Below are 57,671 nucleotides of genomic sequence, written 5' to 3'. Positions count from 1 at the left end.
AGGCTTACTTTGTGCGGCTGTTGTGGGGGACCTGGTCGCAGGCGTTGCACCGGGGATGATGTGCGGTGTAAGCGCTGCAAGCGCACAGACAAGTACAGAACAGAAGAAAGTTGTGCAGACTACAGATGAGCTGGAACAAAAAAGATACAACGGAGTACCGGGATATCAATACAAGGATATTTATGCGACGGATCGTGTGACAGTGAAAGGAATAAAGGTCAATGAAGTAGTAATTGCTTCAGCTAATCCAATCGTTATGCGACCAATGACGAAACCGGTTCGATTTGTAATCTACAATACTACAAAACAAGAAAAAGAAGGAGAAGTAAATGTAAAAAACGGAGTACTTCCAGACTTGAGTCTTGTTAATAACAATAACTACATGATCTATGCGCAGGACGAAGAATATCGTACACCGATCCTTTATTGTTGGGTGAAAGAAGGGAAAATTTACAATATTAAGAAAAACATCCAGGATAATGACGGACAGATGATTTACGATTATCCAGAAGTGGATGAATTTAGAATGTACAAGAGAGATCCGAACAAAGTATACGATAAGCTGGAAAATGATATGCGTGTTGGAATCAGCCTGCCGGTGTACTATAAAAATGGAACAGGATTTTTAAAAAATGTAAAGCTCAAGCTTGTAAGTCCGGTGGAGACATTAGAATGTACTACCGGAGAAAATGGAAGATTGCAGACAGAGCTTCTGGAAGATCAAAATTACATGGTAGTAATTGAGAATGAACAATGGGATATGGATTCATTTCCACTTGTAGCAAAAGATAAATCTGAGTACGGTGCAGGAAGATATGCGTACAATCATTCCAGCTGTGCAAAGGTAGATGAGCTTCGACTAGTAGATAAGAACGAGACACATCATTCGGATACAATACTTGTAAGCAAATCAGGTGATACGAGTGTGACAGGAATCAATTTCAAGGATATGCTTTTATATGAGAAATCTTTAAGCAAAGATCTTGTGAGTGAACTTCCGAATAAAGACTATGAAGTCCTGGACATCAGTGTCGTAAATCCACATCGCTGGGAAAGAGCGAAACTTGCAGCCGGAGAATTTCAGGTAACAAGAAAAGTTCCGGAGGGAAAAACAGTAAAGAACGTATATTACCTTGATGGAGAGAAGCAATTAAAGAAGCTGGCCTTTGAAAATCAGAAGACGAAGAACGGCACTGATGTTCAGTTTACAATGCACAGTCTGGGCATGTATCCGGTCGTAGTAGAATATGGAAAAGCAAGTGATTTGCAAACGATAAAGGCAAGCAAGGTGCAGGTGACTGGAGCATCCAGGGATATTGTAGCAGGGAAGAAAATTCAGTTAAAGGCAAAAGTATCTCCTGCAAAAGCAACAAATAAAAAAGTGAAATGGACAACTTCCAATAAAAAATATGCAACTGTAACTTCTGCCGGAAAAGTTACCGTAAATAAGGCAGGAGCAGGAAAGAAGGTTACCATAAGGGCAACAGCGGTTGACGGAAGTAAAAAGTCCGGAAGTTATACGATTCGTATAAGAAAACATGCCGTAAAGAAAATCACATTAAAGGCTTCTGACACATTAAAGAACGGAAAAGCAATTACAGTTAAAGCGACTGTAAAAACAACCGGAAAAGATGCGAATAAACAACTGGTATGGAATAGCTCAAATAGCAAATACGCAACAGTTACTGCGAAAGGAAAAGTAACAGCAAAGAAAGCGGGAAAAGGAAAGACAGTAAAAATAACCGCAAAGGCAACGGATGGAAGTGGTATTAAGAAAACCATTAAAATCAAAATAAAATAAAATACAAAGGAGGAAGATTATGAAACAATTAAAAGCAAAACTTCTTGCAGGTGTGCTTACAGCAGCGATGGTGCTTGGTACATTTGCAGGAGCAGCACCTTTGACGGCAAAGGCGGCAAGTCATGCGACAGAACTTGCAGTTCGCGCAGTGGATGAATCAGGAAAAGCTTTAAGTGGCGTGGAGCTTGTCTTTGAAAAAGATGGGGAAACTTATGATTTTGCCACAACAGATGAAGATGGAGAAGCATACTTGGATGAAAATGATTTTACTGATCTTGTTATGGCAAACATGGATGCTGCGGACGGTGATGGAACAGGATTTGGAATCTATGAAGTAAAACCCGCATCAGGAAGCGGATATACACTTGCAAATGATTCCATAAAAATGGATGTACAAAATTCTGGTGAAAGCTGGGGGTATCCTTGCATTGTATCTGTAAATGGAAAAGCATATGCAGGGGAGACTGTTGATCTGGCACTAAAGGTGATAGAAAGTGAAAAACCAGTAGAACCAGTAGAGCATCCAAAGACATTGAACGTAAAAGTAGTAAATGAAAAGGGTCTTCCGGTAGAGGGCGTACACTTAGAGATCTTCTCTCCGAATTGCTGTAGGAATTCATTCGCACAACCGACAGATGCGGTCGGAACAGCAAGCTATACACTGTCACAAAGAGAAGGAATCGGTATGCCATTTGCGATAGCACTTGCAGAAGGCGAAGATTATGAAATCGTTACACCGATTGAAAATATTTATTTTGAAAGAGACACAAACCAGAATGAGAATTACATCGCTAAAGTAAATGGACAGGAATACAATGGCGAAGAAGTAAAGCTTGTTGTAAAAAAGAACGAACTAAGTATTTCAGAGGTATCTGGCGCAGGTGCAGAAGTAAGTCGCGAGGGTGGTACAGCTACAATTACTGTGAAAGGAACAAGTCTTCCTGCAAAGTTCTATTACGTAGTACACTGTTATTCACCAAAAGGAGTCTTATTAAGCCAGGTGGAAGAAAAAGAAGCGGAAGCAAAAGGTACAGAAACTCTTCGTACATTTGAAGCAGAATTCCCGTCTGTTTTACACCTTCCGAAAGCCGCATACTGGGAAATCGGAGTAGAGACTATTCCAAATTCAGAAGATGGATATTATATGGCAAAAGGCGAGAATGGTGTCAAGATTGCAGGAACAGTAGTGACAGAGGAATCGAAAAACACAATGGTAGAAATCTTCACAGAGGCTGGAAAGAAAAATGAATCTGATTATACAGCAGAGTCATGGAATGTTTATAAGAATGCAGTAGAAGCTGCAAAGAAAATTGCAGAAGATAATAGTGCAACAAATGCGGAGTTCCAGAATGCGATTCAGGCAGTGAAAGATGCAGAAGCAGCATTGGTAAAAACTGAACCGGAGAAACCATCAAATCCGGAAAAACCGGAAGTAAAAGTAGCTTCTGTAAAACTTGCTCAGACAAGCTATGTATACGACGGAAAGACACACAAACCAAGCATCGTTGCTAAGAACGACAAAGGCGAGAAGATCACAAGCAAAGACTATACAGTAAAATATGCTGCAGGCTGCAAGAATGTCGGAACTTACACTGTAAAAGTTACTTTCAAGGGAGACTACAAAGGAACATTTACAAAGACATTTAAGATCAATCCAAAGGGAACAAGCCTTTCCAAAGTGAAAGCTGCAAGAAAGAGCTTCAGCGCAACATGGAAGAAACAGAGCAAACAGACAAGTGGATACCAGTTACAGTATTCTACTAATAAGAAATTTGCAAAATCTGTAAAGACAACAACAATTACAAAGACATCCACTGTAAAGAAAACAGTGAAGAAATTAAGCGCAAAGAAAACTTACTACGTAAGAGTGCGTACTTACAAAAATGTAAAGGTCGGAAAGAAGACAGTGAAAATGTATTCTGGATGGTCCAAAGTGAAGAGTGTAAAGGTGAAATAAAGCAAATGAAATTGAAAAACAGAGTAAAGAAAAACGTCGCAATGCTAATGACCGGAATTATGCTCGCTACATGTGCATGGACAGGCAATGTCCATGCACAAGCTAGAGGATGTTCCGGGCTGGCAGAAAAGGATGTCTATTATCCGGAGAAGGAAGATGTCGTTCCGGATCCAATACTTAATTGGGCGATTCGTTCGGCAATGAGTAAAAATGATCAGAAGTTAGTACTGACAAAAGAAGATGTAGCATCCTCGACTGTACAGTACATTTTTTATGAATCCAGCTCCAATCCAAATGGATTTAAAAACTGGAAAATGCCATGGTATGTGGAAAGCCTGGAAGGTTTGCAATATGCCACATCTGCAAAGCAGATTGTAATCGGATTTACAGCGTACAAAGAGGGCGCAAGAATTAAAGACCTTACGCCACTTTCAGGATTAAGTCAGTTGGAGCAGTTATTCTTAAAAGGTGATGGGATCACAGATATTTCCGCGCTTAAGAGTCTGACGAATTTGCGTAGTCTGCTACTCAATGAAAATGAGATTACAGATATTTCTGCGATTGCAAATATGAAAAAACTGACGCGTTTAAGTCTGATTCGTAATAAAGTTTCAGATATTGCACCACTTGGACAGCTGCCGGAACTTAGGACGCTGGATGTTTCGTATAACAAATTGAAAAAACTTCCGGATATGAGTGGGCTTACAAGTCTTACATCGTTAGATGTGTCAGACAATCCGGAGCTTACAGATATCGCGTCCGTAAGCAAGATTAAATCCCTGGAAAGGATCAGTCTGACAGGAGATTTAAAAATCACAGATATCCGACCGCTTGCTGAGCTTACTTCCCTGGATAAAGAAATGACTTATCTGCCGGATAATTCAAAGAAAGATGATTTATTTGCGGCAATTGAAGTGAATAAATGTATTGATGAATTCAGCATCAGTAACATGAGTGCCGCAGATTTGAAAATCGTGCAGAAGGCATTGGATACATATGATAAGCTGACAGAGGAACAGAAAACTTATATCGATGAAAAGAAAATACAGGCAATTAAAAGCAATAAAGAAAAGATTGAAAAAGGTGAGGCACCGGATGTTTACCCAGAGTACGAGAACGAGTCGAATGCAATTTGGGATCGCATTGAAATCAGAGTGGTAGATAAAAAAGGCGTTCCGATGGAGGGTGTGAAATTTGTAAAAGAAAAGACTACACCTTACGTAAAAGACACGGAGGAGCTTGTCAGTGATGAAAATGGTATGCTCATCGTTTCACATAAGATGATGGATACTATTTACGATAAGATTGCAATCAGACCGGCAGATGAATATATTGCAAATCCAGAAGAAATCTATTATACCGTTTCTTATGGAGTAGAAGGTGGTCCGCCGAGAACGACAGCAACTGTCAATGGGGTGAAAGCAACCGGAAAAGAAAAGCTTAAGTTTGTATTAAGTAAAGCGGGCGAAGAAGAGTCAAAGCCGGAGCCGACACCGGAGCCAAAGCCGGAACCAACACCGGAAGTAAAGAAAGTAAAATCTGTAACACTTTCTAAGACAAGCTATGTATACGATGGAAAGACACACAAACCAAGCATCGTTGCTAAGAACGACAAAGGCGAGAAGATCACAAGCAAAGACTATACAGTAAAATATGCTGCAGGTTGCAAGAATGTCGGATCTTACACAGTAAAAGTTACTTTCAAGGGAGACTACAAAGGAACATTTACAAAGACATTCAAGATCAATCCAAAGGGAACAAGCCTTTCCAAAGTAAAAGCTGCAAGAAAGAGCTTCAGCGCAACATGGAAGAAACAGAGCAAGCAGACAAGCGGATATCAGTTACAGTATTCTACAAATAAAAAGTTCGCAAAATCTGTAAAGACATCTACGATTTCTAAAAATACAACTGTTAAGAAAACAGTGAAAAAATTAAGTGCTAAGAAAACTTACTATGTAAGAGTTCGCACATACAAAAATGTCAAGGCCGGAAAGAAGACAGTGAAGCTGTATTCTGGATGGTCAAAAGTTAAGGCAGTGAAGACGAAATAGTAGAGAACGAAGAGAAGGCGTTCACTTGCTATAAAAGGCAGGAGAAAGTCTTCTTTTTGCATAGATGCTATGAATAAATGTATCGCTTTATTGACAATACCGATTGGAGAGAATGCGAAAAACAACGTATAATAGTAATCGTAATGTAATTAACAAATGAAAAAAGAAAAGGAGAAAAAAATAATGGGGAAAATGAAAAGAATTTTTGCCTGGCTCCTGTCATTAGCAATGGTCTTCGGATTATTGGGTGGACAGGTGAGTGTAGTAAAAGCTGCAGGATATGGAATCTACAGCTATACGCTTGATTCAAAAGAACTTCCGAGTGAAGGAGGAGAACTTGTCGCAACAATTAAGTTTGACGACTTTTCAACAACAGACAGTCCGATTTATTACCAGTTAAAGAAAGATATCGGTGATTATAATTGGGAAATAGTAAAAGGATATGAGAATGTTGAAGGACAGGTTGTCGGGAACAAACTGAAAGTAAATATTCCGGCAAACAAAGAGACAACAGAAGTGAAATATAAACTGATCGTAAATCTGACAAGTGGACAGTTCGAGAATTCTTGGGGTGGAATGGAACAAGGTGCCAAGAGAGCATCTTTCACTGTTGCAGCAGCCAACGCAGGATCAGAGGAAGAGAAAGTTTTATCTGATGAAACTACATTCCGTGCAAAAGTAGTAGATGAAAATGGAGCTCCGGTAGAAGGTGTAAAATTAGTCGGAAAAGATGAGTCTTTTGGAAATGAGCCGGAATTTACATCAAATGCAAATGGTGTGGCAGAGTATGAAATAGAAGATAATGACATAACATGTATTTACACGATCAGAGTTTCGGAAGACGGTGGATGGACAAGTGAGAACAGATGTACATTTGAAGTTGGTCATGATCAATCATGGAGTCCGATTATTTCCAAAATTAACGGAAAATCAATCAATCAGGCTGGCGAAATTAAGTTTGTAGTTAAGAAGGCAGCGGCTGATGATGCACAAAAAGTGGCATTAAAAGCTGTAATCGATGAAGTAGAAAAATTAAACAAAGACAATTATACATCAAAAAGCTGGGCAGCTCTTCAGCAGGCGCTTACAGAAGCAAAGACAGTATATGAAAACAAAAATGCAACAACAGCGCAGATTGCGACAGCAAAAAGTAATTTAGAGACAGCGAAAAAGGGACTGGTAGAAATGTCTCCTGAAAGAAAAGCGCTGGAAGCTAAGGTTGCTGAGGCTAAGAAATTTGATTACAGTCTGTATACAGATGAAAGTAAAGCAAAAGTAATGTCTGCAGTTGCGGAAGCAGAAAAATTAGCAGACAATGCTTCTGTAGAAGAAATCAAAGCTGCACAGAAGAACATTGAGGATGCAATGGAAGCACTGAAAAAAGTTCCATCATGGGATTCAGCAAACATTGGCGTATCAAGAGATAAGCTGACAAGCAAAGGTGGAACAGTTGAACTTCGACTTGCAATGGATAATTACGGAGCAGACGAGGGAACAATCTACTATCGTGTGCGTAAGAAAACGATTACTCCAGAGGGTTATCCGATGTGGGATGAAGTACAGACAAATGTACCAACTCAGATTTCTAAGGAAAATCCAATCATCAAAGTAACACTTCCTGAAAATACAACAGAGAAGGAAGAAGAATATCAGATCACACCAACAAACAAAAAAGGTACTTATACAAACCTGAAAGGTGTAATTGTAACTGTAATTCCAGCGTCACAGGATGAAGAATATACTAACAACTCTGTTTTCTCAACAGAAAATGTATACCGTGTGAAAGCAGTAGATGCTGAAGGTGTACCGGTAGAAGGCGTAGAATTTAAATTAACAGCAGATAATGACAAAACTCGTGTCAGAAATATTGTGACAAATAATAAAGGTGTAGCTGAGTATGAGATCAATCCGGCAGAAGACTGTGGATCAACTTATAATGTAACAGTTGCAGATGACACAGATTGGGTAAGCAGTGTAATTTTGGTTAATGCACATAACTTTACAGTAAGTGAAGGAGAGAACGCAGTAATTACAAGTATTGATGGATTCTCAGTTGAGAGCGCAGGCGATGTTCGTATTGCTGTTAAGAAAAATCCAAAATACGATATTACAGATGCAGCAAAAATGCAGATGGAAAAAGTTCTTGCTGATGCAGAGCAGAAAAATGAAGTTGACTTCACAAAAGAAAGCTGGAATGCTTACAAAGAAGCAGTAGATGCTGCAAAGGCTATTTCTGAGAAGGTAGCAGGAGCAGAAAGAGTAACAGCTGCAGATTACCAGAATGCGATCCAGGCTGTGAAAGACGCAGAAGCAGCATTAGTTAAAGCAGAAGCTCCAAAACCGGAACCAGAAGTGAAAAAAGTAGCTTCTGTAAAACTTGCTAAGACAAGCTATGTATATGATGGAAAGGTAAAGAAACCAGCCGTTGTTGCAAAGAACAATAAAGGTGAGAAAATTACAAGCAAAGATTACACAGTAAAATATGCAGCAGGATGCAAAAATGTCGGAACATACACAGTAAAAGTTACTTTCAAGGGAGACTATAAAGGAACATTTACAAAGACATTTAACATTAATCCAAAGGGAACAAGCCTTTCAAAAGTAAAAGCTGCAAGAAAGAGCTTCAGCGCAACATGGAAGAAACAGAGCAAACAGACAAGCGGATACCAGGTACAGTATTCTACAAATAAAAAGTTCGCAAAATCTGTAAAGACATCTACGATTTCTAAAAATACAACTGTTAAGAAAACAGTGAAGAAATTAAAGGCGAAGAAAACTTACTATGTAAGAGTTCGTACTTATAAGACAGTTAAAGTTGGCAAGAAGAGTGTGAAGATTTACTCAGGCTGGTCAACTGCTAAAAAAGTGAAAACAAAATAGTCGAAGAGAATAACGAATAAAAAAATTCCCGGCATGTACATAATCGGATGTGTATGTCGGGAATTTTGTTGCTATAGTATCCGATGACGATTATTGATAATAAATATCAATAAGAATCTATAAGTGCTTTTATATATCAAAAATACCAATTGGAGTGAAAGTTTCTATTGCAGTAAAATATTATCAGGGATTATATACCCTGATACAAATTTACAAAAGGAGGGTAAATCATGAAAAATTTTATGAAAAAGGCTGCGGCAGCAATGATTGCTATGTTAGCAGTTGTAGCAGTTTTCGGTACAAGCGTACCGGCACAGGCAGCGTCCAAAGCACCGAAGAGCCTTTCCGTGAAGGTAACAACAAAAACAGTTGATATCAAAGGAAAGTCTAAAATTTCGGTCAAATCAGTAAAGCCTGCAAATGCAAGCAAGGCAGTTACTTACAAATCAAGCAATAAGAAGATTGCAACCGTATCTTCCAAAGGTGTTGTAACAGGTAAGAAAGCCGGAAAGGTAAACATTACTGTAACATCCAAGAAGAACAAAAAAGTGAAAAAAGTTGTTAAGATCACTGTTAAGAACTTAAAACCAAGCAGTGTTAAAGTAAGTGCTTCCAAAGCTACTGTAGCAGTCGGAAAAATAAACACACTGAAAGCAGCTGTAAAACCGGCTGGCGTATACTGCCCTGTAAAATGGACAAGCAGCAACAAAGCAGTAGCAACTGTAAGCAGCAATGGGAAAGTAACAGCTAAGAAGGCTGGTACAGCAACAATTACTGTAAAAGCAACTCAGAAAAACAGCAAAGGCAAATATCTGTCAACTACATGCAAAGTTACAGTTGTAGATAAGACTCCGGCATCCGTATCCAAACAGCAGGTATATGTATCGCCGGAATGGTTAAAGAGCGCAATGTCCGGACTTCAGAAAGGATATGAAAATGTATTCGTATCAGAAGTTGCATGGGGAGACACAGCAGGAGATAAAAACTATAATGCAGGTCATATTCCGGGAGCATATCATATCAACTCAGATGCAGTAGAATATGACGACTGTGCTCCATGGCCATATGGAGATGGAAAAGACGATTTCGGACTTTATGACGAAAAAGATGTAAAACCGGAAGATAACTTTAATATCCGCAGCGGTAAACAGTTAAGCGAGTTCCTGAAGAGAAACGGAATTACAAAAGATACAAAAGTAGTTTTATACGGCAGAAGTGCATCTGATTCCAGCGTAACAAGAGTTGCGTTTTCAATGCTTTATGCAGGAGTTGAAGACGTAAAAGTTGTCGATGGCGGTATGCAGGCATGGAAAGCTGCCGGATACGATGTGGAGACAAAAGTAAACGAGCAGAAAGCCGGAGGAGATAATTACAGCTTCGGTACAACTGTTCCGGCGCATCCAGAGTACATCCTGTCAGCAGAGGATGCAAAAGACAAACTACAGAATGACGCAAACTTCCGTCTGGTAAGTATCCGTTCTACAAAAGAATTTGAAGGCGAAGAAACAGGTTATGGATATATCGACTATGCAGGAGAGCCTTTAGGTGCTGTATGGGGACATAACACAGATGATGGAAGCTATGTTGAAAACGGTAAAGTTGTAGGAATCGACAAAGTAAAATCTATTCTTGCAGAGTCTGACTCTTCTTTAGACAATGAATTATCATTCTATTGCGGAACCGGATGGAGAGCTACAATCCCATTCCTGATCTGCTATCAGAATGGTGTGAAAAACATCAGCGTGTATGATGGCGGATGGTGGTTATGGCAGCTGAATTGGCAGAAAGACAAAGCTGCATGGCCAATCCAGGACGTATCTGCAGATGTTGTAAAGAACTATGCACAGCTTAGCTTTGCAGCAGAAGAAGTAAACAAAGATGCTTCCGGTAAAATGCTTGTTGCAGGAGCTTCTGCAGCAGAAAATAAACTGGCTTGCTGGCCGGCACGTGTAAGCAGTAAAGTTGTTTACGGCTCTTCCGACAAGAAGGTTGCAACAGTAGATGCAACTGGAAAAGTTACAGCAGTCGCAGCAGGAGAAGCTACTATTACTGCAAGAACAAAAGCTGGAAATAAGGCAACATACAAAGTTGTTGTAAGCCCGGCTCAATAAAATGAATCTAAGTGCTTATAGGTATGAAATGGTTTAAGCATAATGATTTATAAATAAAGAATATAATACGAATAAAATGGTGCTTTGCGCAGATACGCAGGGCACCATTTTCTATATAATAGGAAACTTCATTTCTATTCTTTTTAATCCTGATTAGGAGGTTGTCGGAAGGAGACATATTCAGTCAGAAATATCTGTGAAAAAAGGAAATCCTGTTAAATATTTACGTATCCCGTTAAATGATTAATTACTGTCAATTCGGTAGTATTCCGGGGAAAAGTATGTTACACTCGCGATAGATTGTGGCGGACTGTTATTGCAAATGGGGAAAGATACAAAAGTATTAATATGTCATACACAGGAGGTATTTATTATGGCAATAACAATTGGCATCAACGGATTTGGACGCATTGGCAGAGTCGCATTCCGTATTGCCATCAATCAGCCGGAGCAGTTTAAACTTTGTGGGATCAACGTAAGAAACGCTGATCTGGATTATATTCTTTATATGATCCGTTACGATTCAATATTCGGACGTTTTCAGGGAACGCTCGAAAAGTATGAGGATGGAATCATCGTCAATGGTGAGAAGATTCGTGTATACTCGGAAAATGATGCTGCAGACATTCGTTGGGGGGAATGTGGAGCAGAATATATTATAGATGCGACAGGTGCTTACTGTACTACAGAGAAAGCAATGGCACATATCAAAGGTGGCGCGAAGAAAGTAATCATTTCCGCACCTGCTAAAGACCAGGATACACCGACATTTGTAATGGGAATCAACCACGAACTTTATCAGCCGTCTATGCATGTTGTTTCGAATGCATCGTGTACAACAAACTGTCTTGCACCATTGTGTAAAGTCTTAGAAGACAATTACGGAATTGAGTATGGATTAATGTCTACGATACATTCTGCTACAGCTAAGCAGAAAGTAGTTGACTGCCGTTCACTTAAAGACTGGCGTACAGGATGTGCCGTATTTGGCAACCTGATCCCATCCACAACAGGAGCTGCAAAAGCGATTTCACTCGTTATTCCAACATTAAAAGATCGCATGAATGGGATTTCTTACCGTGTACCGACTTCAGATGTATCCATTGTGGATTTGAATGTTGCTTTAAAAACAGAAACCAGTTACGAAGATATTTGTAAGAAAATGAAAGAAGCTTCAGAGACATATCTGAAAGGAATTTTAGATTATATCGATGACGAAGTAGTATCTTCTGACTTTATCGGAGACAGCCATGCATCATCCTTTGATGCACGTGAAGGAATCCAGATCAATGGACATTTCTTCAAGCTTATCAGCTTCTATGATAATGAGTGGGGGTACACAAATCAGATTTTCCGCCTGATCAAACATATGTATCAGGTAGATAACGGTATCAAATAGTGATACCAGGGTTGTAGAATGGAAAAGTAAAAATATAAGAAAAAGTAAATATCCGTAATAACAGTCGAAAGTCACGAAAAAGCATCCCAGGAGAATTGTCGATGAGCAGATCTTCTGGGGTGCTTTTTCATGGTGAGATGTTTCTGGGGACTTGTGAGATACAAGTTGAATTCAACCTAAGCCTGGCTTTGCGCAAACATCAGCCACACGCCAGCCCCCAGAACTGCGCCGGCAACAATAAAAAACATAAAAAACAGAGTGCGCTCTAGACATGCACATATTTATACAGTATAATCAGAATAATACTAATTTTTAAAGAAAGGAATACGAAAGATGAGTAATCATACAGAAATCAGATGGCACGGTCGTGGTGGTCAGGGTGCAAAAACAGCCGCATTGTTGCTGGCAGATGTAGCATTCCAGACAGGCAAATACGTACAGGGTTTTCCGGAGTATGGCCCGGAACGTATGGGAGCACCAATTACAGCATATAACCGAATCAGCGATACAAAGATCCGTGTACATTCTAATATTTATGATCCACAGTATGTAGTTGTAGTAGATGAATCCTTACTGGAATCCGTGGATGTGACTAGCGGTTTGAAAAAAGATGGAGCAATTCTTGTAAATACACAGCGCACAAAAGAGGAGATCATTCCGCATCTTCATGGATACGAAGGAGAAGTTTATATTATTGACGCACACAAAGTCTCAATGGAGGCAATGGGAAAATATTTCCCGAACACACCACTTCTTGCTGCAATTGTAAAAGTAGCAGGGATTATGGATGAGGAGACTTTCTTAAGAGAAATGAAAGCATCCTTCAAGCACAAATTCGCCAGCAAGCCGGAAGTTATTGACGGCAATATGAAAGCACTTGAGATGGCATTTAAGGAGGTGCACTAATGGCTACAGATATCAGTAAATTAGGTGTAAAAGCAACATGGGAAGAGCTGACAGAAGGTATGATCGTTGCCGGTGCAGGAACCTCCAAAGAGTTCAACACAGGGGAATGGTCAGAAGTAAAACCAGAATTTATCGCAGATAAATGTAAACAGTGTCTGCTTTGTGTACCGGTCTGTCCGGACAGCTGCATCCCGGTAAAAGACATGAAGAGACTGGATTTTGATTATGGACACTGCAAAGGATGTGGCATTTGCGTAAAAGCATGTCCATTTGACGCAATTAAGATGGAAGGGGTGAAGTAAGATGGGAAAAAGAGAACGTTTATCAGGAAATGAAGCGGTTGCGATCGCATTGAGACAGATTAATCCAGATGTGTTCCCGGCATTCCCGATTACTCCGTCCACAGAGATTCCACAGTATTTCGCTTCTTTTGTAGCAAACGGACAGGTAGATACAGAGTTTATTCCGGTAGAGAGTGAGCACAGTTCCATGAGCGCTGCAATCGGAGCTTCAGCAGCAGGAGCAAGAAGTTTAACAGCGACTTCTTCCTGCGGACTTGCCTATATGTGGGAAGAATTATATATTGCGGCATCCAACAGACTTCCGTTAGCACTGGCGCTTGTAAACCGTGCACTTTCCGGCCCGATCAACATCAACTGTGACCATTCCGACAGTATGGGAGCAAGAGATGCAGGCTGGATCCAGATTTACGCAGAAAATAATCAGGAAGCATATGACAACATGGTGCAGGCATATCGCATTTCCGAACATGCAGATGTCAGACTGCCGATCATGATCTGTCAGGATGGATTTATCACCAGTCATGCAGTAGAAAATATCGAATTACTGGATGACGCAGAGGTAAAGAATTTCGTTGGAGAATATGAACCGGAAAATTATCTTCTGAATCCGGAATGCCCGATGGCAGTTGGTCCATATGCGATCACAGATTATTATATGGAAGCAAAACGCTCGCAGGCAGAAGGCATGAAACATGTACCGGCAGTTGTAGAGGAGGTTGCAAAGGAATTTGCGAAAGTATCCGGACGTGAATATGGTCTGTTTGAATCTTACTGCATGGAAGATGCTGAGCGTGCAGTTGTAATGATCGGTTCTGCAGCAGGAACAACAAAAGATGCGATTGACCGCTTAAGAGAACAGGGAGAGAAAGTCGGACTTGTGAAGATCCGTCTGTTCCGCCCATTTCCGGCTGATGAGATCGCGGAGACGCTCAAAAATGTGAAAGCAGTTGCAATTATGGACCGTGCAGAAAGCTATACGAACCATGGCGGACCGTTAGGTGCAGATGTGATGAGTGCATTATACCGCGCAAAAGCAGATGCGCTGGCAGTGAATTACATCTACGGTCTTGGCGGACGTGACGTGCGCGTAGAAGACATGGAAGGCGTATTTGAAGCCCTGAAACAGATGATCGCAGATGGCGATGCAGGAGAAACCTACCGCTATCTTGGAATTAGAGAATAAGGAGGGCCGTAGAGAAGATGAGTTATAATTTTAAAGAGACAATGAATAAATCAGAGCGCCTGGCGCCAGGACACAGAATGTGTGCCGGATGTGGCGGAACAATCGCAGTTCGTAATGTACTGCGCGGTCTTCATGAAGGTGATAAAGCAGTCATCGGAAATGCAACAGGATGTCTGGAAGTATCCACATTTACATACCCATACACAGCATGGGAAGATAGCTACATTCATAATGCATTTGAAAATGCAGGCGCAACCATGAGTGGTGTGGAAGGTGCTTACAAAGCATTAAAACGAAAAGGAAAATTAGACGAAACATACAAATTTATCACATTTGGTGGTGACGGCGGTACTTATGATATTGGTCTGCAGTCACTGTCCGGAGCAATGGAGAGAAATCAGGATCTGGTATATGTCTGTTATGACAACGGTGCTTACATGAATACCGGCATCCAACGTTCTTCTGCAACACCGATGTATGCAGATACAACAACTACACCGGTAGGAAGCGAGAGTAACGGAAAACCACAGAACAGAAAAGATCTTGCATCTGTAATTGCTGCGCATGATATTCCGTATGTGGCACAGACAACGTTTGTACAGAACTTTAAAGATCTGCATATCAAATCCGAAAAAGCGATTTATACACCAGGCGCTGCTTTCTTAAATATTATGGCACCATGTCCGCGTGGATGGAGATACAATACGCCGGATATTATGGAGATTTGCAAACTTGGTGTAGAGACATGCTACTGGCCGTTATTTGAGGTCGTAGAAGGAAAATGGATTCTGAACTATGAGCCGAAGAAGAAACTCCCAATCGAAGATTTCTTAAGACCACAGGGAAGATTCAAACATCTTTTCAAGAAAGGCAATGAGTATCTGTTAGAGGCTTTCCAGAAAGAAGTAGACAGAAGATGGGAAGAACTTCAGTTCAGATGCTCCAGATAAGGATGTGATATAAAATATATTTGACAGATTTGTGAAATACATTTATACTGGAGAGGAACAATCAAATAGAACCGGGGAGCTTATGTGATAGGCTGAGAGGAAGTTTAAAACTTCGACCCATATACCTGATTTGGATAATGCCAACGTAGGAACGCAAGGAATATGCTATGAGCGGAAGATACTTTGGTATCTTCCGTTTTTGTTATTAACAGGTATAAAAGATTGAGAGTGAACAAGAGTTCATGAAGGGGCGCACCACCGCGGGTACGTTTCTTTGTGAACTCTTTTTTTCTAAGATTAAAAGGAGGTGTAGTGAAATGATCACAGTAAATGGAAAAGAGATTCAGATGAAACAGTCAATATCTGTTGCTGCTTATCTAGAAAACGCAGGATATCAGATGAAAAGGATTGCGGTAGAGTTAAATGGAGATATTCTTCCGAAATATGAATATTCCGATACGATGTTGAAAGACGGTGATCGTCTGGAAGTTGTGACATTTGTCGGAGGAGGCTAAAGCGGAAGAAAGAGTAGTCCGGGACAGAAAGAGATGAGCACAGGGATTATGACAGTTGCGTGAGGAAACCGATGAGGAAAAAGAAGTTCCGGACCAAAAAGAGATGAGCCAGGAAGTTAATGACATAAAGGAGAAAATGATGGAAGGACAGACAACAAAGACATTAACAAAAGAAGAGATCCAGGCGGCGTTGGAAGAACGTCATTCGCCGGAGATCCAGAAAAAATTATCTGCCGGACATGTGACAATTGCCGGACTTGGAGGGCTTGGATCAAATGTGGCGTATGCACTTGCAAGAATTGGTGTCGGGCATTTGCACTTGATTGATTTTGATGTAGTGGATATTACGAATCTGAACCGGCAGCAGTACTTTATGGAACATCTTGGAATGTATAAAACCGATGCGTTGAAATCGCTGCTTTTGAAAATCAATCCATATCTTGATATCCGGACAGACTGCGTGAAAGTGACAGAAGAGAATCTGATTTCTCTTTTTGAAGATGCAGGAATTGTATGCGAAGCGTTTGATAATCCAGAAGCAAAAGCAATGCTGGTAAATGGAATTCTACAGCATTTTCCGAAAAAGAAACTGGTATCGGCAACCGGAATGGCAGGCTATGGGAGCAGTAATACAATTCGCACAGAACATCTGATGAAGAACTTTTACCTGTGTGGTGACCGTGTGACAGAGCCAGGTTATGGAAATGGACTGATGGCGCCAAGAGTTGCAATCTGCGCTGCCCATGAAGCAAATATGATCACACGCTTGCTTCTTGGTGAGGAAGAGATATAAATCAAAAAATAATAAGAAAAGAGGACAAACATATGAGTACAAAAGACACATGGAGTCTGGGAGGACACACATTTACATCCAGATTTATTTTAGGATCAGGAAAATTTTCACTGGATCTTGTAAAAGCATGCATTGAAAAAGCAGATGCGCAGATCATTACACTGGCGCTTCGCCGCGCAAATGAAGGCGGACTGGCAAATATTCTGGATTATATTCCGGACAATGTAACATTACTTCCGAATACATCCGGAGCAAGAAATGCAGAAGAAGCTGTCAGAATCGCAAGATTATCAAGAGAAGTTGGATGCGGGGATTTTGTAAAAATCGAAGTTGTCCGCGACTCCAAATATTTATTGCCGGATAATTACGAAACAATAAAAGCAACGGAAATTCTTGCAAAAGAAGGATTTGTAGTTATGCCATATATGTATCCGGATCTGAATGCGGCAAGAGCGCTGGCAGATGCCGGAGCAGCATGCATTATGCCACTTGGAGCGCCGATCGGTTCCAATAAAGGACTTGCGACGAAAGAATTTATACAGATTCTCATTGATGAAATGGATCTACCGATCATCGTGGATGCCGGAATCGGTCGCCCATCACAGGCATGCGAAGCAATGGAAATGGGCGCAGCGGCAGTGATGGCAAATACAGCAATCGCAACAGCAGGTGATGTTCCGGTCATGGCAGAAGCATTTAAGAAAGCAATCGAGGCAGGGCGCAGTGCTTATCTGTCCGGACTTGGAAGAAAAATCGAAAGAGGTGCCAGCGCATCCTCTCCGCTTACGGGATTTTTAGAGGATTAATCTTAACAAAAATTGCAAAAATACAAGAAGGTAAAAAAGATGGAAAATCAACATATCAATGAAAGTATATTAAGTGAGGAGATTCTGGAAGATCAGAAGAAAAACAGAATCGATCATATGACATATTTGCCAGGAATGGAAGATATCGGCTCAGAAGTATTGGATCAGGTTGTAGAAGCTATGCAAGCTTACGATTATGATAAATACACGGCGGCAGATGTAAAGCGGGCAATCGCACACACATCCAGAACACCAGAAGATTTTGCGGCGCTTTTATCACCTGCGGCACTTCCGTTTATAGAAGAAATTGCACAGGCAGCAAAAGACGAGACACGCAGACATTTTGGAAACAGTGTGTATATGTTTACGCCGATTTATATTGCAAATTATTGCGAGAATTATTGTATTTACTGTGGATTCAACTGTCACAATAAAATTAACCGTGCGCAGTTAAATGATCAAGAAATTGAGAAAGAAATGCAGGCAATTGCAGAAACTGGATTACAGGAAATTCTCATTCTGACTGGGGAGAGCAGAAGTAAGTCCACAGTGGAATATATCGGAAATGCATGTAGGATTGCAAGAAAATATTTCAAAGTAATCGGACTTGAAATCTATCCGGTCAATTCAGACGAATATGCATATTTACACGAATGTGGTGCAGATTATGTGACCGTATTCCAGGAAACATACAATTCTGATAAATATGAAACATTACATTTGGCAGGACATAAACGTATTTATCCATATCGTGTGAATGCACAGGAGCGTGCTTTAAAAGGTGGCATGCGTGGTGTCGGATTCGGCGCACTTTTGGGATTGGATGATTTCCGCAAAGATGCATTTGCAACCGGATATCATGCATATTTATTACAGAGAAAATATCCACATGCAGAAATTGCATTTTCCTGTCCACGGTTGCGTCCGATCATCAATAACGACCGGATCAACCCGATGGATGTGCATGAGACACAGCTGTTGCAGGTTGTTTGCGCATATCGTCTCTTTATGCCATTTGCAAGCATTACCGTATCAACAAGAGAGTGCGCACGCGTGCGAGATCATCTCGTAGGTATTGCGGCTACTAAGATTTCTGCAGGAGTCAGCACCGGAATCGGAAGCCATGTGGAAGACATCGAGGACAAAGGCGATGATCAGTTTGAAATTTCTGATGGCAGAAGTGTGAAGGAAGTTTATGATGCATTGCTGAAAAATGATTTGCAGCCGGTCATGAGTGATTATATTTATGTATAGAGAATTATAAGATATAAAGAGATTATATTTTCGTAAAGAAATAAAATGCACGAAGCGATTATATTTTATGTGTGAACAAGTAAAAGATATAAAGAGATTATAGTATGTGTAAAGAAATAAAAAATACGGATGATAGATGTACAAATGAGAAAGTGCAAGGGTTTCATGTAGTTGCAGTGACAAACCGTACATTAAGCAAGAGACCATATTTAGAACAGATCCGAAAAATTTGTGAATGGGGACCGGATGCCATAATTTTGCGGGAAAAAGATCTGACCGAAAAAGAATATAAAGATCTTGCAGAGAAAGTGCTGGCAATCTGCAAAGAGTATCAGGTTCCATGTATTTTGCATACATTCTATCAAGTGGCGATGGAATTGCCGTGTGACGGCCTTCATTTGCCACTGCCATTGTTACGGGAAGTGACGGCTGGGAAAAGTGCATCTGGGCGGTGGAGAGAAAAATTTGCGAAACTTGGCACTTCTGTACATTCTGTAGAAGAGGCCATAGAAGCAGAAAAACTCGGTGCAACCTACATAACAGCAGGGCACATTTACGCTACAGACTGCAAAAAAGGGCTACCGCCGAGAGGATTGCTCTTTTTACGAGAAGTCTGTGAAGCTGTGGATATTTCTGTATATGGAATCGGTGGAATAAAATTCCACATGGACCAGTGGATAGAATTGGGAAAATGTGGAGCAATTGGTGGGTGTATCATGTCTGGCATGATGAAAATGTAAAAAACCGCAAAAGGGGACGGGGATTTTCTAGAAAATCCCCGTCCCCTTTTGCGGTTGCACCTGTCCCTTTTTAGAAAATCCCCGTCCCCTTTTCTAACCTGCTAAATGCATCAGGTTGATTAAAAGGATCCAACTAAGTCCGTAATAGGATACGACGGCAACAAGGTCGTTGACGGTTGTAATAAGTGGCCCGGATGCGACAGCCGGATCGACATGTATTTTCTTGAAGAAAAGAGGAATACATGTGCCAACGGCGCCGGAAATAACCATTGCCAATAACAGTGAAGCACCGATACAGCCAGAGACTGCATAGGCGAACAGGAAACTCTTTCCTTTGAAAAGTGCAATATACAATCCGATTAATACAAAGGACAGAACACCAAGGATGAAACCATTGGAAAATGCAATTTTCATTTCTTTTAATACAAGTTCAAATTTTTGTTTTCCGGTTAATGACTCGTCCATGAGGACACGAATCGTAACAGCAAGCGACTGTGTACCGACATTTCCGGCCATATCCAAAATCAGTGACTGGAAACACATAATTAATGTAAGCTGGCTTACAACTGTTTCAAATAATCCGACAACAGAAGAAACAACCATGCCAAGACCTAACAGAACCAGAAGCCACGGAAGTCGCTTTTTAATACTCTCGCGCAATGGCTCTTTCAAATCTTCTTCGGCGGTCAATCCGGCGAACTTTGCATAGTCTTCACCCATCTCGTCATCAACCAGGTCTACCATACTCTGGGATGTGATGACACCTAGCAGTTTGTTTTCATTGTCAAGAATCGGGATAGAATCCTCGGAATAATCTTTTAACTTTTCAATACAATCATCAATCAGTTCATTTCCATATACATAAGGATAAGACGTTACGATCAAGTCTTCCAACGGCTGATCCTGTCTTGCGATGATCAGATCTTTCAGATCCATAGCACCATAAAAAGTCTGTTTGTCTGTCACCATAAATATAGTAGAAATATTATCATTTTTTGCCGCCTGGTCAATAAGGCTACTCATTGCCTGCTTGACCGTGAGATTTTCACGGATCATGATGCAGTTGGTTGTCATTTTGCTACCGATTTCTTCCTCGTCGAAAGAAGCAATAACGGCGATGTCTTTTCTGGCATCATCATCCATCAGTTCGATAAAAAGATTCTTTTTGTCTTTTGGAACCATCTGCAAAACATCTACAACGGCATCTGTTTCCATTGCAGACAAAATTAACGCCGCTTTTTTGACATCAATTTCATTCAAATATTCTGCTGCTTCTTTTTCATCGGTGTGTTCAAAGATATCAGAAAGCATATCCAGGTCGAGAATACGACAAAGTTTGACACGCTCTTTTACGGTCAGTTCCGGAAAAACTTCTGCGAGATCATTCTCGTGGTAGTCTTCCAGTTTGTTTCGCATAATCCCCGGAGAGGTGTTGCTCCGGATGATTTTTAGAATCTCCGGTGTGTAATTCTGTGTTTTATTTTCCATTTTTACCTCCAAGTTGCTGTGTGATTTTCAGTTGTTTAAATATCCTTAAGAAATGAATTTGTGCTGTCTTAAGAAATGAAAATCAGGGCATGGAAAATAGAATCAAAAATTATAGAAAACAACAGCATCGACTGTTGCTTGTTTCCGATTCTATATTCTTACTTCGCCCGTGACTATCACAACCGTCCATGCTGTTCACCTGCCTTTAAAATAATTTTAGAAATGATTGTTGGAATTATTGCGAAAATTGCAAAATCTTCCGTAGAATATTATAGCCTTTTCGATAATGAGGCGCAAGTGCTTTTGTATGTAAGAAAGAAAATTTACATCGTTTTAACAGAGATATATTCTTAATAATTCAAAAAAACAAACAAAAAAAGTGAGAAAATGTGATTTGTGATTGACGGAAAATGTGGAAAGTAGTATTATGTTCCTATAAACCTACTGAAAGAATATGTTATAAAAATGGAGGGCATTAAGAAATGGCAAGAGTAGCATTTACAAATGAAAAAGAAGCTACAGGAAAAGAACTGGAAGCTTATCTTGAGTTAAAGAATCAGGGAAAATTAACAAATATGAAAGAAGCACTGCTTCAGGATTATGCAACATATGACGCATTTATGGGATGGTATACATCATGGAACAGACTGGTTGAAATTATTGGACAGCGTGCAGCAATTGTTTATGCACATTCTGTATCTTCAACAAACGGATGCCTTCTGTGCTCCTTATTCTTCGTAAGCGATTTAGCAGAGATCGGAATTGATCCATCTAACTTTGAACCAACTGAGAAAGAAGCACTTCTGAAGAGTCTTGCAGAGCAGATCGTTAAGAACCCTACAAAAGTATCTGACGAGACATTTACAGAGTTAAAGAAATATTACACTGACAAAGAGATTGTAGTTATTGTTGGATTTGCATGCCAGATGATGGCAACAAACAATTTCAACTCTGTATTACAGATCGATGTTGACCAGAGACTGCTCCCAATCCAGGACAAGTTTGAGCCTGCAACATGGAGAGATGCTATTAAATAAGTTTCGCAGGAAAATAGTAAGAGAACGAAAAAGACTTCATTTTTGGGCGTGCCCAGGGTGAAGTCTTTTTGCTTTGTTCGCCAAATACAGATCCTTGTGCAAGCACAAATCTGTACTTGGCTCATCGTATACACAGAGATAAGATATGCTCTCGAGAATCTTGCTCTGATTAGTGGTCGTTAAATGCTGTCATGCAAATATGATGCATTTGCTTCGTTACAATAACAAAAAAACTCTTGATTACTCAAGAGTTCTTATCGCTAGTGCGGAGAAAGGGACTTGAACCCTCACAGGATTAACTCCCACTAGAACCTGAATCTAGCGCGTCTGCCATTCCGCCATCTCCGCTCGCTGACAAAAAGTATAATATCACATTCTGGCAGATAATGCAAATGTTTTTTTGTATTATTTGAAAAAATATGAAAATTTTTATTTGCACTCAATTGCAAAACGAAAGTCCATACTTTTTATCCCATGCTTAATGGACTTCAATTCCATTGACTTCCAGATGTTCATCAATCGGAATAACGAGACATTTCCGCCCGTCAATTTCTCGGGTTTCAACGAGATCAGACCGCTCCGGGTTTACTTTCAGAACAATATCCGGAGTTTCAATCTGGAAAGTCTTTGTGCTTGCAATATTGGCGGCAAGTAATGTCTGTTTTTCGCCGACCACTTCCTCAAACTCCTCATCGAAAGTTTCGAGATGTTCCTGGGAAGCGCCGCTTCTGGCAAGAAGATTCTTCATTTCCGGTTTGCCGAGTTCTAGCGGTTCCGGTGTTTCTTTGGCTTCTTCGATCATTTCATTCAGATTATCGTGAATATTTCTTACAACTTCATAATCACAATCTTCCCCCAGTGTGTCACTGATGATCGTTTGGAAAGATGCTTTCTGATCTTTTGCGGTAAGTGGGATCTGGCTTCCGAGAACATTTTCAATGAAGTCCGGCTGCAGCTCTTCTGGTTTCTTGGAGTAATACAGAACTCCGTGAAGATCACTTGCGCGGTCATTAAATGCCGGGAAGAGGAAACCTTTGACAGGTAATTCCACAAACCAGTCGCGGATACGGTCTTCAATATTGTTCGTCTCTGCATTGTATGTAAGTCCCGCTTTGGTAAGATTTACTGGACAGATACTGCACATGATATGTTCATATACAGTATCGGAAGCATCGAACATCTCCAGACCGTCTGAAGATTTGCCCGGCACATCATAGACCGCATGGATCAGTATGATGTAATAATTTTCCGGGTAAATATAATTTTCAATGACCTTATCGTAAAATTCCTCAACCAGAAGATCATCGGTAAGCTTGCTGTCACGGAGCTTTAAGAGAAATTCCTGCGTTCCACCCGGCATCTCCTGCTCTGTCGGAAATTCCATGTTCATCAGATTTTTCCCAAGTGTTCCGGATAACGTATGTTTGAAAATATCAAAATATTTGAAGGCTTCTTCTTCCGGCATGGAAAGAAAAGCCTTTTTCAGTTCTGTCTTTTTTTCTTTCTCGTGATCCACATAGCAGCCGCAAATACGTGTAATTGCACAGTTTTCCGGCGTGAACTGCTTGCGGATTTCCAGTACTTCTTTCTTGTTCATAGGTCATACACTCCCTTTTTCAGACTGACTTCAATGTTAGCATATCATGACTTTGTTTACAAGTTTGCAGTGTCAAAATAGATGAATACAGGAGTGGAAAGTGCGGTGGAAATTATGTGATTTTTATAACAAAAAAGAGAAAGAAAATAAGTAGAACGGCGTACAGAAAAAGATTGTAAAGAGAGGTGAGAAAACGTATAATAAGAAGTAGATATGTGTCAAAAAATAGAAAAGAGAGGGTAAAAAAATGGGAAATATCTTTGACATTTTAGGACCGGTTATGATCGGTCCATCAAGCTCCCACACAGCAGGTGCAGCGCGCATCGGTCTTATTGCAAGACAATTGTTCGGGAGACAGCCTGAGAAAGCTACAGTATATCTGCATGGCTCATTTGCTGCAACGGGGAAAGGACACGGAACGGACAAAGCACTGATCGCAGGATTATTGGGGATGCTGCCAGACGATATGCGGATTCCGGTAAGTTTTGATGTAGCAAAAGAAGAAGGCATGGAATTTACAATTGAGAACAAGGACATTAAAGGTGCACACCCGAATACAGCACAGATTGTGATGGAAGCAGAAGGTGTTCCGACGATGAAGATGCAGGCACATTCCATCGGTGGTGGTCGTATCAAAGTCTGCAAGCTGGATGGAATAGACGTGAATTTCAGCGGTGAGACATGCACTTTGATTATTCGAAATATAGATGAACCTGGACGGATCATGGATGTATCAGCAGCACTTTCCAAAGCGGAGATTAATATTGCGACAATGCAGGTATTTCGCGATAAACGTGGCGGCTGTGCGGTAATGGTTGTTGAGACAGATCAGGTGATTCCGAAGGAAGCAATCGAAGATCTGGAGAGTAAGCCGGGAATTATCCGGGTAAAATTCCTGGATCCGAACGGAGTAGAGTAAGAATAGTAAAAGGAGATAGAAGCGTATGTCATATCAATCAATGGAAGAAGCGCAGCTACGCTGCAAAAAAGATGGCATTCCATTCTGGAAGGCTGTACAGATAGAAGATGTAAATGAAAGAGGAGTTACACTGGAAAACTCCTGGAAACAGATGACAGGTATGTGGCAGTCTATGCTGGAAAACCTGGATGCCTATGAAGAGAATCTGGTTTCACAAAGTGGAATGGTCGGAAAAGACGGCGGTCAGATGGATGCCTACAGAGAGAATGAGAAACCGTTATGTGGCGATTTTATGGCAAAAGTTATGGCAAATGCATTAAAAATGGGCTGTAATAATGCATGCATGAAGAGAATAGTAGCAGCACCGACTGCTGGAGCATGTGGTGTACTTCCGGCAGTTCTTGTTACTTATTACAGAGAGTATCAGGTGCCGGAGGAAACGATGATAGAAGCATTATATGTAGCAGCAGGTCTGGGACAGATCATAGCCAACAGAGCATATCTTGCAGGTGCATCAGGTGGATGTCAGGCTGAGATCGGTTCCGGCTCCGGAATGGCAGCAGGTGCAATCTGTCATGTACGTGGTGGCAACAGTGAAGTGATCGCCAATGCATGTGCAATGGCGCTTAAGAATCTGATGGGACTGGTATGCGATCCGGTAGCGGGACTGGTAGAAGTCCCATGTGTGAAGAGAAATGTCGGAGGTGCAGTGAATGCACTGGCAGCTGCAGATATGGCGCTGGCTGGAATTACAAGTAAGATCCCGATCGATCAGGTGATTGATGCAATGAAAGATGTTGGAGATAAGATGGATGTCACTCTTCGTGAGACGGGTATCGGTGGTGTCGCAGGCACACCGGCAGGACAGGCTGTTGCAGAAAAACTGGGTATGTAATACATCATTCCAAGATTACAGATGATTAGTGATGGCAGCAAGAAGGAGCAGACAGAATGACAAAAAAACAAAGAGCACTTGAAGTAATAGAACGTTTGAAAAAGAGATATCCGGATGCGGACTGTACATTGGACTATGATCAGGCATGGAAGCTACTGGTAAGTGTGAGACTTGCCGCACAGTGTACGGATGCCAGAGTGAATATAGTCGTTGAAACATTGTATGATAAGTATCCGACGGTGAAAGCGCTGGCACAGGCTTCACCGGAAGAGATTGAAGAAATTGTCAGACCATGCGGACTTGGCAAAAGTAAGGCAAGAGATATCAGCGCCTGCATGAAGATTCTGGATGAACAATACGACGGAAATGTACCGGATGATTTTCAAGCGCTTCTGAAACTTCCAGGTGTTGGGCGTAAAAGCGCAAACCTGATTATGGGAGATGTGTTTGGAAAACCTGCGATCGTTACAGATACACACTGTATCCGGCTGTCTAACCGGATCGGACTGGTAGATGGAATCAAAGATCCGAAGAAAGTAGAGATGGAACTATGGAAGATCATCCCTCCGGAAGAAGGAAGTGAGCTCTGCCATCGTCTTGTATATCACGGAAGAGAAGTCTGTACAGCACGGACAACGCCACACTGTGACAGATGCTGCCTGGCAGATATCTGTAAAAAAGTGGGAGTCTGAAGTGTTATGTCGTTTTTGAAGAATGTCAGTGACAGATTCTTCATATATAGCTAAAAGTCAGACTATAAATGTAGTAATAAAAAACAGCACGGTAATATCTGAAAATGAGGGAATTCCTCAGAAAGATATTGCGGTGCTGCTTTTGTATTGCCCTAATATCCGGAGAAAACTGTCAGCGGCAGGCTTTGTAGCTCACTTTAGCATTGCCCGACAGAAACAACAGGTCTTAAGAGTTCATATTTTTCAAGGTTTCCATTAATTCAAGATCGCTGCTTTTTAATTTTACGTTAGTACAGTAATTTTTTCCTTCTGGTGTAGTTACATTTATTTCAATAATAGTTCCTTCTACAAGAGCATCCTGTGATACGGCATTCAAAAACAATGGGAATTTTGGATGATTCCGGCGAAATGTTTCCATGGCATTTTTCATTTTTGATAACATGGTAATCTGATTGAAATTCATAGATGTTCTGTCTCCTTTTCTATTTGCTTTTACGATTATAACGAAGAATGGACAGATAGTCAAAAGATATTTTGTGATAATATTTTAAAGTATGTTATGATAAAACTAAGAAACTATTCACAGAATCTTTAGATTTGCAGATGGAAAAATGTGCTAAGATGATATAGAAGATTGGGGAGAATTGTAGGAGTATACAGTACGGAATAATTCGTATGGCATTTTTTAATCCTAACATAAAATAAAAGGAGGCAGGGACTAAATGAAAAGAAAAAAGCCCGCCGGTTGGAAATATAAAAAAGAAAGACAGAATTACTATAAAAATAAAGGCTATAAGGACGAACCTTTTGATGAAGGAATAACAGAAACATTTACAAAAACAGGTGTTAGAAAGAGAACTACAGACCGTTACGAGCCGGATTATGAGATCGGGCTTTCAGCGGCACAGGTGGCTAAGCACAGAGCAGATGGCTGGTCGAATATAGCGGTAGATCCGCCGTCAAAGACAACAGGAGAAATAATACATGAGAATGTATTTACTTATTTTAACCTGATTTTTCTCGTACTGGCAATTTTACTTTGCCTTGTCGGAGCGTTCAGAGATCTGACATTTCTTCCGGTTATTATTTTTAATACATTGATCGGTATCATACAGGAAGTCCGCGCAAAAAGAGTACTGGATAATCTGAATATGTTAAATGCACCGCATGCCAGTGTGGTAAGAGACGGTAAGATATCCAGAGTAGATGCACAGGAGCTTGTTCTGGATGATATTGTAATTTTTAAAGCGGGAAATCAGATACCGGCAGATGCGATTGTTGTGGCAGGCGAGGTGCAGGTCAATGAGTCGCTGCTTACCGGAGAATCGGATGAGATTACGAAGCAAAAAGGAGACTCACTGATGTCGGGAAGCTTTGTTGTGGCAGGTCAGTGTCATGCAAGACTGGATGCAGTTGGTGCTGATTCGTATATTTCAAAACTGACTCTGGAAGCAAAGCAGATGCAACAGGGTGAACAGTCGGAGATGATCCGTTCTCTTGACAAACTGGTCAAATTTGTCGGAATTGCGTTGATCCCGATTGGAATTGTTTTATTTGTGCAGAGCTTCTTTATGAACCATGATCCGTTCAGGTCAAGTATTACATCTATGGTAGCAGCTGTGATCGGTATGATCCCGGAAGGTTTATACTTGCTTGCAAGTGTTGCGCTGGCAGTAAGTTCCATGAGACTTGCCAGCAAGAAAGTATTGCTGCATGACATGAAGAGTATCGAGACGCTTGCGCGTGTAGATGTATTATGCGTCGATAAGACAGGAACGATTACCGAACCATCTATGTGTGTGAAGCAACTGGTAGCAGTTACAGCAGATGAAAAAGATAATGAAGAAAAAGAAGAAACCGAAGAAAAAGAAATCGGTGAGAAAAAGTCAGCAGGAAAACCAGATGAAAAAGAGCTCCGTACGTTAATTGGAGATTTTGCAAAAGCCATGAGCAATGATAATGCAACAATGGCGGCACTGAAAGAGTATTTCCAGGATAGAAACGGACGAAACGTGGTGAAGGTATTTCCTTTTACATCCGCAGTGAAATACAGTGCAGTGTGTTTGAAGGAAAAGGATGGCACAGAGAATAATTATGTACTTGGCGCACCGGAACTGGTGCTTCGGAAAGATTATGACCAGTGCAGGGATGAGGTCCAGAAATATGCCGGCAAAGGATATCGTGTGCTATTGTTTGGTAAATACGAAGGAGAACTGGACGGAGAACGTCTGAGAGATAAGGTGATTCCTTACGGCTATATTCTTCTGGCAAATCCAATCCGTCAGGAGGCACCGGAAACATTTGCCTATTTTGCAGAACAGGGAGTAGATGTGAAAGTTATTTCCGGTGATAACCCATTGACGGTTTCTGAGGTTGCAAAAGAAGCAGGAATTAAAAATGCAGATTGTTATATTGATGCGTCTACGCTTCGGACAGAAGAAGAGACAGCGGAAGCGATTGCGGAATATACTGTGTTTGGACGTGTTACACCGGCGCAGAAGCGTCAGTTTGTACAGGCTTTGAAAGCCCAGGGAAGAACCGTAGCAATGACGGGAGACGGAGTAAATGATGTACTGGCATTAAAGGATGCGGATTGTAGCGTTGCAATGGCATCCGGAAGTGACGCGGCGGTACAGGCATCACAGGTTGTGCTTCTGGAATCCAATTTTGCCTGTATGCCATCAGTTGTATTGGAAGGAAGACGTGTAGTAAATAATATCCAGAGATCAGCGAGTCTGTTCCTTGTAAAGAACATATTCTCCTTCCTGTTGTCATTGTTCTCGGTTGTATTTATGATTTCTTATCCGCTGAAACCATCACAGGTTTCGCTGATCAGTATGTTTACGATCGGAATACCGGGATTTTTCCTTGCGTTCCAGCCGAATAAAGATATTATTAAAGGACATTTTCTTACAAATGTTGTATTAAAAGCACTTCCGGCGGGGCTTACGGATGTACTTGCAGTTGGGGCACTGGTTGTGTTTGGGCAGGAATTCGGAGTTGGAGCAACGGCTATTTCGACAGCAGCAACTATGCTGCTTGCGGTTGTTGGATTTATGATATTGTACCGGATCTGTCAGCCTTTGAATCTTCTGCGCGGAATTGTGTGGATTGGGTCCATGACAGGTCTCATTCTCTGCAGTATCTTCCTGCCAAAGCTGTTTGCAATCACAGGAATGTCAGAAAAATGCATTATGTTGTTTGTGATTTTTTCCATTGCAACAGAACCGGTACTTCGTTATCTGACACTGTTAGTCAGTGGAATGCGTAATTTATATAGAAGAGTGTTTAAGAAAGAACAGAAAAATTAAGAAAAAAATAGATCGTGCCAGACAATGAGGTTGGACGCGGTCTATTTTTTATTTTAAATTATTATTAAACCTTTTGGAGGGGCATAGGAATCTCTGCCCCATCAAGTTTTTTCCAGTGGAATTCACCGTCATAGATCATATACCCATGTGCAGAATTTTCCTTTGGAATAGAGACAGATCCCGGATTCATGTAAATGAAAGTTCCATTATCCTGGTGTGCCGGAATGTGTGTGTGTCCGTTTAAGAGAATGTCACCTTTTTTTAACATCGGTGGATTCTTCGGATTGTGATGATGACCATGGGTGGCGAAAATCGTATGTCCATCCAGTTCCAGGAAACAGTAGTCGGCAAGGATCGGGAATTCCAGAACCATCTGGTCAACCTCTGTATCGCAGTTCCCACGGACACAGAGCAGATGTTCTTTCATCGGATTCAACATAGCGATACATTCCTTTGGGTTATAATCTTTCGGAAGATCGTTACGTGGTCCATGATATAAAATATCGCCAAGAAGAAGCAGACGGTCTGCTTCTTCTTTTTTATATGCTTCCAGCATTTTTTTGCAGTAATAAGCTGAACCGTGAATATCGGATGCAATCATTAATTTCATTTTGTTTGTCACCTCATCTTTTCTTAAATTCTACCCCATATTCGCATATCGTGAAGCTAACGCTTTCTTTTTATGCTCATATCGAGACGGGTCATAAAGCCATAAAACCGCTCTTGTGTAAGCATATCGTGTTTTCAGACTTTTGACCTTGACATCATACCTTATTGTAACAAGCCGGAGGACAAATGAAAAGAAAAATAAAGCAGATATTCAGGTGGGGATGAAATAAATAAGTATTCAAATGATAATTTTCTAACAATAAGGAAGATTAGTAAAAAATTAACAAATATGTCTGAAAATAAACGAAATTGTATATTGAATTTGCCGAAGCGATTTGCTATTATACTCTTATACCTTTCGCGCTCGGGAAGCGCAGTTGCCCATTTCGGGAAGTGTGCAGCCAGGATATGAAGCTGCTTAAGGGGAACTCGAAAGGACGAGAAGAAGACCACTCCACAGTGCAGGAGAGATAACTTGCAGGTGCCGTGACAGAAGGTATGGATCAGGAAAGACATAACGCACAGAAAGGAGTTAAAACTATGGGATTTTTAACAGGAAAAACAGCAATCATTACAGGAGGAGGACGCGCTGTATTAAGTGATGGAAGTTGCGGATCGATCGGATATGGTATTGCAACTGCTTATGCAAAAGAGGGCGCTAATCTTGTTATTACCGGAAGAAATGTAAAGAAGCTGGAAGATGCAAAAGAAGAATTAGAGAGATTATACGGAATTGAAGTGCTGCCGGTACAGGCAGATGTGAACGCTGGAGCGGACAATCAGGCGGCAGTTCAGAATGTAGTAAAACAGGCAGTTGACAAATTTGGAAGAATTGATGTACTGATCAACAATGCACAGGCATCTGCTTCGGGTGTAACACTTGCAGATCACACAACAGAGCAGTTTGACCTTGCAGTATATTCCGGACTTTATGCAGTATTCTATTATATGAAAGCATGCTATCCTTACCTGAAAGAGACTAAAGGTTCAGTAATCAACTTCGCTTCCGGAGCAGGATTGTTTGGTAACTATGGACAGTGTGCATATGCGGCTGCAAAAGAAGGTATCCGTGGACTTACAAGAGTTGCAGCAACAGAATGGGGAGCAGATGGGATCAATGTCAATATTGTTTGCCCGCTTGCATGGACAGCACAGTTAGAGAACTTCCAGAAAGCATATCCTGACGCATTTAAGGCAAATGTTAAGATGCCGCCGGCAGGACACTACGGAGACGTTGAGAAAGAAATCGGACGTGCATGCGTACAGCTTGCTTCTCCGGATTTTAAATATATGAATGGTGAGACAATTACATTGGAAGGTGGAATGGGACAGAGACCTTAATTGGTTGATGTGTACATACAGTTCAACCCCACCGCAGGTTTTGGAAATACCTCCTGACCGGCGGTGGGGTAATTTTTCAGGGCAATATAATTTGATTATCAAAATACTTGACAAACAAAGGAAAAGAATATATACTTTGAAAGTCAAAATAATTCGTCGGAGATAAAATGCGATGTCACGATCTGTCTTCCGGCGGAAATATACAGAGGAATGAACATGATTGGAAGAATAACAGGAACGGGTTCTTATATCCCGTCATATTGTATGGATAATAACGACATTGCAAAATTAGTGGAAACCAGTGATGAATGGATTCAGGAACGCACCGGCGTGGCAAGGCGGCACATTATCACGAATGAGACAACCGTATCAATGGCAGCAGAGGCAGGGAAGCGTGCACTGGAAAATGCAAATGTCAAACCGGAAGAAGTAGATCTGATCCTTGTATCAACAATTTCTTCGAATGTAATACTTCCGTGTGCGGCATGTGAAGTGCAGAAAGAAATAGGCGCGTTAAATGCAACTTGTTTTGATTTAAGCGCAGCATGTACCGGATTTGTACTGGCATATAATACGGCAGCAGCTTATATTGCGGCAGGAATGTATCGGACAGTACTGGTTATTGGAAGTGAGAGCCTGTCGAATCTGACAAATTGGGAAGATCGCGGGACATGCATTTTATTCGGAGACGGAGCGGGAGCGGCGGTTGTACAGGCGTATGACGCACAGAATGAGGAAATAACGACAGACAGAATGTATTTTCCGGTGACACATTCCGATGGAAAAAGCGGAAAAGCACTTACGCTAAAGAGCAGACATGATGCAAATGGTCTTACAAAAAAGATCGATAAGGAAACAGTATTTGATGAAGAGCATTTCATGCAGATGGACGGACAGGCAGTATTTAAATTTGCTGTAAAAAAAGTGCCGAAAGTCATAACGGAGACGCTCGAAAAGAACAAATTAAAGAAAGAAAACATCGCATGCTATATTTTGCACCAGGCAAATCGAAGAATCATTGAAGCGGTTGCCAGGAGACTGGATGAACCGATAGAAAAATTCCCAATGAATCTTAAGGAGTATGGCAATACATCTTCTGCCAGTATCCCGATTTTGCTGGACGAATGTAACCGTAAAGGGAAATTAAAGAGTGGCAGTAAAATTGTACTTGCCGGCTTTGGCGCAGGACTGACATGGGGTGCGACAATCATTCAGTGGTCACAGCATTTGGAATAATCATTTAGTGCAGTTTCGGCAGGCGACCGTATAAGGTCGAAATATCACAGAGATATAAAGGGCTGGAAAATTCCACCTTTATATAAAACGCCGGGAGAACATGACATCACAGAGAAGACTGCTTAGAAGATCTCCCAGCGGTATTTATAAGAACAGAAAAATAATGAAGATGAAGGAGAACAGACATATGTTAGAGAAAATTAAAGCGTTAGTAGCAGAAAACCTTGGAGTGGAAGAAAGCAAAATTACAGAGAACTCTTCTTTCAAAGAAGATCTGGGAGCGGATTCTCTTGACCTTTTTGAGATGGTCATGGGACTGGAAGAGGAATTTGAAATTGAAATCCCGACAGAAGATCTGGAACAGATCGTAACAGTTGGAGATGTTGTGAAATATATCGAAGCACATAAATAAAACAAGTGGCACAAAGTACAAATAAGTAAGTGAGGTTGAACTATGCAGACAGAAGTAACCAGATTATTAGAAATCGAATATCCGATTATTCAGGGCGGTATGGCATGGGTGGCAGAATACCATCTGGCGGCTGGCGTTTCAAATGCCGGAGGTCTTGGCATCATAGGTGCTGCATCTGCTCCGGCTGACTGGGTAAGAGAGCAGGTCAGGGAAGCAAAGAAGCTGACTGACAAGCCATTTGGAGTCAATATTATGCTGATGAGTCCATATGCAGATGAAGTAGCCAGAGTGATTGTTGAAGAAGGCGTAAAAGTTGTGACAACAGGAGCGGGCAGTCCTGAAAAATATATGAAAATGTGGAAAGAAGCCGGCGTGAAGGTCATTCCGGTGGTTGCTTCTGTCGCACTTGCGAAGAGAATGGAACGCTGCGGTGCAGATGCAGTCGTAGCAGAAGGATGCGAAGCCGGCGGACATATCGGAGAAAATACAACGATGGTACTTGTTCCGCAGATCGCAGATGCGGTGAAGATTCCGGTGATCGCAGCCGGAGGGATCGCAGATGGAAGAGGAATTGCAGCAGCATTCATGCTGGGCGCAGAAGGTGTACAGATGGGGACGCATTTCGTAGTCACAGATGAGTCGCAGGTACACGATAATTACAAAGAGCGGATTATCAAAGCGAAGGATATTGATTCTCGTGTGACAGGAAGAACGACCGGACATCCGGTGCGAGCGCTTCGCAATGATATGACAAAGAAATATATAGAATTGGAAAATAAGGGTGCAGGCTTCGAAGAACTGGAACATCTGACACTTGGAGGTTTAAGAAAAGCAGTTGTAGACGGAGATGTGAAAAATGGAAGTGTCATGGCAGGTCAGATTGCAGGAATGGTAAAAGAAAGAATGTCCTGTCAGGCATTGATCCAGAAACTGGTGAAAGAGACCGATGAATTGATCGGAGGGAAAGGATTTTATGAGTAAAACAGCATTTATCTTTCCAGGACAGGGAGCGCAGAAAGCCGGAATGGGAGCTGGTTTTTATGAAAACAGCGAACTGGCGGCGAAGATTTACGATGAAGCAGCAGAACATCTGGGAATAGATATGAAGGCGCTTTGCTTTGAAAAAAATGAGAAGCTTGACGTTACAGAATATACACAGGCGGCAATGGTAACAACATGCCTTGCTATGGAGAGAGTATTGGAAAATGCAGGTGTAAAACCGGATGTAACAGCCGGTCTGAGCCTGGGAGAATATACAGCCATTGCTGTGGCTGGCGGAATGACAGATCAGGATGCCATCCGTTTAGTCAGAAAAAGAGGAATACTGATGCAGAATACGGTGCCGGCGGGCGAAGGGGCCATGTGTGCAGTGATGGCGCTGGATGCGCAGAAGATTGAAAATGTCATTGCAGACATTTCCGGTGTGACGGTCGCAAATTATAACTGTCCGGGACAGATTGTTATTACGGGCGAAAAAAACAGTGTAGAAAAAGCAGTGGAGAAATTAAAAGAAGCAGGTGCAAAACGGACCATTCTTTTAAATGTAAGCGGACCATTTCATTCGCCGATGCTGAAACCGGCAGGGGAAGAGCTGGAAAAAGAATTAGAACAGACAGAATTACATCCGCTTGCCATTCCGTACTATACAAATGTAACTGCGAAAAAAGTAGAGGACATCAGAGAAACAAAGGCACTGTTAAAGGAACAGGTAAGTGCACCGGTCCGCTGGATGCAGAGTGTAGAGCAGATGATCGCCGATGGTGTCGATACATTTGTGGAGATCGGTCCGGGAAGAACGCTGGCAGGATTTCTTCGTAAGATCAACCGGGATGTTGCCGTATACAATGTAGCGGCATGGGAAGATGTTGATAAAATTGCAGAAATGCTTTCCGAAAAATAACAGAAAAAAATTGGAACAGGTTTATACAAAAAAACAGACAGAAAAATTTGAAACAGGTTCATATAAAACAAGCAGAAAGCGAGGATATATATGCTGGAAGGAAAAGTGGCGGTTGTCACAGGCGCATCCCGCGGAATCGGGAAAGCAATTGCGTTAAAACTGGCATCCCAGGGAGCAAAAGTTGTGATCAATTACAACGGTTCAGAAGAAAAAGCAAAAGAAGTGCAGGCGCAGATTGAAACAGAAGGCGGAAAAGCAGTGATTTACCGGTGTGATGTTTCAGATTATGGTGCATGTCAGACATTTATACAGGATGTAATAAAGACAGAAGGAAGTATGGATATTCTTGTAAACAATGCAGGAATTACAAGAGATGGCCTGCTGATGAAAATGTCAGAAGAAGATTTTGACAGGGTGATCGATACAAATTTAAAAGGTGCTTTTCACACGATCCGGTTTGCGGCACGTCAGATGCTGAAACAGAGAAGTGGAAGGATCATTAACATGGCATCCGTTGTAGGCGTGACAGGAAATGCCGGACAGGCAAATTATGCTGCATCGAAAGCAGGCGTGATCGGACTGACAAAAGCGACAGCAAGAGAACTGGCATCCAGAGGAATCACAGTCAATGCAGTTGCACCGGGATTTATTGAGACGGATATGACAGCAGTGCTCCCGGAAAAAGTAAAAGAAGCATCGGTATCGCAGATTCCACTTGGGAAATTCGGTTCGCCGGAGCAGGTAGCATCTGCAGTCGCATTTCTTGCGTCCTCTGATGCAGCTTATATTACCGGACAAGTGCTCCATGTGGACGGCGGCATGGTGATGTAAGCAGGAAGAAAAAGAGCATGGCAGTGATTACAGACGTGACAAAGATACAAGTGTGTAATGGCATAAAGGAGAAAAGGATTTGAAGAGACGAGTAGTAGTGACCGGACTTGGCGCAGTAACTCCGATTGGAAATACGGTAGAAGAGTTCTGGATGGGAATTAAAGAAGGAAAAGTCGGGATCGGAGAGATTACGAAATTCGATACCACAGATTATAAAGTGAAGATCGCAGCTGAAGTGAAAGATTTCGTAGCAAAAGAGCGGATGGATTTTAAAGCTGCAAAGCGAATGGAACCATTTTCCCAGTATGCAGTGGCAGCTGCAAAAGAGGCATGTGAGGATGCAGGATTTGATATTACAAAAGAAGATCCGTTCCGTGCAGGTGTAATCATTGGTTCCGGAATCGGAAGCCTGCAGGAAGTAGAGAAAGAATACGATAAAATCAAAACCCGCGGACCGGGACGTGTGAATCCGTTAATGGTGCCACTGATGATTTCCAATATGGCAGCAGGAAATGTTTCGATTCAGCTTGGATTCCGCGGAAAATGTACAAATGTTGTGACTGCATGTGCATCTGGGACAAACTGTATCGGTGATGCATTCCGCGCAATCCAGTACGGCGATGCAGATGTTATGGTGGCAGGTGGAACAGAGAGCTGTATCTGTCCGACCGGAGTAGCAGGATTTACAAGTCTGACAGCATTGTCTACATCAACAGATCCAATGCGCGCATCCATTCCGTTTGACAAAAACAGGGATGGATTCGTACTTGGTGAAGGCGCGGGAGTGGTGTTCTTGGAGGAACTGGAACATGCCAAAAAACGAGGCGCGAAGATTTATGCGGAAATCGCAGGATATGGAGCAACCGGAGATGCCTACCACATTACTTCACCGGCAGAAGACGGAAGCGGTGCAGCCAAAGCGATGGAACTTGCAATGGAAGAAGGAAATGTAACGCCGGAGCAGATTGATTATATCAATGCACACGGGACAAGTACACATCACAATGATCTGTTTGAAACACGCGCGATTAAGCTGGCACTTGGAGATGAAGCAGCTAAAAATGTAGTGGTAAATTCGACCAAATCTATGATCGGACATTTATTAGGAGCAGCAGGTGGCGTAGAGTGTGTCGTTTGTGTGAAAACGATACAGGATGGATTTATCCATCAGACAGTGGGAACTACCGAGACAGATGAAGAGTGTGATCTGGATTATGCAGTGGGTGCGCCGGTAGAGAAAGACGTAAATTATGTGCTGACCAATTCACTTGGATTTGGTGGACATAATGCAACACTGTTGTTGAAACGTTATGAAGGATAATACTGGAAAGCGAGAGAATAACATGGAATTTCAGAATCTGATTACATTGATTGAGTCCGTGTCAGCATCTGGTCTGACCGAACTGAAATATGAAGAAAATGGTGTGAAGATAAAACTCAGTAAAAAAGAAAGAAAAGTGCAGACGATCCAGGTATCAGAGGCACTGACATCCGAGACGTCAGCTCTTACGGCAGGCAGAAATGAAAAGGATATTCAAAGTACCGGTACAGGCAAAGAAAATATAAATGAAGAAAACGTGCCGGCGGGAAAAGTAGTTGCATCCCCGCTTGTCGGAACTTTTTATGTAGCACCTGCGGAAGATGCGGAAGCATTTGTACAAATCGGAGATACGGTGAAAAAAGGACAGACGCTGGCGATCGTAGAAGCGATGAAACTGATGAATGAGATTGAGAGTGACTACGATGGAACGGTTGCGGAAGTTCTGGTAGAGAACGGAGCACCGGTAGAATACGGACAGCCATTATTCCGCATTATTTAGGAAAAAGAGTCTCACAGGAGGAACAGATGAAACATTTAGATATAGCAGAAATTCAGGAAATTATTCCACACAGACATCCATTTTTACTTCTGGATTACATTGAAGATTATGAGCCGGGCGAATATGCCATTGGATATAAATGTGTAACTTACAGGGAAGATTTTTTCGCCGGACATTTCCCGGGACAGCCGGTCATGCCGGGAGTATTGCAGATTGAAGCTCTGGCACAGGCAGGTGCGGTTGCGATTTTGAGTGTACCGGAAAATAAAGGAAAGATTGCATTTTTCGGCGGAATAAATAAATGTAAATTCCGCGGAAAGGTACTGCCGGGTGACAAATTAAAATTAGAGACACGGATCATTAAAAAGAAAGGTCCGGTAGGTGTCGGAGAGGCAGTTGCAAGTGTAGACGGTAAAGTTGTTGCAAGTGCAGAACTGACATTTATGATTGGATAGGTGAGCATGTATGATTAAGAAAATTCTGATCGCAAACCGCGGGGAGATCGCAGTTCGCATCATTCGTGCGTGCCGGGAAATGGGAATTGAAACGGTTGCGGTGTATTCAGAAGCAGATAAAGAAGCATTACATACAAAACTTGCAGATGAAGCAGTCTGCATCGGTCCGGCTCCGTCGAAAGACAGTTATCTGAGCATGGACCGCATTATTAGCGCAACTATTATAACCGGTGCAGATGCCATTCATCCGGGATTTGGTTTTTTATCCGAGAATAGTAAATTTGCAAAATTATGTGAAGACTGTGGCATTACATTTATCGGTCCGGATTCCGATGTAATCTCGAGACTGGGAAATAAGCAGGAAGCAAGAAATACAATGACAGCGGCTGGTGTACCGGTGATTCCGGGAAGTACAGAAGCAATTTATGATGTAGAGACAGGCGCAAAAACAGCTGCCGAAATCGGTTATCCGGTCATTGTCAAGGCAGCACTTGGCGGTGGCGGAAAAGGAATGCGTGTTGCAGATACGCCGGAAGAGTTTGAAAATGCATTTCAGACAGCGCAGAAAGAAACAGAGATGGCATTTGGGGATAACACAATGTATATCGAACATTTTGTGGAAAATCCTAGACACATTGAATTTCAGATCCTTGCAGACAAATATGGAAATGTCATTCATCTGGGAGAACGAGATTGCTCTATTCAGAGAAATCATCAGAAAATGATCGAGGAATCGCCGTCGATTGCACTTAACAGCAAATTGCGGGAAAAGATGGGATATGCGGCAGTTACGGCGGCAAAAGCAGCCGGATATGAGAATGCCGGAACGATTGAATTTCTGCTGGAGAAAAACGGGAATTTTTATTTTATGGAAATGAATACCCGTATCCAGGTGGAACATCCGGTGACTGAATGGGTTACAGGGATTGACCTGGTCAAGGAGCAGATTCGGATCGCATCAGGGGAAAAACTTTCTTATAAACAGGAAGATGTTCACTTAAGCGGCCATGCAATTGAATGCCGGATCAATGCAGAAAATCCGGAAAAAGGCTTCCGTCCGTCTCCGGGTACAATTACGGATATGTATCTTCCGGGAGGCAAAGGAATCCGCATCGATTCAGCAATTTACAGCGGATATACGATTCCACCATATTATGATTCCATGGTTGCCAAGCTGGTTGTATGGGCAAAAAACAGAAAAGAAGCCATTCGGAAAATGCAGAGTGCACTGGGGGAAATTATTATCGAAGGAATTGATACAAATGTAGATTACCAGTATGAGATTCTGCATCATCCGGATTATTTAAAAGGCAATATTGACATTGGGTTTATTGAAAATATGCAGGTGAAAGCACAGTAACACAAAGCATAAGGATAGAGATAATAAAGGTGACATTTTATGAAACTGGACAATATGTTTAAAAAGACCAGGCAGATTTCTGGAAGAAAAAATTATATTCATCTGGGTGGCAGAAAACCGGAAGTGCCGGAAGGATTATTGCGCAAATGCAACAAATGCGGCGGTGCAATCATAGCGGAAGATGTAAAAAGAGAGTATTTTATCTGCCCGAAATGCGGAGGGTATTTCCGTGTGCATGCATACCGCAGGATAGAAATGATCGCAGATGAAAATTCCTTTGAAGAGTGGGATATGGATCTTCAGACAGAGAATCCGCTTGATTATAAAGGCTATGAAGAAAAAATTGAAAAACTGCAGGAAAAGACAGGACTTAGGGAAGCCGTTGTAACAGGAAAAGCAACGATTCTTGGAGAACCCGCCGTACTGGCAGTCTGCGATGGCAGATTTATGATGGCAAGTATGGGAGAAATTGTCGGAGAAAAAATTACAAGAGCAGTAGAACGCGCCACAAGGCAGGAATTGCCGGTTATTATATTTGCATGTTCCGGAGGCGCCAGAATGCAGGAAGGAATCGTGTCCCTTATGCAAATGGCGAAGACATCTGCAGCATTGAAGCGTCACAGCGATGCGGGACTTTTATACATCAGTGTCTTGACAGATCCAACAACCGGTGGTGTAACTGCAAGTTTTGCAATGCTGGGAGATATTATACTGGCAGAACCAAAGGCACTGATCGGCTTTGCAGGGCCGCGTGTGATTGAGCAGACAATCGGACAGAAACTGCCAAAAGGTTTTCAACGTTCGGAATTTCTGCTGGAGCATGGATTTATTGACCAGATCGTAGAACGTCCAAAGATGCGGGAGACATTAGGCAGAATTCTGGAATTTCACGGGAAAGTGCAGACTGACATAGAAGATACAATAGATAAGACGGCAGGGGAGACAGCAAGTCAGACGGGAGATCAAGCGGTAGAACAGGCAACAGGTAAGATAGTAAGTAAGACGACGGTTCATACAGCGGATGAGATAAAGAGTAAGGACTCAGAAGATATCGTAGATAAGGCACAGACTCAGAAGATAAATGCATGGGACCGCGTCCTTCTGTCCCGTAGGAAAAACCGTCCGGTTGGCAGTGACTACATACGGATGCTGTTCCAGGACTTCACAGAATTTCACGGAGACCGTCTCTATGGAGATGATCCGGCGATCATTGGCGGGATCGCATATTTTAAAGAGCGACCGGTGACTGTGATCGCACAGGAAAAAGGAACAAACACCAAAGAAAATATTATGCGCAATTTTGCTATGCCATCCCCGGAAGGCTACAGGAAAGCATTGCGTCTTATGAAACAGGCAGAAAAATTCCACCGTCCGGTAATCTGTTTTGTAGATACACCGGGAGCATTTTGTGGACTGGAAGCAGAAGAACGTGGACAGGGAGAAGCAATTGCGAGAAATTTATATGAACTTTCCGGTTTAAAAACGCCGGTACTCTCAATTGTGATCGGTGAAGGTGGAAGTGGCGGAGCACTTGCGCTGGCTGTCGCAGATGAAGTGTGGATGCTGGAAAATTCCATTTATTCGATTCTTTCACCGGAAGGATTTGCAAGCATTTTGTGGAAAGACAGCACGAAAGCAAAAGAAGCGGCAAAAGTGATGAAGCTGACAGCAGATGATCTGAAGAAAATGGGCGTGATTGAATGTGTGCTGGAAGAGCCGGAACAATATACGGTACAGACGATGAAACCGGTTGCAGATCAGCTCCGGGAAAAAGTAGAGGCGTTTATAGAAAATTATGAGCAAATGCCGGAGCAAAAACTGACAGAACACAGATATCAGCGTTTCCGTAAGATGTAAGGAAACACAGATATTTGCACATTAAGGAGCAAAATATGGACTATAAACCATTAAAAACAGGAAATTTGACAGCAAAAGTTCCAGTGATACAAGGTGGAATGGGAATCGGGATCAGCCTTGGAAATCTTGCCGGAACTGTTGCAAAAGTGGGCGGCATAGGGATTATCTCTGCCGCCCAGATTGGTTTTAAAGAAGCGGATTTTGATCAGAATCCGGAAAAAGCCAATTTAAGAACGATTCAGAAAGAATACGAGAAAGCGAGAAAGATTGCGCCGGACGGCGTGATTGGTTTTAATATCATGGTAGCAATGCGCCACTATGAAAAATATGTAGAAGCGGCGATACAGGCAGGTGCAGATCTTATTATTTCCGGGGCAGGACTTCCGATGGATCTGCCGAAAATAGCAGGAGCAAGTCAGGTGAAACTTGCGCCGATCGTTTCGTCAGAAAAATCCGTACGTGTGATTTTCAGATATTGGGAGAAAAAATATAAACGGCAGCCGGATCTGGTAGTGATAGAAGGACCGCTCGCAGGCGGACACCTCGGATTTTCTGTGGAAGAATTGGAAATGTATGAAGAAGAATGTGGAAATCTGTGCCATGGTTCTGTAAATAGCGGATCTGAAAATCGCGGAAAAAAGAAATATGAAGATGAAGTCAGAAAGATTCTGGAAACAGTGAAGATTTACGAAGAAAAATGCGATCATGAAATTCCGGTTGTACTCGCCGGCGGTATAGATGATGCGTCAAAAGTGAAAGAAGCATTTGCACTTGGAGTGGACGGCGTACAGGTTGCAACAAGGTTTGTGACAACGAAAGAATGTGATGCGGATATTCGTTATAAACAGGCGTATCTGGATGCAAAGAAAGAAGATATTGTAATTGTGAAAAGCCCGGTGGGCATGCCGGGGCGGGCAATATTAAATACATTTCAGAAAAAGGTGCGTGCCGGTGAGAAAATCCCACACAGTCCATGTCACGGATGTCTGCACAAATGCAATCCAGCAGAAATTCCGTATTGTATTACAGATGCGTTGATCCATGCTGCTAAAGGAGAAGTGGAAGATGCCCTTTTATTTTGTGGTGCAAATGCATATAAGGCAACGAAAATAGAAACGGTTGAAGAGGTGATACAAGATTTGTTTAAGGCTTGATTCTGCCTGGAGTGATGGATATAATAAAAGTATGAGAAGTTGCCTGAATGAAGGCAGCCAAGGAATGGCACGGGAGGAAGGTGCCAGGGAATGAAGAGGGATAAAACATGGAAGATGCTTACAAGGTGATCAATGACACGTTAGTTTCGCTGATCAATGAGATATGGCGTTTAGAGGAAAAAGCCATCATTACCGAAGAATTTAAAGATATTTCGAACAACGATATGCATGTTATTGAGGCAATCGGACTTGGAGAAGGTGGCAATATGTCTTCGATAGCCAGAAAGCTGAATGTAACGGTCGGAACATTAACGACAGCAATGAACAGCCTTGTGAACAAAAAGTACGTGACCAGACAGCGCAGCGAAAAAGACAGAAGAGTTGTATTTGTGAAATTGACAGAGCGTGGAGAACGTGCTTACCATCACCATGCAGATTATCACAGACAGATGACAGAGGCAATTTTGGACAAATTGGATGAAAAAGAATTGCCGGTACTCATCAAGACATTGGATGCATTGTCAGAATTTTTTAACGGATACAGCGAAGAGCCGGAGAATAAATAATCTCACGACATGAATTGCTTTGCGCCAGGAGTAATTTCACAGTGTGAAATGCTTTCAGGCAGAAGTAATGAACGAGAGCGTATATATGAGAATAAAACATTCACGAGAACAGGCAGGAAGAAAGAGGCAGAATACAGGCATGATAAAAGGCGTAATTTTTGACATGGATGGCACCATGTTTGATACGGAGCGATTATCCAGCTATTGTTGGAAGAGGACAGGAGAGAATCTTGGAATCAATGTAACAGACGAATTGATGAATGACTGCAGAGGGAAGAACCCTGCAGTCATTCGTAGATTATATATGGAAGCATTTGGAGAGACATTCAACTATGACGCTGCAAGAGCTGCCAAGCATGTAATTTTTAATGAGATTATAGCCGGAGATGGGGTACCGGTCAAAAAGGGATTAGAGGAATTGCTTGGTTATCTTGAAAAACAGGAAATTAAAAAAGCAGTGGCAACATCCACAGAAAAGAAACGTGCAAGCAAACTTTTGCAGGATGCGGGCGTGTATGATAAAATGGACGCATTTATCTATGGTGATGAGATTAAAGAAAGCAAACCGGATCCGGAGATTTTCCGTGTAGCGGCAGAGAAAATCGGATGTAAGCCAGAAGAATGTCTTGTATTAGAAGACAGTGAAGCAGGACTTCGCGCAGGAATCGCACTTGGCGGTGCAATTATTTATATTCCGGATATTGCAATTGTGCCGGAACAAGTGACAGCGAAAGTGACAGAGACACTTGCAGATCTGGGGAAAGTGATTGGGTGGCTGGAAGCACATAGATGTAATGCAAAATGATATCGGTAGTATATGGATACCTTGTGAAAAAGATAAATCAGGAGGTGCATGATTATGCAGGAACAATGGAAAGAACAGATTACACAGTTGCAGAAAATGATTGATGATTCAGACCGTATTGTATTTTTCGGAGGCGCCGGCGTTTCGACGGAAAGTAACATTCCGGATTTTCGGAGTGCAGATGGATTGTATCATCAGAATTATAAGTATACACCGGAGCAGATTGTAAGCCACAGTTTTTTTATGCATAACCCGGAAGGATTCTATGAATTTTACAAAGAAAAGATGATGTATCTGAACGCGAAACCGAATGCAGCACATAAGAAAATCGCAGAACTGGAAGCGGCAGGAAAGCTGACTGCTGTGATCACACAGAATATTGACGGACTTCATCAGGCAGCAGGAAGTAAGAATGTACTGGAACTGCACGGAAGTATACACCGTAATTACTGTATGGAATGTGGCAGATTTTATGATGCAGCATATGTGAAAAATGCGGAGGGGATTCCGCATTGCGAGTGTGGCGGAATGATCAAACCGGATGTGGTCCTTTATGAAGAAGGACTGGATCCGGAAGTAATCCAGAAAAGCATCCGTGCGATCAGTGAAGCTGATATGCTCATTATCGGTGGCACATCTCTGGTTGTATATCCGGCAGCCGGATTTATCGATTATTTCCATGGTAAACACCTGGTTGTGATCAATAAAAGCGAGACAGCGAGATCTGTCGGAGCAGATCTTACCATTGCAGCTCCGATCGGGGAGATTATGGATGCGGTTGTTGTGTAAACTCATTATATATAAATGAATATAGGTAAATAAAAGTAAAGAAAAAAAGACGGTGGTTTGCAGAATAGTACGAAATGCAACCGATCGTCTTTTTTATTTTATTAAAAGTAGTTGTGATACTCAATCTTTTCATAGATAAATATAGAATTACAATGTACTGTATTAAGATAATCCAGGCTGACATCAAATAAATCAACGACATAGATAATCTTTCTGGAAGTTAACATCTTAACCCTTGCCTCATTTTATTTCATATGCTAAAATACAACCGTTATATTTTGAAAAACATAACGAAACTTATAATAAATATATTCATAAAACGATTTTATTAAATGGATTTTTCGGAGAAACACTACTATGAAAGACACAAACACGATAAACAACTGCATCCATCCAAAGATCCGTCTGCGTTTTGACACACAGGAAAAGTTCTTCGGACCGGGCGTGTGTGAACTTCTGGAATTGATTGATGAGACCGGTTCTGTGCAAAAAGCGTGTACACGGATGGAACTTTCTTATTCCAAGGGGAGCAAGATGTTAAAAAAACTGGATCAGGTGATTGGTATATCTATAGTAGAACGCTGGACAGGTGGCGCAGGCGGCGGAGGCGCAAGGCTGACAGAAGCCGGTAAAAAGCTGGTCAAAACTTATCGTAAGATGGAAACAGAAGTGCAAAAAGCCGCTGAAGATGCCTTTTATAAGTATTACGGTGAAGATTTTCGGAATGCGATCACAATAAACAGCTCAATCACAGAAGAAAGCGTTATTAGTCTGGAAAAAGTAATCATAGACATACAGACAGGAGGAACTACAGATGAAGCTGATTAAAACGGAAGATGCAGTCGGACATGTATTGTGCCACGATATCACACAGATTATCAAAGGCGTGACGAAGGACGCAGTATTCCGCAAAGGTCATATTGTGACAGAAGAAGATATCCCGGTTCTGTTATCTGTTGGAAAAGAGAATCTCTACGTCTGGGAAAAGGAAGAAGGCATGCTGCATGAAAATGATGCGGCAGAGATCTTACGCCAGATCTGCCAGGGAGAACATATGCATCCATCAGATGTCAAAGAAGGGAAAATTGAACTGATTGCGGATATAGATGGTGTATTGAAGATTGAACGGGAGAAATTACGGAAAGTCAATAGTCTTGGCGAGATAATGATCGCCAGCAGACACGGCGATTTTCCAGTAAAAAAAGGCGATAAATTAGCCGGAACAAGAGTAATCCCATTGGTGATTAGTGAAGAAAAAATGCAGCAGGCAAAAGATGTGACAGCAGGAGGAGCGATTTTCAACATCCTTCCTTATAAAAAGAAGAAAGCAGGTATTGTTACAACTGGAAGTGAAGTCTATTATCACAGGATCAAGGATACATTTACGCCGGTGATCGAAGAAAAACTGGCTGAATACGATATAGAGATTGGTGGACACGAGATTTGCAATGATGATCCGCAGATGATTGAAAATGCAATTCGTAGCTTATTAGCAGATGGATGTGACATGATTGTCTGTACCGGTGGAATGAGCGTAGATCCGGATGACCGGACTCCGTATGCAATCCGGCAGGTGACAGGCGAGATTGTGAGTTACGGCGCACCGGTTCTCCCGGGAGCCATGTTCCTGCTTGCATATTATAGAGAAGAAGGAAAAGAAGTAATTCCAGTCTTAGGACTTCCGGGATGTGTCATGTATTCTAAACGAACGATTTTCGATCTTGTACTTCCGAGATTGACTGTCGGTGAAATATTAACAGCAGAAGATTTGAATACACTTGGAGAAGGTGGTTTATGTCTGAATTGCCCGGAATGCACCTTCCCGAATTGCGGCTTCGGTAAAGGAGGCACCCGGTAATGGTAGATGTAAAAAGCAGAGCGACTGACATGTGGGCATTATTCGAGGCAATCGATCAGTGTGAACCGGATGTGGAAAAACAGGTACTTACAAGCTTGCAAACAGAATATCTGGGTGAGAAGTGTCTTGTGGCAGATAATAAAATTGTATGGGAATCGGATGCACAAGAACGCTATGCCAGATATTTTGGAGAACATCCGGAAGAACTTCATAAGCTGGATATAAGTGGAAAGATACAGCTTTCTGATGAACAAGTATTTTGTGATACATTAGGCAATGAAAAGAAACTTGTCATTTGCGGTGGCGGACATGTTTCCATTCCGGTAATCCGTATGGGGCGGATGATCGGCTGTCATGTGATTGTTTTGGAAGACCGACCGAAATTTGCGGATGCGGCGAGAAAAGCAGGAGCAGATGAAGTATACTGCGAAGCATTTGCGGATGGTCTGCAGAGAATCGACGGAGATGCAGACACTTATTTCGTCATTGTGACAAGAGGACATCGCTATGATGAAGAGTGCCTGGAGCAGATTACAAAGAAAAGACATGCATACATTGGAATGATCGGAAGCCGCAGACGCATTGCGATGGTAAAAGAACACTTACTGGAAAAAGGCTGCGATCAGGCTGTGCTGGATGAGATCTATTCACCGATCGGGTTAAATATCGGGGCAGAGACACCGGAAGAAATCGGTGTTGCGATCATTGCAGAGATCATAGAAGTAAAAAATAAGAAGAAACGCACCTACGGCTATTCCAAAGAAATCCGTAAGGCGATAGAAAATGATACAGATTATGGACAGAAAGTCTTAGCCACAATTATAGATAGAAAAGGTTCTGCGCCACAGGGCGTTGGCGTGAAGATGCTGATCTGCGAAAACGGAACCTGTATTGGCACGATTGGTGGAGGCTGTATGGAAGCCGGAGTTGTGCAGAAAGCAAGACTGCTGATGTCAAAAGCCCGGACATTAACTTCTATACAACCGCAAAGTAGGAAGGGCGAAACAGACACAGCCAGCATTTGTTCTGTAGATTTGCAAAATACAGACGCAGGCGAAGAAGGCATGGTGTGCGGAGGCTCTGTAAAAGTATTGCTAGAACTTCTTGCGGAGTAAGAATGTAAAACAATCATTTATAGACAGCCCTCTCAGTGAACAAAGAGAACAAGAAGGAAGAGAACAAGAAGGAAGAGAACAAGAAGGAAGAGAACAAGAAGGAAGAGAACAAGGAGCGTGATAGAAGAAATGAAGGATTTATGTGGCAGAGAAATCAATTATATGCGTATTTCAATTACCGACCGGTGCAATTTGCGCTGCCAATATTGTATGCCGGACGGAATAGAGCTCTGCCCTATGAAAGACCTTCTGACTTATGAAGAGATTGTAAGTGTCTGTCAGGAAGCAGTTTCACTTGGCATTCATAAATTCAAAATTACCGGTGGTGAACCGCTTGTGCGAAGAGGCTGTGCAGATCTGATCCGGATGATTTATGAGATTCCAGGTACAGAGGAAGTCACACTTACAACAAATGGTGTGCTGCTTGAAAAATATTTACCGGAACTTTGGAATGCCGGTCTTCGGAGTGTCAACATCAGTCTGGACACATTAGATCAGAAAGTTTATACAGAGATTACCGGATTTCCAATGTTGGATCAGGTGCTGCAGTCGCTGAAAGCTGCAATGAAGATGGGAATGCATGTGAAGACCAACACGATTTTACAAAGAGGGCGAAATGAATCTTCATGGAAGGAATTACTGATTCTGGCAAAAGATATTCCTGTCGATGTCCGGTTTCTGGAACTCATGCCAATCGGAGAAGGAAAAGAAGGAGAAACGATTTCCAATACAACGCTGTTTCAGAAAATAAAAGAAATCTATCCGGATATAAAACCGGATGAAAGAAAACACGGAAATGGACCGGCAATCTATTATAAAATTCCTGGGTTTGAAGGAAGTATAGGATTTATCAGTGCAATACATGGTGTGTTCTGTGATTCCTGTAACCGATTGCGCATGACATCTACAGGCGAATTAAAACCATGTCTCTGTTATGATGAAACGATATCTGTGCGTGATGTAGCAAGATGCGGTGATTCGGAAAAAATCAGAGAAAATATAAAGCATGCAATACAAATAAAACCGAAAAAACATTGTTTTTCAGAGATTGAAAAAGTGTCGGAAAAGAAAAAAATGGCACAGATCGGAGGGTAAATCTATGGGAAAAATTGTCGGAATCTGTACCAGTGAAAAAAGAGGTACAGTCAAAAAAGAACAAAAAGAAGTGAATTTAATAGAAGGTTGGGGACTGCAAGAAGATGCCCACGGTGGTAACTGGCACAGGCAGGTCAGCCTTCTTTCTTATGAAAAAATACAGAAATTCAGAGAAAAAGGTGCGGATGTAGCACTGGGAGCATTTGGCGAAAACTTGATTATTGAAGGATATGATTTTCGGGATCTTCCTGTCGGAACCAGATTTCGAATCGGAGATGCGATTCTGGAAATGACGCAGATCGGGAAGAATTGCCACAGCCACTGCGAGATCTATAAACGGATGGGTGACTGCATCATGCCGAGAGAAGGTGTATTTGCTGAAGTAGTAAAAGGCGGACACATAAAAGTCGGAGATGAAGTAGAGAAGTTACCGCTGGATGAAAATCGTCCATTTACTGCAGCAGTCATTACGTTGAGCGATAAAGGCTCACGGGGAGAAAGAGAAGATAAGAGCGGTCCGGAGGCGGTAAGCCTTGCTGAAGAGGCTGGATATATCGTAAAAGAAAGCCTGCTTCTGCCGGATGAAAAAGAAGCATTAAAAAAAGAACTGAAAAGACTTGCCGATCAAAGGCAGATCAATGTTGTATTTACAACCGGCGGCACCGGATTCTCAGAAAGAGATGTAACGCCGGAGGCAACCATCGAGGTCTGCAATCGAATGGCAAATGGAATTGCAGAAGCAATTCGTAATTATTCTATGACGATTACACCGAGGGCAATGTTCAGCAGGGGAGTATCGGGAATCAGGGGGAAAACTCTGATTATTAATTTGCCGGGAAGCCCCAAAGCAGTAAAGGAAGCACTGAGATTTCTGCTGCCACACCTGGAACATGGACTTGAAGTACTCCGTGGGACAAGCCGCGAATGTGCGCGGGTATAGCATAATAAGTTCGGCAAAGCTCGTATTATTTATTACCTATGGGTGTAAACTTTCAAAGATTAGATTATAAATTTATAAGAAGAGATTTTTCTTAATTATCAACATCTAATCAAAAGGAGAAGACAAATGAAAAAAAGAATTTTAGCAGCAGTGCTGGCGGCTGTTATGGTATTTTCTTTAGCAGGCTGTGCGGGAAACAAAAACGAGAGCAAGGATTCAAAAAAGGAATCCGGGAAAAAGACAGAGATCCAGGTATTTATTGCGGCAAGTCTGAATACAGTCATGACAGAACTTGCAAAAGAATATCAGAAAGATCACCCGGATGTAAAAATCACTTATAATGCTGACAGTTCAGGAACACTTCTGACACAGATTGAAGAAGGGTATGAGTGTGATTTATTCTTCTCAGCAGCACAGAAACAGATGGATCAGCTTGAAGAGGACGGACTGGTTGTAGACGGTACAAGAAAAAATGTAGTAAACAATCAGGTCATTGTTGTAACAAGAAAAGGCAGCAAAACAAAAGTAAAAGGTCTGGAAACATTAAAAGACGCTAAAAGTATTGCATTAGCAGGCGGCAGTGTTCCGGTTGGTAAATATACAAGAGCGGCACTGATATCTATTGGTAAGCTGAAAAAAGTGGAAGATCCGGCAACGATTACAACAGAAGAAGTTTCCAAAGCGCTTGGCGGTGTGGAAATCAGTGAACAGGATAATGTCAGTAAAGTCCTTTCCGCAGTAGTAGAAGGATCCTGCGAAGTCGGAACCACTTACTATTCAGATACATATGGATACGAAAAAAATCTGGATATCCTGGAAAAAGTAAGCTATGATCTGACAGGGGATGTTATTTATCCAATCGCAGAAGTGAAAAATGATGAAGCTGACAAAGCACAGAAAGCGGCAGCAGAAGACTTCTTAAAATTTGTAACATCGGATCAGTCAAAGAAAGTATTTGATTCTTATTACTTTGACACAAATGTAAAATAAACATGAAATAGATAGAAAACAGATACAGGCTATGCGGGAAGCATAGTCTGTTTTAGAAATAACGGACATAACAAATGATTATAAAACACAGGAGGAATGAAAAAATGGCAGAAATTATACGAAATCTGGACTGGAGCCCACTTTATATTTCCATGAAAACAGGTATAGCAGCTACGATTTTCTCCTTTTTTCTTGGCATCTATGCGGCGAGAAAAGTGGTAAAGGCAGGACCTAAGATGAAAGCCATTCTGGATGGTTTTCTGACACTGCCGATGGTACTTCCCCCGACAGTAGCAGGATTTTTCCTTTTGTTGATTTTCAGCAGAAGACGACCTTTTGGAATTTTTTTGTTTGAACAGTTCCACATTAAAGTCGTGCAGACATGGCTTGGCTGTATTATAGCAGCAACAGTTATTGCATTTCCTCTTATGTACCGGAATGCAAGAGCGGCGTTTGAACAGATTGATGTTAACCTGATTCATGCCGGACGCACACTTGGAATGAGTGAGATTACTATTTTCTGGAAAGTAGTAGTTCCGGCAGCAGGTCCGGGAATTCTGTCAGGAACAATCCTTACATTTGCCAGGGCTCTGGGCGAATATGGCGCAACATCCATGCTGGCAGGTAACATTCCGGGAAAAACAGGAACGATTTCACAGAGGATTGCCATGGTTATCCAGGATGGAGACTATGCGACGGCAGGTGTCTGGGTTGCAATCGTAATTTTTATTGCATTTCTGATTATTGTGTTGATGAATCTGGTTTCAAACCGAGGAATGCGTCAGGTGAAACGCTGGTAATAATACCTATTTTTCTATAACAGAAGTGGCACGGAAAAAAAAGATGTGTTACAATGAAATATAACGAAAATTTGGAGGTGCGTGTAAATGGCAGTAAAAGTAGAAGTAAAACTGGATGTCCCATCGGTGACAGACTTTACGATACATCATATTTGTTCCGGTAAGATCGGAATATTCCGGAATGTCCTTGGAGTACTGAACGTAGCACTGGCAGTGGCATTTCTTGTAAAACAGCAGATCGCACTGGCAGTTGTATTTGCGTTGTTTGCAGCGTTTGTTCTGGGCGGATTGAAGATGATCATCCGCAACCGTGTAACAAAACAGATGGAACATTCCAATCGTCTGAGTGTGCCGGTGACTTATGAATTTTCAGAGAAAGGAATCCTTACAACAACAGAATCAGACAGTGGAATGGCATCGTGGGATGCATTTAAGCGTGCAGTGACAACGAAGAAAATATTGATCTTATACAGTAATTCCGGGCAGGCAATTATTCTTCCGTTAAACCAGATTGAAGCGGAATACAAAGAAATCGCAGACTTGATTTATGAAAATATGCCGGCACCGGCGGTTCGTGTGCAAAGATAACAGAGAGGACAATATCCATGATAATAGAGACAAACAGTGAGAAAGAAACCTATGCGTTCGGTTTAGAACTTGGTAAGAAAGCACATGCCGGACAGGTATATACGCTGGTCGGTGATCTTGGCGTTGGCAAGACTGTTTTTACAAAAGGTCTGGCAAGAGGTCTGGATATACTGGAGCCGGTAAGCAGTCCGACATTTACAATTGTACAGGTATATGAGGAAGGACGTTTGCCGTTCTATCATTTTGATGTGTACCGGATTGGAGATGTCGAAGAGATGGATGAGATTGGCTATGAAGATTATATATATGGTGACGGGGTGAGCCTGATCGAGTGGGCGAACCTGATCGAAGAGATCTTACCGGAACATTATACAGAGATTAAGATAGAAAAAGATCTGGAAAAAGGATTTGATTATCGGAGGATTAGTATATGCGAATATTAGCACTGGACAGCTCCGGCCTTGTAGCAGGAGTTGCGGTTCTGGAATCAGAAAATGAAAAGAAAGATGCGCAGACGATTGCCGAATATACTGTGAATTATAAGAAGACACATTCTCAGACTCTGCTTCCGATGCTGGATGAGATTGTGAAAATGACAGAATTAGACCTGGATACGATCGATGCAATTGCAATCGCGAGCGGACCTGGCTCATTTACCGGACTTCGTATCGGTTCAGCAACTGCAAAAGGACTGGGACTTGCACTTAAGAAGCCGTTGGTAGAAGTGCCGACACTGGAAGGACTGGCATACAATCTCTGCGGTACAGAAGGACTGATCTGTCCAATCATGGATGCGAGAAGAGGGCAGGTCTATACAGGTATTTATGCATGTGCAGATAATGAACTTAAAGTTATGGAAGAACAGATGGCAGTTCCGATAGAAGAACTGGCAGAAAAATTAAAAAAATATAATCAGAAAGTAACATTTTTGGGAGATGGTGTACCGGCTTTCAGAGAACAGCTGAAAAATGAGCTGCTTGCAGATATGAAGATTCAGTTTGCGCCTGCTCACCTGAACCGACAGCGCGCGGCAGCAGTAGGTGCACTTGGCATGAATTATTATAGAGAAGGCAGAACAGTCACAGCAATGGAACACCGCCCGGATTACCTGCGTGTATCACAGGCAGAACGAGAACGTGCAGAACGCGAGAAAAAGGAAAAATCCGGTCAGTAGATTTTGATTGATGAGGTTTCGCAGATGAAGCAGCAAATAGAAGTCCGGATTTTTGATCCGCAGGATGTATTAGAAGCAACAAATCAGTCAGTATCAGAGATACTGGCAATTGAAAAATGTACATTTCCGGATCCGTGGAGCTCAGGCAGTATAGAAGAGACACTGAAGGCACCGGGATATCGAAATACAGGGGCATGGATAGAAGGAAAACTGGCAGGATATTTATTTTGCTCTTATGTGCTGGATGAGACGGAGATTGTCAAAATCGCAGTTGCACCAAAGTTTCAGAGGCGGGGAATCGCTACAGCACTTATGAATGAATTTACAGAGTGGTGTAAAGCGTCAGGAATCCACAGATGGATGCTGGATGTACGTGCCGGAAATGACTGTGCGGCAGCACTTTATCGGTCTTTTGGGTTTACAGAGGACGGAGTGCGTAAAAATTACTATACAGATCCGGTGGAAGATGCGGTTCTGATGAGCCGGCAGATACCATAATTGTCAGCAGTTTCCACTAGGAATCTGCAAAATGAAAGAATATAATGTAGGCGTAACAAAGAGAAAAAATGTGACCGACACATGCAGGAGGAACGTATGCGCCATTACAGAACACAAAAAATAGAGATAAAAAAATTAGATGAGATTATTTGCAACTGTTGCGGAAAGAAAATTTCGGTAATAAACGAAGTCCCACAGGAAGATATCGTGGAAGTGGAGAAGCACTGGGGGTATTTTTCGAAGAAAGACGGACAGAAAGACGCGTTTGATCTTTGTGAGGACTGCTATGACAGGATCGTATCTGGATTTTCAATACCTGTAACGTGCGACAGTTAAGAAAAAGAGAAGAAACAGAGGTAAAGTAAAAATATGTTAGATGTATGTTTGTTAGGAACAGGAGGGATGATGCCGTTGCCGTACCGGTGGCTTACGTCACTAATGGTGAGATATAATGGCAGCAGCCTGCTGATCGACTGCGGAGAAGGAACGCAAATTGCAATTAAAGAAAAAGGCTGGAGTTTCAAACCGATTGATGTGATCTGTTTTACACATTATCATGGAGATCATATCAGTGGATTACCGGGACTTCTCCTTACAATGGGAAATGCAGATCGGACGGAGCCATTGACATTGGTTGGCCCAAAAGGGCTGGAACGGGTTGTCAATGCACTGCGTGTGATCGCGCCGGAGCTTCCGTTTTCTATCAAATATATAGAAATCAAAGATCAGGAGCAGACACTTGAGATGAATGGATACCGACTGAAGGCATTCCGTGTAAATCACAATGTAACATGCTATGGCTATACGATGGAAATAGATCGTGCCGGCAAATTCGATGTGGAACGCGCCAATGCAAATGCAATTCCAAAGCAGTTCTGGGGAATTCTGCAAAAAGGTGAGACTGTAGAAGATGGAGAGCATGTATATACTCCGGATATGGTATTAGGACCGGCAAGAAAAGGTCTGAAACTGACATATTGTACCGATACAAGACCGGTAGATGCTATCCGCAAGAATGCCATGCATTCGGATCTGTTTATCTGCGAAGGTATGTATGGTGAAAAAGATAAGCAGAAAAAAGCAAAAGAATATAAGCATATGACATTTTATGAGGCGGCAAAGCTGGCAAAAGATGCAGAAGTAGCAGAAATGTGGCTGACGCATTACAGCCCATCACTCAGTAAGCCGGAAGAATATATGGATGAAGTGAGAGAGATTTTCCCGAATGCGATTGCAGCAAAAGACAGGCGTTCGGTGGAACTTGTATTTTCGGATTAGAATGTGAATAACAAACAGAGAAAAGAAAGGTAAAACAATGAGTGAAGAAAAAGATATATTAATACTGGCAATTGAAAGTTCCTGTGATGAGACAGCAGCAGCGGTTGTGAAAAATGGCAGGGAAGTGCTGTCCAATGTGATTTCTTCGCAGATTGCACTTCATACCTTATATGGAGGTGTTGTTCCGGAAATCGCATCCAGAAAACATATTGAGAAGATTAATCAGGTAATAGAAGAAGCATTAAAAGAAGCTGAAGTAACACTGGAAGATATAGATGCAATCGGAGTAACCTACGGTCCCGGATTGGTTGGGGCGCTTCTTGTCGGTGTTGCCGAAGCGAAGGCAATCGCATATGCTGCGAAGAAACCACTGGTCGGAGTGCATCATATTGAAGGACATATTGCAGCAAATTTTATTGAACACAAAGATCTGGAACCGCCGTTTTTCTCCCTTGTTGTGTCCGGAGGACATACCCATCTGGTACGCGTAAAAGATTACGGCAAATTTGACATTATCGGACGTACAAGAGACGATGCGGCAGGAGAGGCTTTTGACAAAGTAGCCAGAGCAATCGGGCTCGGTTATCCGGGAGGACCAAAGATTGACAAGGTATCAAAAGAAGGAAATCCAGAGGCAATTGCATTTCCACGTGCACATGTAGAAGATTCACCATATGATTTCAGCTTCAGTGGAGTGAAGTCTGCTGTGTTGAATTATATTAATGGCTGTCAGATGAAGGGAATCGAATACAATCAGGCGGATATTGCAGCATCTTTCCAGAAAGCTGTTACAGATGTACTTGTCGCAAATGCCATGCATGCGGTAGGAGAATATCATGTGGATAAATTTGCAATTGCAGGAGGCGTGGCATCAAACAGTGCACTGCGTGCTGCAATGAAGAAAGCATGTGAAGAAAAAGGTGTACAGTTCTACTATCCGTCGCCAATCTACTGTACGGATAATGCAGCAATGATCGGCGTGGCTGCATATTATGAATATATAAATGGAACAAGGCACGGTTGGGATCTGAATGCAGTCCCGAACTTGAAGTTAGGTGAAAGATAATGGGAATCAGACAGAAGAAACACTGTACGGCAATCGTTCTGTCGGCAGGACGTGGAAAACGTATGCATGCTTCTGTAGAGAAGCAGTATATAGAACTTTATAAAAGACCGGTCATCTATTATACACTGGAGATTTTTCAGTCATCATCTATTATAGATGATATTGTTCTTGTAGTAGGAAAGGGACAGGAAGAAGAAGTTTACGAAAAAATTGTACGAAAATATCATTTTTCAAAAGTAAAGGCGGTTGTAGAAGGCGGCGCAGAGCGTTATGCATCCGTCTGGAATGGTCTGCAGGCAATTGCAGATGGAAGAATTGGCGAAGAGAGCAAGACCGGCTATGTATTTATTCATGATGGAGCAAGACCGTTTGTGACAGAAAATATCTTAAGAAGAGGGTATGATACAGTGTGCAAATGTCGTGCTTGTGTAGCTGGTATGCCAAGCAAAGATACCATTAAAATCGTAGATGATAAGACATATTCGACAGCAACACCGGAACGTAAATATGTCTGGGCAGTCCAGACACCACAGATATTTGAAACAGAATTGATTACAGATGCATATTCCAAACTTATGGAGAAACGCGCTGTACAGGTGACGGATGATGCAATGGTTTTGGAACAGATGCTTAAGATGCCGGTAAAGTTATTTGAAGGTTCCTATGAAAATATAAAAATAACGACACCGGAAGATCTGGACATTGCAAAAATGTTTCTGCTGGAACGTCGCAGACAGGGATGAGATCTGAATTAAAGAGGCTTTGCAGGCGGTGTTTAACTACGGGAAAGTACAGGGATACAAAAAAATAAAAAAATATGAAAAAAGATATTGACGAAGCGGCATGAAGTGTGCTAGAATACAACATGTCGCTGATACAGAAGCGATAAACAAGTGAATATATGGAGAGGTATCGAAGTGGTCATAACGAGGCGGTCTTGAAAACCGTTTGTCCGAGAGGGCGCGTGGGTTCGAATCCCACCCTCTCCGCTTTAAAACTACTAGTCTGTGCGACGGTAGTTTTTTATATGTCTTGTGATATGTAAAGCTGTAGATCAGTATTTTGGAGAAATACCCAAGAGGCTGAAGGGGCTCCCCTGGAAAGGGAGTAGGTCGTTAATAGCGGCGCGAGGGTTCAAATCCCTCTTTCTCCGTTTGCTCGAAGTTCTAATGCGGAAGCGATTGAGAATGAGAGCGGATGCATCTGTTAAAAGGATGTGAAAAAGATTTGAAAAAAACGAAAAAAGTTCTTGACAAAATGTACTAAGAAATGCTATTATGAACAAGCTGATTCGTACATGAGTAGCAAGAAAAGATAAGAACCTTGATAATTAAACAATAGACAACAACCCTGAAAATTCTTAAGAGAATATTCAGAACAGACAAAGAACAAAATGAAGTTCGACTCTGTCGAACGACTTTCACACTGAATTCGTGAAAGACCTCATTAAGTGTTCGATGTCAACCTTAAAACAGTAAAAGGGATAAGAAAGCTAGTAGTTTTCTTGAACTGGAACGAACTTGATTTTAAATCCGAGTCAAATCGGA

Annotated in this window: 56 protein-coding genes, 3 tRNA genes and 1 riboswitch (1 of these 60 running past the window's edge); of the genes, 53 read left to right on the top strand and 6 right to left on the bottom strand. The window is 41.9% G+C overall.

Translation table 11 applies throughout. The features are described from left to right. The 16 genes from H8S07_RS08465 to H8S07_RS08390 all read left to right on the top strand — a co-directional run. Positions 1-1,801, top strand: partial view of an Ig-like domain-containing protein gene (locus tag H8S07_RS08465; protein WP_186855849.1) — the 3' portion only. The gene continues 23 nt to the left of window position 1, outside the view; the window shows 1,801 of its 1,824 coding nt (coding positions 24-1,824); its start codon lies off the left edge, out of view; its stop codon occupies positions 1,799-1,801. A gap of 19 nt (positions 1,802-1,820) precedes the next feature. Next, a complete protein-coding gene (locus H8S07_RS08460; protein WP_186855848.1) occupies positions 1,821-3,758 on the top strand; it encodes an FIVAR domain-containing protein in 1,938 nt (645 codons plus the stop codon). A gap of 5 nt (positions 3,759-3,763) precedes the next feature. Next, positions 3,764-5,809: a leucine-rich repeat domain-containing protein gene (locus H8S07_RS08455; RefSeq protein WP_186855847.1), complete on the top strand. Its 2,046-nt coding sequence runs from the start codon at positions 3,764-3,766 to the stop codon at positions 5,807-5,809. A 183-nt stretch (positions 5,810-5,992) separates the two neighbouring features. Further along, a complete protein-coding gene (locus H8S07_RS08450) occupies positions 5,993-8,689 on the top strand; it encodes an FIVAR domain-containing protein (protein ID WP_186855846.1) in 2,697 nt (898 codons plus the stop codon). A 230-nt stretch (positions 8,690-8,919) separates the two neighbouring features. Next, positions 8,920-10,800, top strand: coding sequence for an Ig-like domain-containing protein (locus tag H8S07_RS08445; protein WP_186855845.1), 1,881 nt, complete (start codon positions 8,920-8,922; stop codon positions 10,798-10,800). A 373-nt stretch (positions 10,801-11,173) separates the two neighbouring features. Continuing rightward, on the top strand, positions 11,174-12,199 hold the full coding sequence (gene gap / locus H8S07_RS08440) for a type I glyceraldehyde-3-phosphate dehydrogenase (protein WP_186855844.1): 1,026 nt from the start codon (positions 11,174-11,176) through the stop codon (positions 12,197-12,199). Between the two features lie 101 nt (positions 12,200-12,300). Further along, a complete protein-coding gene (locus H8S07_RS08435) occupies positions 12,301-12,468 on the top strand; it encodes a hypothetical protein (RefSeq protein WP_186855843.1) in 168 nt (55 codons plus the stop codon). Between the two features lie 64 nt (positions 12,469-12,532). After that, a complete protein-coding gene (locus tag H8S07_RS08430) occupies positions 12,533-13,105 on the top strand; it encodes a 2-oxoacid:acceptor oxidoreductase family protein (protein ID WP_021859601.1) in 573 nt (190 codons plus the stop codon). After that, entirely contained in the window at positions 13,105-13,407 is a 303-nt protein-coding gene (locus tag H8S07_RS08425; RefSeq protein WP_021859600.1) for a 4Fe-4S binding protein, read from the top strand. The genes H8S07_RS08430 and H8S07_RS08425 overlap by 1 nt, the downstream gene beginning before the upstream one ends. Before the next feature lies 1 nt (position 13,408). Beyond that, positions 13,409-14,590 (top strand): hypothetical protein, encoded by a 1,182-nt coding sequence (gene porA / locus H8S07_RS08420; protein WP_021859599.1) that lies wholly within the window; start codon positions 13,409-13,411, stop codon positions 14,588-14,590. Positions 14,591-14,607: 17 nt separating this feature from the next. Beyond that, complete coding sequence (locus H8S07_RS08415) at positions 14,608-15,540, top strand: thiamine pyrophosphate-dependent enzyme (RefSeq protein WP_021859598.1); 933 nt, start codon at positions 14,608-14,610, stop codon at positions 15,538-15,540. 62 nt (positions 15,541-15,602) lie between these two features. Continuing rightward, a riboswitch (TPP riboswitch) is annotated at positions 15,603-15,710 on the top strand. Between the two features lie 147 nt (positions 15,711-15,857). Then, a complete protein-coding gene (gene thiS / locus H8S07_RS08410; RefSeq protein ID WP_021859597.1) occupies positions 15,858-16,055 on the top strand; it encodes a sulfur carrier protein ThiS in 198 nt (65 codons plus the stop codon). A 136-nt stretch (positions 16,056-16,191) separates the two neighbouring features. After that, complete coding sequence (gene thiF, locus H8S07_RS08405; protein ID WP_408640167.1) at positions 16,192-16,848, top strand: sulfur carrier protein ThiS adenylyltransferase ThiF; 657 nt, start codon at positions 16,192-16,194, stop codon at positions 16,846-16,848. Positions 16,849-16,880: 32 nt separating this feature from the next. Continuing rightward, entirely contained in the window at positions 16,881-17,654 is a 774-nt protein-coding gene (locus H8S07_RS08400; protein ID WP_186855842.1) for a thiazole synthase, read from the top strand. Between the two features lie 39 nt (positions 17,655-17,693). After that, positions 17,694-18,908 carry a 2-iminoacetate synthase ThiH gene (thiH, locus tag H8S07_RS08395; RefSeq protein WP_021859594.1) on the top strand — a complete coding sequence of 405 codons (1,215 nt, stop codon included), beginning with the start codon at positions 17,694-17,696 and terminating at the stop codon, positions 18,906-18,908. Between the two features lie 104 nt (positions 18,909-19,012). Next, the gene (locus H8S07_RS08390; protein ID WP_021859593.1) at positions 19,013-19,648 is read left to right on the top strand and encodes a thiamine phosphate synthase; all 636 of its coding nucleotides are present in this window, start codon (positions 19,013-19,015) and stop codon (positions 19,646-19,648) included. Between the two features lie 93 nt (positions 19,649-19,741). Here H8S07_RS08390 and mgtE read toward each other — a convergent pair whose 3' ends face one another. Continuing rightward, positions 19,742-21,136 carry a magnesium transporter gene (gene mgtE / locus H8S07_RS08385; protein WP_021859700.1) on the bottom strand — a complete coding sequence of 465 codons (1,395 nt, stop codon included), beginning with the start codon at positions 21,134-21,136 and terminating at the stop codon, positions 19,742-19,744. 482 nt (positions 21,137-21,618) lie between these two features. Here mgtE and H8S07_RS08380 point away from each other — a divergent pair, with 482 nt between their 5' ends. Beyond that, positions 21,619-22,173: a carboxymuconolactone decarboxylase family protein gene (locus H8S07_RS08380; RefSeq protein ID WP_186855841.1), complete on the top strand. Its 555-nt coding sequence runs from the start codon at positions 21,619-21,621 to the stop codon at positions 22,171-22,173. Between the two features lie 264 nt (positions 22,174-22,437). On the opposite strand, the gene H8S07_RS08375 is transcribed toward H8S07_RS08380, so the two are convergent. Both H8S07_RS08375 and H8S07_RS08370 read right to left on the bottom strand, forming a co-directional pair. Further along, positions 22,438-22,521, bottom strand: a tRNA-Leu gene (locus H8S07_RS08375). A gap of 130 nt (positions 22,522-22,651) precedes the next feature. Beyond that, the gene (locus H8S07_RS08370) at positions 22,652-23,770 is read right to left on the bottom strand and encodes a DUF4317 domain-containing protein (RefSeq protein WP_117537842.1); all 1,119 of its coding nucleotides are present in this window, start codon (positions 23,768-23,770) and stop codon (positions 22,652-22,654) included. A gap of 247 nt (positions 23,771-24,017) precedes the next feature. Here H8S07_RS08370 and sdaAB point away from each other — a divergent pair, with 247 nt between their 5' ends. Genes sdaAB through H8S07_RS08355 form a run of 3 tightly spaced genes read left to right on the top strand, consistent with a single transcriptional unit; the run spans position 24,018 to position 26,276 of the window. Next, entirely contained in the window at positions 24,018-24,689 is a 672-nt protein-coding gene (sdaAB, locus tag H8S07_RS08365) for an L-serine ammonia-lyase, iron-sulfur-dependent subunit beta (protein WP_118288414.1), read from the top strand. A 25-nt stretch (positions 24,690-24,714) separates the two neighbouring features. Then, entirely contained in the window at positions 24,715-25,584 is an 870-nt protein-coding gene (gene sdaAA / locus H8S07_RS08360; RefSeq protein WP_186855840.1) for an L-serine ammonia-lyase, iron-sulfur-dependent, subunit alpha, read from the top strand. Positions 25,585-25,640: 56 nt separating this feature from the next. Next, the gene (locus tag H8S07_RS08355) at positions 25,641-26,276 is read left to right on the top strand and encodes an endonuclease III domain-containing protein (RefSeq protein ID WP_021859705.1); all 636 of its coding nucleotides are present in this window, start codon (positions 25,641-25,643) and stop codon (positions 26,274-26,276) included. Between the two features lie 226 nt (positions 26,277-26,502). Here H8S07_RS08355 and H8S07_RS08350 read toward each other — a convergent pair whose 3' ends face one another. Then, on the bottom strand, positions 26,503-26,739 hold the full coding sequence (locus H8S07_RS08350; RefSeq protein ID WP_118519924.1) for a hypothetical protein: 237 nt from the start codon (positions 26,737-26,739) through the stop codon (positions 26,503-26,505). A gap of 259 nt (positions 26,740-26,998) precedes the next feature. On the opposite strand from H8S07_RS08350, the gene H8S07_RS08345 reads away from it, so the two are divergent. After that, a complete protein-coding gene (locus H8S07_RS08345) occupies positions 26,999-29,587 on the top strand; it encodes a cation-translocating P-type ATPase (protein ID WP_186855839.1) in 2,589 nt (862 codons plus the stop codon). A gap of 64 nt (positions 29,588-29,651) precedes the next feature. On the opposite strand, the gene yfcE is transcribed toward H8S07_RS08345, so the two are convergent. Next, positions 29,652-30,197, bottom strand: coding sequence for a phosphodiesterase (yfcE, locus tag H8S07_RS08340; RefSeq protein WP_118288417.1), 546 nt, complete (start codon positions 30,195-30,197; stop codon positions 29,652-29,654). Between the two features lie 539 nt (positions 30,198-30,736). Between yfcE and H8S07_RS08335 the strand changes: the two genes are divergently transcribed. From H8S07_RS08335 to H8S07_RS08265, 15 genes are all read left to right on the top strand, one after another. Next, positions 30,737-31,537, top strand: a complete 801-nt coding sequence (locus H8S07_RS08335) for an SDR family NAD(P)-dependent oxidoreductase (protein WP_021859709.1) — start codon at positions 30,737-30,739, stop codon at positions 31,535-31,537. 216 nt (positions 31,538-31,753) lie between these two features. Beyond that, complete coding sequence (locus H8S07_RS08330) at positions 31,754-32,773, top strand: beta-ketoacyl-ACP synthase III (protein ID WP_186855838.1); 1,020 nt, start codon at positions 31,754-31,756, stop codon at positions 32,771-32,773. A gap of 187 nt (positions 32,774-32,960) precedes the next feature. Continuing rightward, positions 32,961-33,185: an acyl carrier protein gene (locus H8S07_RS08325; protein WP_021859711.1), complete on the top strand. Its 225-nt coding sequence runs from the start codon at positions 32,961-32,963 to the stop codon at positions 33,183-33,185. Between the two features lie 42 nt (positions 33,186-33,227). Further along, on the top strand, positions 33,228-34,166 hold the full coding sequence (gene fabK / locus H8S07_RS08320; RefSeq protein WP_021859712.1) for an enoyl-[acyl-carrier-protein] reductase FabK: 939 nt from the start codon (positions 33,228-33,230) through the stop codon (positions 34,164-34,166). Then, on the top strand, positions 34,159-35,085 hold the full coding sequence (gene fabD / locus H8S07_RS08315) for an ACP S-malonyltransferase (RefSeq protein ID WP_186855837.1): 927 nt from the start codon (positions 34,159-34,161) through the stop codon (positions 35,083-35,085). Before fabK ends, fabD begins: the two co-directional genes overlap by 8 nt. Positions 35,086-35,175: 90 nt before the next feature. Beyond that, positions 35,176-35,916 carry a 3-oxoacyl-[acyl-carrier-protein] reductase gene (fabG, locus tag H8S07_RS08310; RefSeq protein ID WP_117537850.1) on the top strand — a complete coding sequence of 247 codons (741 nt, stop codon included), beginning with the start codon at positions 35,176-35,178 and terminating at the stop codon, positions 35,914-35,916. 79 nt (positions 35,917-35,995) lie between these two features. Further along, on the top strand, positions 35,996-37,237 hold the full coding sequence (gene fabF, locus H8S07_RS08305) for a beta-ketoacyl-ACP synthase II (RefSeq protein WP_021859715.1): 1,242 nt from the start codon (positions 35,996-35,998) through the stop codon (positions 37,235-37,237). Positions 37,238-37,259: 22 nt separating this feature from the next. Then, positions 37,260-37,736: an acetyl-CoA carboxylase biotin carboxyl carrier protein gene (gene accB, locus H8S07_RS08300; protein ID WP_118288439.1), complete on the top strand. Its 477-nt coding sequence runs from the start codon at positions 37,260-37,262 to the stop codon at positions 37,734-37,736. A gap of 26 nt (positions 37,737-37,762) precedes the next feature. Next, positions 37,763-38,191, top strand: coding sequence for a 3-hydroxyacyl-ACP dehydratase FabZ (gene fabZ / locus H8S07_RS08295; protein WP_021859717.1), 429 nt, complete (start codon positions 37,763-37,765; stop codon positions 38,189-38,191). Positions 38,192-38,201: 10 nt separating this feature from the next. Continuing rightward, complete coding sequence (locus tag H8S07_RS08290) at positions 38,202-39,551, top strand: acetyl-CoA carboxylase biotin carboxylase subunit (RefSeq protein WP_117537851.1); 1,350 nt, start codon at positions 38,202-38,204, stop codon at positions 39,549-39,551. Positions 39,552-39,590: 39 nt separating this feature from the next. Then, a complete protein-coding gene (locus tag H8S07_RS08285; RefSeq protein WP_186855836.1) occupies positions 39,591-41,408 on the top strand; it encodes an acetyl-CoA carboxylase carboxyltransferase subunit alpha in 1,818 nt (605 codons plus the stop codon). Between the two features lie 35 nt (positions 41,409-41,443). Continuing rightward, positions 41,444-42,562, top strand: a complete 1,119-nt coding sequence (locus H8S07_RS08280; RefSeq protein ID WP_186855835.1) for an NAD(P)H-dependent flavin oxidoreductase — start codon at positions 41,444-41,446, stop codon at positions 42,560-42,562. 107 nt (positions 42,563-42,669) lie between these two features. After that, a complete protein-coding gene (locus H8S07_RS08275; RefSeq protein ID WP_021859721.1) occupies positions 42,670-43,128 on the top strand; it encodes a MarR family winged helix-turn-helix transcriptional regulator in 459 nt (152 codons plus the stop codon). 85 nt (positions 43,129-43,213) lie between these two features. Then, positions 43,214-43,933, top strand: a complete 720-nt coding sequence (locus tag H8S07_RS08270; protein WP_243176002.1) for an HAD family hydrolase — start codon at positions 43,214-43,216, stop codon at positions 43,931-43,933. 54 nt (positions 43,934-43,987) lie between these two features. Next, positions 43,988-44,722, top strand: a complete 735-nt coding sequence (locus H8S07_RS08265) for an NAD-dependent protein deacylase (RefSeq protein WP_330411856.1) — start codon at positions 43,988-43,990, stop codon at positions 44,720-44,722. Positions 44,723-44,823: 101 nt separating this feature from the next. On the opposite strand, the gene H8S07_RS14640 is transcribed toward H8S07_RS08265, so the two are convergent. Beyond that, on the bottom strand, positions 44,824-44,949 hold the full coding sequence (locus tag H8S07_RS14640; protein WP_021859725.1) for a hypothetical protein: 126 nt from the start codon (positions 44,947-44,949) through the stop codon (positions 44,824-44,826). A 130-nt stretch (positions 44,950-45,079) separates the two neighbouring features. Between H8S07_RS14640 and H8S07_RS08260 the strand changes: the two genes are divergently transcribed. From H8S07_RS08260 to H8S07_RS08180, 17 genes are all read left to right on the top strand, one after another. After that, positions 45,080-45,550 carry a winged helix-turn-helix domain-containing protein gene (locus H8S07_RS08260; RefSeq protein WP_186855834.1) on the top strand — a complete coding sequence of 157 codons (471 nt, stop codon included), beginning with the start codon at positions 45,080-45,082 and terminating at the stop codon, positions 45,548-45,550. Then, complete coding sequence (locus H8S07_RS08255) at positions 45,537-46,580, top strand: molybdopterin-binding protein (RefSeq protein WP_186855833.1); 1,044 nt, start codon at positions 45,537-45,539, stop codon at positions 46,578-46,580. Before H8S07_RS08260 ends, H8S07_RS08255 begins: the two co-directional genes overlap by 14 nt. Next, positions 46,580-47,695, top strand: a complete 1,116-nt coding sequence (locus H8S07_RS08250) for an XdhC family protein (RefSeq protein WP_243176001.1) — start codon at positions 46,580-46,582, stop codon at positions 47,693-47,695. The genes H8S07_RS08255 and H8S07_RS08250 overlap by 1 nt, the downstream gene beginning before the upstream one ends. Before the next feature lie 129 nt (positions 47,696-47,824). Then, complete coding sequence (gene moaA / locus H8S07_RS08245) at positions 47,825-48,790, top strand: GTP 3',8-cyclase MoaA (RefSeq protein WP_117537857.1); 966 nt, start codon at positions 47,825-47,827, stop codon at positions 48,788-48,790. A 4-nt stretch (positions 48,791-48,794) separates the two neighbouring features. Beyond that, positions 48,795-49,730, top strand: a complete 936-nt coding sequence (locus H8S07_RS08240) for an MOSC domain-containing protein (protein ID WP_118288426.1) — start codon at positions 48,795-48,797, stop codon at positions 49,728-49,730. A gap of 126 nt (positions 49,731-49,856) precedes the next feature. Then, positions 49,857-50,720 (top strand): molybdate ABC transporter substrate-binding protein, encoded by an 864-nt coding sequence (gene modA, locus H8S07_RS08235; RefSeq protein WP_186855832.1) that lies wholly within the window; start codon positions 49,857-49,859, stop codon positions 50,718-50,720. 104 nt (positions 50,721-50,824) lie between these two features. Beyond that, a complete protein-coding gene (modB, locus tag H8S07_RS08230) occupies positions 50,825-51,520 on the top strand; it encodes a molybdate ABC transporter permease subunit (RefSeq protein WP_021859732.1) in 696 nt (231 codons plus the stop codon). An 87-nt stretch (positions 51,521-51,607) separates the two neighbouring features. Further along, positions 51,608-52,108 (top strand): YcxB family protein, encoded by a 501-nt coding sequence (locus tag H8S07_RS08225; RefSeq protein ID WP_118288428.1) that lies wholly within the window; start codon positions 51,608-51,610, stop codon positions 52,106-52,108. A gap of 17 nt (positions 52,109-52,125) precedes the next feature. Further along, the gene (gene tsaE / locus H8S07_RS08220; RefSeq protein WP_021859734.1) at positions 52,126-52,551 is read left to right on the top strand and encodes a tRNA (adenosine(37)-N6)-threonylcarbamoyltransferase complex ATPase subunit type 1 TsaE; all 426 of its coding nucleotides are present in this window, start codon (positions 52,126-52,128) and stop codon (positions 52,549-52,551) included. Beyond that, positions 52,539-53,282, top strand: a complete 744-nt coding sequence (gene tsaB / locus H8S07_RS08215; RefSeq protein WP_117537863.1) for a tRNA (adenosine(37)-N6)-threonylcarbamoyltransferase complex dimerization subunit type 1 TsaB — start codon at positions 52,539-52,541, stop codon at positions 53,280-53,282. The genes tsaE and tsaB overlap by 13 nt, the downstream gene beginning before the upstream one ends. Positions 53,283-53,306: 24 nt before the next feature. Further along, positions 53,307-53,780 (top strand): ribosomal protein S18-alanine N-acetyltransferase, encoded by a 474-nt coding sequence (gene rimI, locus H8S07_RS08210; RefSeq protein WP_186855831.1) that lies wholly within the window; start codon positions 53,307-53,309, stop codon positions 53,778-53,780. 96 nt (positions 53,781-53,876) lie between these two features. After that, positions 53,877-54,116: a hypothetical protein gene (locus tag H8S07_RS08205; protein ID WP_021859737.1), complete on the top strand. Its 240-nt coding sequence runs from the start codon at positions 53,877-53,879 to the stop codon at positions 54,114-54,116. Between the two features lie 33 nt (positions 54,117-54,149). Beyond that, on the top strand, positions 54,150-55,058 hold the full coding sequence (locus tag H8S07_RS08200; RefSeq protein WP_118288430.1) for a ribonuclease Z: 909 nt from the start codon (positions 54,150-54,152) through the stop codon (positions 55,056-55,058). Between the two features lie 37 nt (positions 55,059-55,095). After that, positions 55,096-56,124, top strand: coding sequence for a tRNA (adenosine(37)-N6)-threonylcarbamoyltransferase complex transferase subunit TsaD (gene tsaD / locus H8S07_RS08195; protein ID WP_117537867.1), 1,029 nt, complete (start codon positions 55,096-55,098; stop codon positions 56,122-56,124). Next, positions 56,124-56,867: a 2-C-methyl-D-erythritol 4-phosphate cytidylyltransferase gene (gene ispD / locus H8S07_RS08190; protein ID WP_118288431.1), complete on the top strand. Its 744-nt coding sequence runs from the start codon at positions 56,124-56,126 to the stop codon at positions 56,865-56,867. Before tsaD ends, ispD begins: the two co-directional genes overlap by 1 nt. Before the next feature lie 160 nt (positions 56,868-57,027). Further along, positions 57,028-57,113: transfer RNA gene (locus H8S07_RS08185), tRNA-Ser, on the top strand. A gap of 75 nt (positions 57,114-57,188) precedes the next feature. Beyond that, positions 57,189-57,277 (top strand) — tRNA-Ser (locus H8S07_RS08180). Positions 57,278-57,671: the final 394 nt, after the last annotated feature.

The organism is Dorea hominis, from assembly GCF_014287705.1.
Taxonomy (GTDB): Bacteria; Bacillota; Clostridia; order Lachnospirales; family Lachnospiraceae; genus Dorea_D; species Dorea_D hominis.
Note: the sequence above shows the minus strand (reverse complement) of the source record. Positions and strands in the feature narration are given on the sequence as shown.

What these genes read in the sequence shown, in the direction of transcription:
- H8S07_RS08460 (WP_186855848.1), top strand. Translation starts at nt 1,821, where the DNA reads ATGAAACAATTAAAAGCAAAACTTCTTGCAGGTGTGCTTACAGCAGCG.
- H8S07_RS08455 (WP_186855847.1), top strand. Translation starts at nt 3,764, where the DNA reads ATGAAATTGAAAAACAGAGTAAAGAAAAACGTCGCAATGCTAATGACC.
- H8S07_RS08450 (WP_186855846.1), top strand. Translation starts at nt 5,993, where the DNA reads ATGGGGAAAATGAAAAGAATTTTTGCCTGGCTCCTGTCATTAGCAATG.
- H8S07_RS08445 (WP_186855845.1), top strand. Translation starts at nt 8,920, where the DNA reads ATGAAAAATTTTATGAAAAAGGCTGCGGCAGCAATGATTGCTATGTTA.
- gap (WP_186855844.1), top strand. Translation starts at nt 11,174, where the DNA reads ATGGCAATAACAATTGGCATCAACGGATTTGGACGCATTGGCAGAGTC.
- H8S07_RS08435 (WP_186855843.1), top strand. Translation starts at nt 12,301, where the DNA reads ATGAGCAGATCTTCTGGGGTGCTTTTTCATGGTGAGATGTTTCTGGGG.
- H8S07_RS08430 (WP_021859601.1), top strand. Translation starts at nt 12,533, where the DNA reads ATGAGTAATCATACAGAAATCAGATGGCACGGTCGTGGTGGTCAGGGT.
- H8S07_RS08425 (WP_021859600.1), top strand. Translation starts at nt 13,105, where the DNA reads ATGGCTACAGATATCAGTAAATTAGGTGTAAAAGCAACATGGGAAGAG.
- porA (WP_021859599.1), top strand. Translation starts at nt 13,409, where the DNA reads ATGGGAAAAAGAGAACGTTTATCAGGAAATGAAGCGGTTGCGATCGCA.
- H8S07_RS08415 (WP_021859598.1), top strand. Translation starts at nt 14,608, where the DNA reads ATGAGTTATAATTTTAAAGAGACAATGAATAAATCAGAGCGCCTGGCG.
- thiS (WP_021859597.1), top strand. Translation starts at nt 15,858, where the DNA reads ATGATCACAGTAAATGGAAAAGAGATTCAGATGAAACAGTCAATATCT.
- thiF (WP_408640167.1), top strand. Translation starts at nt 16,192, where the DNA reads ATGATGGAAGGACAGACAACAAAGACATTAACAAAAGAAGAGATCCAG.
- H8S07_RS08400 (WP_186855842.1), top strand. Translation starts at nt 16,881, where the DNA reads ATGAGTACAAAAGACACATGGAGTCTGGGAGGACACACATTTACATCC.
- thiH (WP_021859594.1), top strand. Translation starts at nt 17,694, where the DNA reads ATGGAAAATCAACATATCAATGAAAGTATATTAAGTGAGGAGATTCTG.
- H8S07_RS08390 (WP_021859593.1), top strand. Translation starts at nt 19,013, where the DNA reads ATGTGTAAAGAAATAAAAAATACGGATGATAGATGTACAAATGAGAAA.
- mgtE (WP_021859700.1), bottom strand. Translation starts at nt 21,136, where the DNA reads ATGGAAAATAAAACACAGAATTACACACCGGAGATTCTAAAAATCATC.
- H8S07_RS08380 (WP_186855841.1), top strand. Translation starts at nt 21,619, where the DNA reads ATGGCAAGAGTAGCATTTACAAATGAAAAAGAAGCTACAGGAAAAGAA.
- H8S07_RS08370 (WP_117537842.1), bottom strand. Translation starts at nt 23,770, where the DNA reads ATGAACAAGAAAGAAGTACTGGAAATCCGCAAGCAGTTCACGCCGGAA.
- sdaAB (WP_118288414.1), top strand. Translation starts at nt 24,018, where the DNA reads ATGGGAAATATCTTTGACATTTTAGGACCGGTTATGATCGGTCCATCA.
- sdaAA (WP_186855840.1), top strand. Translation starts at nt 24,715, where the DNA reads ATGTCATATCAATCAATGGAAGAAGCGCAGCTACGCTGCAAAAAAGAT.
- H8S07_RS08355 (WP_021859705.1), top strand. Translation starts at nt 25,641, where the DNA reads ATGACAAAAAAACAAAGAGCACTTGAAGTAATAGAACGTTTGAAAAAG.
- H8S07_RS08350 (WP_118519924.1), bottom strand. Translation starts at nt 26,739, where the DNA reads ATGAATTTCAATCAGATTACCATGTTATCAAAAATGAAAAATGCCATG.
- H8S07_RS08345 (WP_186855839.1), top strand. Translation starts at nt 26,999, where the DNA reads ATGAAAAGAAAAAAGCCCGCCGGTTGGAAATATAAAAAAGAAAGACAG.
- yfcE (WP_118288417.1), bottom strand. Translation starts at nt 30,197, where the DNA reads ATGAAATTAATGATTGCATCCGATATTCACGGTTCAGCTTATTACTGC.
- H8S07_RS08335 (WP_021859709.1), top strand. Translation starts at nt 30,737, where the DNA reads ATGGGATTTTTAACAGGAAAAACAGCAATCATTACAGGAGGAGGACGC.
- H8S07_RS08330 (WP_186855838.1), top strand. Translation starts at nt 31,754, where the DNA reads ATGATTGGAAGAATAACAGGAACGGGTTCTTATATCCCGTCATATTGT.
- H8S07_RS08325 (WP_021859711.1), top strand. Translation starts at nt 32,961, where the DNA reads ATGTTAGAGAAAATTAAAGCGTTAGTAGCAGAAAACCTTGGAGTGGAA.
- fabK (WP_021859712.1), top strand. Translation starts at nt 33,228, where the DNA reads ATGCAGACAGAAGTAACCAGATTATTAGAAATCGAATATCCGATTATT.
- fabD (WP_186855837.1), top strand. Translation starts at nt 34,159, where the DNA reads ATGAGTAAAACAGCATTTATCTTTCCAGGACAGGGAGCGCAGAAAGCC.
- fabG (WP_117537850.1), top strand. Translation starts at nt 35,176, where the DNA reads ATGCTGGAAGGAAAAGTGGCGGTTGTCACAGGCGCATCCCGCGGAATC.
- accB (WP_118288439.1), top strand. Translation starts at nt 37,260, where the DNA reads ATGGAATTTCAGAATCTGATTACATTGATTGAGTCCGTGTCAGCATCT.
- fabZ (WP_021859717.1), top strand. Translation starts at nt 37,763, where the DNA reads ATGAAACATTTAGATATAGCAGAAATTCAGGAAATTATTCCACACAGA.
- H8S07_RS08290 (WP_117537851.1), top strand. Translation starts at nt 38,202, where the DNA reads ATGATTAAGAAAATTCTGATCGCAAACCGCGGGGAGATCGCAGTTCGC.
- H8S07_RS08285 (WP_186855836.1), top strand. Translation starts at nt 39,591, where the DNA reads ATGAAACTGGACAATATGTTTAAAAAGACCAGGCAGATTTCTGGAAGA.
- H8S07_RS08280 (WP_186855835.1), top strand. Translation starts at nt 41,444, where the DNA reads ATGGACTATAAACCATTAAAAACAGGAAATTTGACAGCAAAAGTTCCA.
- H8S07_RS08275 (WP_021859721.1), top strand. Translation starts at nt 42,670, where the DNA reads ATGGAAGATGCTTACAAGGTGATCAATGACACGTTAGTTTCGCTGATC.
- H8S07_RS08270 (WP_243176002.1), top strand. Translation starts at nt 43,214, where the DNA reads ATGAGAATAAAACATTCACGAGAACAGGCAGGAAGAAAGAGGCAGAAT.
- H8S07_RS08265 (WP_330411856.1), top strand. Translation starts at nt 43,988, where the DNA reads ATGCAGGAACAATGGAAAGAACAGATTACACAGTTGCAGAAAATGATT.
- H8S07_RS14640 (WP_021859725.1), bottom strand. Translation starts at nt 44,949, where the DNA reads ATGTTAACTTCCAGAAAGATTATCTATGTCGTTGATTTATTTGATGTC.
- H8S07_RS08260 (WP_186855834.1), top strand. Translation starts at nt 45,080, where the DNA reads ATGAAAGACACAAACACGATAAACAACTGCATCCATCCAAAGATCCGT.
- H8S07_RS08255 (WP_186855833.1), top strand. Translation starts at nt 45,537, where the DNA reads ATGAAGCTGATTAAAACGGAAGATGCAGTCGGACATGTATTGTGCCAC.
- H8S07_RS08250 (WP_243176001.1), top strand. Translation starts at nt 46,580, where the DNA reads ATGGTAGATGTAAAAAGCAGAGCGACTGACATGTGGGCATTATTCGAG.
- moaA (WP_117537857.1), top strand. Translation starts at nt 47,825, where the DNA reads ATGAAGGATTTATGTGGCAGAGAAATCAATTATATGCGTATTTCAATT.
- H8S07_RS08240 (WP_118288426.1), top strand. Translation starts at nt 48,795, where the DNA reads ATGGGAAAAATTGTCGGAATCTGTACCAGTGAAAAAAGAGGTACAGTC.
- modA (WP_186855832.1), top strand. Translation starts at nt 49,857, where the DNA reads ATGAAAAAAAGAATTTTAGCAGCAGTGCTGGCGGCTGTTATGGTATTT.
- modB (WP_021859732.1), top strand. Translation starts at nt 50,825, where the DNA reads ATGGCAGAAATTATACGAAATCTGGACTGGAGCCCACTTTATATTTCC.
- H8S07_RS08225 (WP_118288428.1), top strand. Translation starts at nt 51,608, where the DNA reads ATGGCAGTAAAAGTAGAAGTAAAACTGGATGTCCCATCGGTGACAGAC.
- tsaE (WP_021859734.1), top strand. Translation starts at nt 52,126, where the DNA reads ATGATAATAGAGACAAACAGTGAGAAAGAAACCTATGCGTTCGGTTTA.
- tsaB (WP_117537863.1), top strand. Translation starts at nt 52,539, where the DNA reads ATGCGAATATTAGCACTGGACAGCTCCGGCCTTGTAGCAGGAGTTGCG.
- rimI (WP_186855831.1), top strand. Translation starts at nt 53,307, where the DNA reads ATGAAGCAGCAAATAGAAGTCCGGATTTTTGATCCGCAGGATGTATTA.
- H8S07_RS08205 (WP_021859737.1), top strand. Translation starts at nt 53,877, where the DNA reads ATGCGCCATTACAGAACACAAAAAATAGAGATAAAAAAATTAGATGAG.
- H8S07_RS08200 (WP_118288430.1), top strand. Translation starts at nt 54,150, where the DNA reads ATGTTAGATGTATGTTTGTTAGGAACAGGAGGGATGATGCCGTTGCCG.
- tsaD (WP_117537867.1), top strand. Translation starts at nt 55,096, where the DNA reads ATGAGTGAAGAAAAAGATATATTAATACTGGCAATTGAAAGTTCCTGT.
- ispD (WP_118288431.1), top strand. Translation starts at nt 56,124, where the DNA reads ATGGGAATCAGACAGAAGAAACACTGTACGGCAATCGTTCTGTCGGCA.